The organism is Streptomyces sp. NRRL S-37, from assembly GCF_000721605.1.
Taxonomy (GTDB): domain Bacteria; phylum Actinomycetota; class Actinomycetes; order Streptomycetales; family Streptomycetaceae; genus Streptomyces.
The window spans coordinates 1-57,671 of sequence record NZ_JOIZ01000009.1 but is presented as its reverse complement, the minus strand read 5'-3'; the positions used below and the strand labels follow the sequence as shown (position 1 = coordinate 57,671).

The 57,671-nt window shown below is 74.1% G+C and carries 46 protein-coding genes (1 of these 46 running past the window's edge); 14 read left to right on the top strand and 32 right to left on the bottom strand.

Going from position 1 to position 57,671, the window contains the following annotated elements; all coding sequences use genetic code 11:
* The 3 genes from IH50_RS0115590 to IH50_RS0115580 all read left to right on the top strand — a co-directional run.
* On the top strand, positions 1 to 221 hold the 3' portion of the coding sequence (locus IH50_RS0115590) for an SDR family oxidoreductase (RefSeq protein WP_030861666.1). The gene continues 526 nt to the left of window position 1, outside the view; only the last 221 of its 747 coding nucleotides appear in the window; its start codon lies off the left edge, out of view; it ends in the stop codon at positions 219 to 221.
* 100 nt (positions 222 to 321) lie between these two features.
* Complete coding sequence (locus tag IH50_RS0115585; protein ID WP_030861664.1) at positions 322 to 735, top strand: hypothetical protein; 414 nt, start codon at positions 322 to 324, stop codon at positions 733 to 735.
* A gap of 244 nt (positions 736 to 979) precedes the next feature.
* On the top strand, positions 980 to 2,188 hold the full coding sequence (locus IH50_RS0115580) for a serine hydrolase domain-containing protein (protein ID WP_030861662.1): 1,209 nt from the start codon (positions 980 to 982) through the stop codon (positions 2,186 to 2,188).
* 66 nt (positions 2,189 to 2,254) lie between these two features.
* Here IH50_RS0115580 and IH50_RS0115575 read toward each other — a convergent pair whose 3' ends face one another.
* From IH50_RS0115575 to IH50_RS0115550, 6 genes are all read right to left on the bottom strand, one after another.
* Complete coding sequence (locus IH50_RS0115575) at positions 2,255 to 2,728, bottom strand: hemerythrin domain-containing protein (protein WP_030861661.1); 474 nt, start codon at positions 2,726 to 2,728, stop codon at positions 2,255 to 2,257.
* Between the two features lie 30 nt (positions 2,729 to 2,758).
* A complete protein-coding gene (locus IH50_RS0115570; RefSeq protein ID WP_030861659.1) occupies positions 2,759 to 4,006 on the bottom strand; it encodes an MFS transporter in 1,248 nt (415 codons plus the stop codon).
* Between the two features lie 118 nt (positions 4,007 to 4,124).
* Complete coding sequence (locus IH50_RS0115565) at positions 4,125 to 5,159, bottom strand: Acg family FMN-binding oxidoreductase (RefSeq protein WP_051767323.1); 1,035 nt, start codon at positions 5,157 to 5,159, stop codon at positions 4,125 to 4,127.
* Between the two features lie 221 nt (positions 5,160 to 5,380).
* Entirely contained in the window at positions 5,381 to 5,827 is a 447-nt protein-coding gene (locus IH50_RS0115560; protein ID WP_030861656.1) for a hypothetical protein, read from the bottom strand.
* The gene (locus tag IH50_RS0115555; RefSeq protein ID WP_030861652.1) at positions 5,827 to 7,164 is read right to left on the bottom strand and encodes a multicopper oxidase domain-containing protein; all 1,338 of its coding nucleotides are present in this window, start codon (positions 7,162 to 7,164) and stop codon (positions 5,827 to 5,829) included. The genes IH50_RS0115560 and IH50_RS0115555 overlap by 1 nt, the downstream gene beginning before the upstream one ends.
* Positions 7,148 to 8,377 (bottom strand): TIGR04053 family radical SAM/SPASM domain-containing protein, encoded by a 1,230-nt coding sequence (locus IH50_RS0115550; protein WP_063759491.1) that lies wholly within the window; start codon positions 8,375 to 8,377, stop codon positions 7,148 to 7,150. The genes IH50_RS0115555 and IH50_RS0115550 overlap by 17 nt, the downstream gene beginning before the upstream one ends.
* Before the next feature lie 512 nt (positions 8,378 to 8,889).
* Between IH50_RS0115550 and IH50_RS0115545 the strand changes: the two genes are divergently transcribed.
* Genes IH50_RS0115545 through IH50_RS0115525 form a run of 5 tightly spaced genes read left to right on the top strand, consistent with a single transcriptional unit; the run spans position 8,890 to position 16,274 of the window.
* Entirely contained in the window at positions 8,890 to 12,591 is a 3,702-nt protein-coding gene (locus tag IH50_RS0115545; RefSeq protein ID WP_030861648.1) for a nitrate reductase subunit alpha, read from the top strand.
* Between the two features lie 2 nt (positions 12,592 to 12,593).
* Positions 12,594 to 14,138 (top strand): nitrate reductase subunit beta, encoded by a 1,545-nt coding sequence (gene narH / locus IH50_RS0115540; protein ID WP_030861646.1) that lies wholly within the window; start codon positions 12,594 to 12,596, stop codon positions 14,136 to 14,138.
* Positions 14,135 to 14,944 (top strand): nitrate reductase molybdenum cofactor assembly chaperone, encoded by an 810-nt coding sequence (gene narJ / locus IH50_RS0115535; RefSeq protein ID WP_030861645.1) that lies wholly within the window; start codon positions 14,135 to 14,137, stop codon positions 14,942 to 14,944. The genes narH and narJ overlap by 4 nt, the downstream gene beginning before the upstream one ends.
* Positions 14,941 to 15,666: a respiratory nitrate reductase subunit gamma gene (gene narI / locus IH50_RS0115530; RefSeq protein WP_030861643.1), complete on the top strand. Its 726-nt coding sequence runs from the start codon at positions 14,941 to 14,943 to the stop codon at positions 15,664 to 15,666. Before narJ ends, narI begins: the two co-directional genes overlap by 4 nt.
* A 50-nt stretch (positions 15,667 to 15,716) precedes the next feature.
* Positions 15,717 to 16,274, top strand: a complete 558-nt coding sequence (locus tag IH50_RS0115525; RefSeq protein ID WP_037872451.1) for a vitamin K epoxide reductase family protein — start codon at positions 15,717 to 15,719, stop codon at positions 16,272 to 16,274.
* Here IH50_RS0115525 and IH50_RS0115520 read toward each other — a convergent pair.
* From IH50_RS0115520 to IH50_RS0115465, 12 genes are all read right to left on the bottom strand, one after another.
* Positions 16,271 to 17,209, bottom strand: a complete 939-nt coding sequence (locus IH50_RS0115520) for a GNAT family N-acetyltransferase (RefSeq protein ID WP_030861638.1) — start codon at positions 17,207 to 17,209, stop codon at positions 16,271 to 16,273. The two genes, IH50_RS0115525 and IH50_RS0115520, sit on opposite strands and share 4 nt — an antisense overlap.
* A 57-nt stretch (positions 17,210 to 17,266) precedes the next feature.
* A complete protein-coding gene (locus IH50_RS0115515) occupies positions 17,267 to 18,232 on the bottom strand; it encodes a helix-turn-helix transcriptional regulator (RefSeq protein ID WP_030861636.1) in 966 nt (321 codons plus the stop codon).
* A gap of 215 nt (positions 18,233 to 18,447) precedes the next feature.
* Positions 18,448 to 19,230 carry an enoyl-CoA hydratase/isomerase family protein gene (locus IH50_RS0115510; protein ID WP_030861634.1) on the bottom strand — a complete coding sequence of 261 codons (783 nt, stop codon included), beginning with the start codon at positions 19,228 to 19,230 and terminating at the stop codon, positions 18,448 to 18,450.
* Positions 19,227 to 20,492, bottom strand: coding sequence for a cytochrome P450 (locus IH50_RS0115505; protein ID WP_030861632.1), 1,266 nt, complete (start codon positions 20,490 to 20,492; stop codon positions 19,227 to 19,229). Before IH50_RS0115505 ends, IH50_RS0115510 begins: the two co-directional genes overlap by 4 nt.
* A gap of 106 nt (positions 20,493 to 20,598) precedes the next feature.
* Positions 20,599 to 21,900, bottom strand: coding sequence for a cytochrome P450 (locus tag IH50_RS0115500; protein WP_037872450.1), 1,302 nt, complete (start codon positions 21,898 to 21,900; stop codon positions 20,599 to 20,601).
* Positions 21,901 to 22,001: 101 nt separating this feature from the next.
* Complete coding sequence (locus IH50_RS0115495) at positions 22,002 to 22,604, bottom strand: GTP-binding protein (protein WP_030861628.1); 603 nt, start codon at positions 22,602 to 22,604, stop codon at positions 22,002 to 22,004.
* Positions 22,579 to 22,953: a DUF742 domain-containing protein gene (locus tag IH50_RS0115490; protein ID WP_030827099.1), complete on the bottom strand. Its 375-nt coding sequence runs from the start codon at positions 22,951 to 22,953 to the stop codon at positions 22,579 to 22,581. Before IH50_RS0115490 ends, IH50_RS0115495 begins: the two co-directional genes overlap by 26 nt.
* A complete protein-coding gene (locus tag IH50_RS0115485; protein WP_030861626.1) occupies positions 22,950 to 23,351 on the bottom strand; it encodes a roadblock/LC7 domain-containing protein in 402 nt (133 codons plus the stop codon). The genes IH50_RS0115490 and IH50_RS0115485 overlap by 4 nt, the downstream gene beginning before the upstream one ends.
* Positions 23,348 to 24,556: an ATP-binding protein gene (locus tag IH50_RS0115480; protein WP_030861624.1), complete on the bottom strand. Its 1,209-nt coding sequence runs from the start codon at positions 24,554 to 24,556 to the stop codon at positions 23,348 to 23,350. Before IH50_RS0115480 ends, IH50_RS0115485 begins: the two co-directional genes overlap by 4 nt.
* A gap of 367 nt (positions 24,557 to 24,923) precedes the next feature.
* Entirely contained in the window at positions 24,924 to 25,238 is a 315-nt protein-coding gene (locus IH50_RS43540) for a hypothetical protein (RefSeq protein ID WP_158801238.1), read from the bottom strand.
* Positions 25,239 to 25,409: 171 nt separating this feature from the next.
* A complete protein-coding gene (locus IH50_RS0115470) occupies positions 25,410 to 26,225 on the bottom strand; it encodes an SAM-dependent methyltransferase (RefSeq protein WP_030861620.1) in 816 nt (271 codons plus the stop codon).
* Positions 26,226 to 26,285: 60 nt separating this feature from the next.
* Positions 26,286 to 27,161: a helix-turn-helix domain-containing protein gene (locus IH50_RS0115465; protein WP_030861618.1), complete on the bottom strand. Its 876-nt coding sequence runs from the start codon at positions 27,159 to 27,161 to the stop codon at positions 26,286 to 26,288.
* A 410-nt stretch (positions 27,162 to 27,571) separates the two neighbouring features.
* Here IH50_RS0115465 and IH50_RS0115460 point away from each other — a divergent pair, with 410 nt between their 5' ends.
* Positions 27,572 to 28,000, top strand: a complete 429-nt coding sequence (locus tag IH50_RS0115460) for an ATP-binding protein (RefSeq protein ID WP_030861616.1) — start codon at positions 27,572 to 27,574, stop codon at positions 27,998 to 28,000.
* Between the two features lie 583 nt (positions 28,001 to 28,583).
* Here IH50_RS0115460 and IH50_RS0115450 read toward each other — a convergent pair.
* Entirely contained in the window at positions 28,584 to 28,958 is a 375-nt protein-coding gene (locus IH50_RS0115450; protein WP_030861612.1) for a DUF6223 family protein, read from the bottom strand.
* 231 nt (positions 28,959 to 29,189) lie between these two features.
* Between IH50_RS0115450 and IH50_RS0115445 the strand changes: the two genes are divergently transcribed.
* Positions 29,190 to 30,317 carry a sensor histidine kinase gene (locus IH50_RS0115445; protein WP_030861611.1) on the top strand — a complete coding sequence of 376 codons (1,128 nt, stop codon included), beginning with the start codon at positions 29,190 to 29,192 and terminating at the stop codon, positions 30,315 to 30,317.
* The gene (locus IH50_RS0115440) at positions 30,314 to 30,976 is read left to right on the top strand and encodes a response regulator (protein WP_030861609.1); all 663 of its coding nucleotides are present in this window, start codon (positions 30,314 to 30,316) and stop codon (positions 30,974 to 30,976) included. The genes IH50_RS0115445 and IH50_RS0115440 overlap by 4 nt, the downstream gene beginning before the upstream one ends.
* A gap of 16 nt (positions 30,977 to 30,992) precedes the next feature.
* Here IH50_RS0115440 and IH50_RS0115435 read toward each other — a convergent pair whose 3' ends face one another.
* The gene (locus tag IH50_RS0115435; protein WP_030861607.1) at positions 30,993 to 31,304 is read right to left on the bottom strand and encodes a PadR family transcriptional regulator; all 312 of its coding nucleotides are present in this window, start codon (positions 31,302 to 31,304) and stop codon (positions 30,993 to 30,995) included.
* Between the two features lie 26 nt (positions 31,305 to 31,330).
* Entirely contained in the window at positions 31,331 to 32,419 is a 1,089-nt protein-coding gene (locus tag IH50_RS0115430; protein WP_030861605.1) for a saccharopine dehydrogenase NADP-binding domain-containing protein, read from the bottom strand.
* 93 nt (positions 32,420 to 32,512) lie between these two features.
* On the opposite strand from IH50_RS0115430, the gene IH50_RS0115425 reads away from it, so the two are divergent.
* Positions 32,513 to 33,436, top strand: a complete 924-nt coding sequence (locus IH50_RS0115425) for an NAD(P)/FAD-dependent oxidoreductase (RefSeq protein WP_030861602.1) — start codon at positions 32,513 to 32,515, stop codon at positions 33,434 to 33,436.
* A 44-nt stretch (positions 33,437 to 33,480) separates the two neighbouring features.
* On the opposite strand, the gene IH50_RS0115420 is transcribed toward IH50_RS0115425, so the two are convergent.
* The 10 genes from IH50_RS0115420 to IH50_RS0115375 form a co-directional block, all read right to left on the bottom strand.
* Positions 33,481 to 35,493 (bottom strand): condensation domain-containing protein, encoded by a 2,013-nt coding sequence (locus IH50_RS0115420; RefSeq protein ID WP_078913980.1) that lies wholly within the window; start codon positions 35,491 to 35,493, stop codon positions 33,481 to 33,483.
* Positions 35,490 to 36,908, bottom strand: coding sequence for a class I SAM-dependent methyltransferase (locus IH50_RS0115415; protein WP_030861597.1), 1,419 nt, complete (start codon positions 36,906 to 36,908; stop codon positions 35,490 to 35,492). Before IH50_RS0115415 ends, IH50_RS0115420 begins: the two co-directional genes overlap by 4 nt.
* The gene (locus IH50_RS0115410; RefSeq protein WP_199822090.1) at positions 36,905 to 38,287 is read right to left on the bottom strand and encodes a methyltransferase domain-containing protein; all 1,383 of its coding nucleotides are present in this window, start codon (positions 38,285 to 38,287) and stop codon (positions 36,905 to 36,907) included. The genes IH50_RS0115415 and IH50_RS0115410 overlap by 4 nt, the downstream gene beginning before the upstream one ends.
* Complete coding sequence (locus tag IH50_RS0115405) at positions 38,265 to 39,881, bottom strand: ABC transporter ATP-binding protein (RefSeq protein WP_030861593.1); 1,617 nt, start codon at positions 39,879 to 39,881, stop codon at positions 38,265 to 38,267. The genes IH50_RS0115410 and IH50_RS0115405 overlap by 23 nt, the downstream gene beginning before the upstream one ends.
* Positions 39,878 to 40,699, bottom strand: a complete 822-nt coding sequence (locus tag IH50_RS0115400) for an ABC transporter permease (protein ID WP_199822089.1) — start codon at positions 40,697 to 40,699, stop codon at positions 39,878 to 39,880. The genes IH50_RS0115405 and IH50_RS0115400 overlap by 4 nt, the downstream gene beginning before the upstream one ends.
* Positions 40,696 to 41,667: an ABC transporter permease gene (locus IH50_RS0115395; protein ID WP_063759489.1), complete on the bottom strand. Its 972-nt coding sequence runs from the start codon at positions 41,665 to 41,667 to the stop codon at positions 40,696 to 40,698. Before IH50_RS0115395 ends, IH50_RS0115400 begins: the two co-directional genes overlap by 4 nt.
* A complete protein-coding gene (locus IH50_RS0115390) occupies positions 41,664 to 43,214 on the bottom strand; it encodes an ABC transporter substrate-binding protein (protein WP_030861587.1) in 1,551 nt (516 codons plus the stop codon). The genes IH50_RS0115395 and IH50_RS0115390 overlap by 4 nt, the downstream gene beginning before the upstream one ends.
* A gap of 46 nt (positions 43,215 to 43,260) precedes the next feature.
* Positions 43,261 to 50,028 (bottom strand): type I polyketide synthase, encoded by a 6,768-nt coding sequence (locus IH50_RS0115385; RefSeq protein ID WP_199822088.1) that lies wholly within the window; start codon positions 50,026 to 50,028, stop codon positions 43,261 to 43,263.
* On the bottom strand, positions 50,025 to 54,089 hold the full coding sequence (locus IH50_RS0115380) for a non-ribosomal peptide synthetase (RefSeq protein WP_030861585.1): 4,065 nt from the start codon (positions 54,087 to 54,089) through the stop codon (positions 50,025 to 50,027). The genes IH50_RS0115385 and IH50_RS0115380 overlap by 4 nt, the downstream gene beginning before the upstream one ends.
* 98 nt (positions 54,090 to 54,187) lie before the next feature.
* The gene (locus IH50_RS0115375) at positions 54,188 to 54,940 is read right to left on the bottom strand and encodes a class I SAM-dependent methyltransferase (protein ID WP_030861584.1); all 753 of its coding nucleotides are present in this window, start codon (positions 54,938 to 54,940) and stop codon (positions 54,188 to 54,190) included.
* Positions 54,941 to 55,186: 246 nt separating this feature from the next.
* Here IH50_RS0115375 and IH50_RS0115370 point away from each other — a divergent pair, with 246 nt between their 5' ends.
* Both IH50_RS0115370 and IH50_RS0115365 read left to right on the top strand, forming a co-directional pair.
* Positions 55,187 to 56,212, top strand: coding sequence for a permease (locus IH50_RS0115370; RefSeq protein ID WP_234328165.1), 1,026 nt, complete (start codon positions 55,187 to 55,189; stop codon positions 56,210 to 56,212).
* Entirely contained in the window at positions 56,209 to 56,961 is a 753-nt protein-coding gene (locus tag IH50_RS0115365) for a TIGR03943 family putative permease subunit (protein ID WP_030861582.1), read from the top strand. Before IH50_RS0115370 ends, IH50_RS0115365 begins: the two co-directional genes overlap by 4 nt.
* 200 nt (positions 56,962 to 57,161) lie before the next feature.
* On the opposite strand, the gene IH50_RS39725 is transcribed toward IH50_RS0115365, so the two are convergent.
* The gene (locus IH50_RS39725; RefSeq protein WP_078913979.1) at positions 57,162 to 57,464 is read right to left on the bottom strand and encodes a hypothetical protein; all 303 of its coding nucleotides are present in this window, start codon (positions 57,462 to 57,464) and stop codon (positions 57,162 to 57,164) included.
* Positions 57,465 to 57,671: the final 207 nt, after the last annotated feature.

Here is a 57,671-nt window from a genome sequence, read left to right as displayed (position 1 = left end):
CGCTGGGAGGAATCCGCAACATCGCGGGCCCCGAGGTCCTTCCCCTCGACGAACTGGGCCGGATCACCCTGGAGGCCCGTGGCGACACCCGTCACACGGTGGTCAGGGACGACGGCGCCGGCATGTTCGGTGCCGTCAGCGGGGACGTCCTCACCGGCAAGGACGACGCCCGTCTCGCCCCCACCCGTTATGCCGACTGGATGGCCGCCCACACGCGCTGACCCGGTCCCCGGCGCCCGCAGCAGCTCCCGTCCGTGCCGCAACGGTGCCGACGCCGCCGGCGACAAGCCGCGGTGGGAAGGCCGGGGACGAGGGGAACACATGCCCTCCGGAGCCCGCACGGCGCACACCGTCGAGGTCACCGCTGAAAGCCTCCAGGAGGACCTGGACCGCCTGAAGACGCGGAAGCAGGCCCTGGAGCGGGAACCGGCCGCCGTCGTGGCCCACGTGGACTCCGTTCAACGGGCTCTCGGCGCCCTCCAGGTCCTGATGCGCGGCCCCGCCGACGCGGGCGCGGGCGGGCAGAAGAAGTACGGCCGGCTCACCGAGCGGATCCTCGACTGCTTCACCACGGTGGGGGGCGCCGGCGTACGGGCCCGCGATGTGGCGGCGGCCCTCGGCCGGGACACCGGCAGCGGAAGCGTCAACGCGGTCCGCGGCACCCTCGGCCGCCTCGTCGGCACCTCCCGCATCCGGCGCTGCGGCCGGGGCCTGTACCGCGCCGGGCGCTCCTGATCCTCCCGGCACGGAGAGGGACGGGGCCCGGAACATCCCTGGTGTCACAACGTTTCGACCGCTCGGTGTCACAGGTGTGGTGAACAAGTTCCTGGTGCCCGGCGGGCGGCCGATGGTGCACTACGATGCCCCAGGTGCCGCCCCGGCCGCCGGTGACTTCTCCGACTTTCCTACGGACAAAGGGAGTTGAGCCGATCCGAGTCGCGGGCGCCCTCCGGTTCCCCCACCATCAGGAAAGACGCGGATGCGGATCAAAGATGTGAGCCTGGTGCTCGCCGGCTCCACCCTGCTCGTCACCCTGGGGGCCGCTCCGGCCCTCGCGGACGGTTCCTCCCTGCCCTCCCCCGACCTCACCGCCGTGCGCACCGTGCACCGCACGGCCCTCTCGCAAGGCGCTCCCGGAGCGCTCACCCGGATCGACGAGGGTCTCACCACCTACCGCGTCGCCACCGGGGAGGCCGACACCGGCACCCACACGGCGATGGACACCGGCCGCCGGTTCCGCGTGGGCAGCGTCAGCAAGACCTTCACCGCGGTGGTGCTGCTGCAACTCGCCGCCGAGGGCCGCGTCGACCTCGACGCCCCGGCCAACCGCTACCTGCCCGAACCGCTGCCCGACGACCGCATCACCGTACGGCACCTGCTCAGCCACCGCAGCGGTCTGTACGACTACACCAACGACATGTTCTACAACACCGTCCCGGGTTTCGAGGCGGTCCGGAACAAGGTCTTCAGCTACCAGGAGCTCATCGGCCTGTCGACCGCGCGGCCCCTGAACAACACGCCGGGCGCCGCCTACAGCTACTCCAACACCAACTTCGTCGTGCTGGGGCAGATGATCGAACACCTCACCGGCACCCCGGTCGCCACCCAGTACAAGCAGCGCATCTTCGCTCCCCTGCGGCTGCGGAACACCTCGTACGTCCACCCGCGCACGACCCTCTCCGGCTCCTACGCCCGCGGCTACCTCCGCCCGGACGACACCACGCTGCCGCTGGTCGACTCCACCGAACAGACCGTCTCCTGGGCCCAGTCCGCGGGCGCGGTCATCTCCGACGGCAAGGACCTCAACCGCTTCTTCTCCGCGCTGCTGTCCGGGAAGCTCCTGCCCGCCGAGCAGTTGGAGGAGATGACCACCATGGTCCCGGTCACCGCGGACGGGAAGCAGTCCTACGGACTGGGCCTCAGGGCCCGCACCCTCTCCTGCGGCACCACCGTCTACGGTCACACCGGCACCGTCCAGGGTTACTACACCTACGCCTTCACCACCGCCGACGGCGCCCGCAGCATGACCTCCCTGGCGAACACCTCCAACAACGGGACCGTGAACGCCACGCTCGGCGCCACGCTGGACGCCTCCTTCTGCGGATCCGGTACGGCCGCCACCGCCAAGCCCAGTGCCCCGGCCCGCGGTTACACCGAGGACATCGCTCCCCAGGTCGCCCGCGACTGATACCGGCGGGCCACCGCACGCCCGTGCCCCGGCCGAACACCCGTCCGGCCGGGGCACGGGGCGGTCTCAGCCCGCCGGCTGCTCCCTGCGCGTGCCGACGCGGGCGCGCACCGCCTCGATCTCCTCCCACTGCTCGGTCGACAGGGCCGCCAGCGCGGCCGGGAAGACACCGTCCTGTTCCTTGAGGATGTGCTCACGCAGCAGGTCGAGCGCCCGGATCAGCCGGTCCGGCCAGGTGACGTCCTCCGGTGTGCCGGCCGCGGCCTCCTCCAGTACGGCCTCGACGAGGCGGTGTTCCGCCTCGAGCGCGGCCATCTGCTCGGGGAACTCGCCGGCGAGGGCGGGGAACAGCCCGTGCTCCTCGACCTGGGTGTGGGGCTCCAGCACGGCGCCGATCCGCCGGGCCAGCCGGGCCATCAGACCGGTGTCGCCGGCCCGGTGGGCGTCCCGGACGTGGCTGATCAGGTCCACCACCGCGTCGTGCTCGCGGGTGAGGTCGTCGATCGCGGTCAGGGACTGGCAGCCGCAGTACTCGCACATGACGGTGCTCCTCGGGGCAGGTGGTGGCGGTCAGTTGGGCTGGGCGGCGGGGACACGGCGGGCGGCCCCCCGGCGTACGCCGGTCGCGGTGTAGGCCAGGGCCGCGGCGGCCACCAGGGCCAGCAGCACCAGGCCCACGGCGTAGGAGCCGTACGCGCCGTACAGAGCGCCCATGACCAGCGGGGGCAGGAAGCCGCCGAGGCCGCCGGCCGCGCCGACGACGCCGGTGACCGAGCCGACCTTGTTCGCCGGGGTCAGCAGGGCCACGAGGGCGAAGACGGCGCCGCTTCCGGCGCCGAGCGCCGCGGCCATGGCGAGGAACGCGAGGGTGCCGGCGGGCACCAGGCCGGGGGTGAACGACTGGGCGAACGCGCCGGCGACCACGAAGGCCAGGGTGCCGGCGAGCACCCGCACCGGGCCGATGCGGTCCGACAGCCAGCCGCCGACCGGCCGCATGGCCACGGCCAGCAGCACGAATCCCGCCATCCGGTTGGCCGCGTCCGCCTGGGCGAGGCCGTAACCGGTCTTCAGGTAGGTGGGCAGGTAGACGGAGAAGGCGACGTAGCCGCCGAAGGCCACCGCGTACAGGGCGGACGCCTGCCAGGTGATGCCCAGCCTGAAGGTCGCGGCCAGCCGGCGCGCCAGCGACTCGGCCGGCACGGTGCGTCCGGGGGCGTCGCGCAGCAGCAGGGCGGCGGTCACCGCGTACACGGCGAGCGCCGCGGAGGTGATCAGGAACGGGTTGGCCATCCCGTGGGCGTCGACCAGCGGGACCGTGGTGAGGGCGCTGATCGCGGTGCCGCCCATGCCGGCGCCGAAGACGCCGATGGCCAGGCCCCGGCGTTCGGGCGGGAACCACGCGCTGACGAACGGCACGCCGACGGCGAAGGAGGTGCCGCCGATGCCGAGGAAGAAACCGCCGATCAGCAGCCCGGCGAGCGAGGAGTGCCCGGCCAGGCCGAGGTAGAGCACGGGCACGATGGTGGTCACCGAGACCAGCGGGAACATCACCCGTCCGCCGAACCGGTCGGTGAGCGCGCCGACCGGGACGCGGCCCAGGGAGCCGACCACGACGGGGACCGCCACCAGCAGCGACTGCTGGAACGACGACAGGTCCAAGGAGTCCTGCAGCCGGGGGGCGAGGGGGCTGAGCAGTGCCCAGGCCCAGAAGTTGAGGGCGAAGCCGGCCGTGGCCAGGGCCAGCATCAGCCAGGCCCGGCCGGTCACGGCCGCACCGGGTTCCGGTGCTCGATTCGACTTGTCCGACGGCTGGAGCATGCCGTCCGTCCTCCCTGTTCGCGGTGCGGCCCGGGTCAGTCGGCGCCGCGGGTCCCGGGCTGTGTCCCGGTGTCCCGCCCTCACTATCGGCGGCGGAGGGCGGTGGACGGGTGGGCCGTCAGTCCTCGTCGCCGGGTCCGGCGGTCCCCGGATCAAGGTCCGAACGGCGGGCGGCGGCGGACGGCGGGCCGGCCGGATGTGCCGCGGCGCGCGGGGTGCCCTTCGCCTCGGGTCCGTAGCCGAAGCGGATCAGCACCTGCGGGCGGCACCACCGGGTGCCGGGGACCCGCATCGCCTCGCGCAGGTCCGGCCACTCCATGGCCTGGTGGAGCAGTGAGGTCCGTACCCCGTGCGCGGTGGCCACCAGCAGCGCGCGTTCCAGGGCCTGGCCGGCCGCGAGCCAGTCCCGCGGCCGGTCGCCGACGGTCCACAACAGGGCGACCTGGGCATGCCGTTCGAACCGCATCCGTGACCGTCCCGGCACGGGAACCCGGCCGGTGAAGTCGCGCATCGGCATGCGCCCCGCGGCGTCCAGCGGGCGGGCGGCGGTGAGCGGCAGGCCGTACGGGCCCGCCCCGGGCGGGGCGACCCAGGCGCGGCTCTCGGCGGTACGGGCCTCGTCCGTGGCGTTGCGCAGTTCGGCCGCCGACGTCACCCGCAGCAGGCGGCGGGTCTGGAGGATGTCCGGGACGTACAGGTGGGCACCCTCGGCCCGCGCGGCGGCGGTCATGTCGGCGACGACCGGTTCGGGCACCGGTCGGCCGGTGAACGGCATCCGGCTGGAGTGGCGCCGTGCCACGGCCGGGTACAGGGCGCGGTGGGCCGGCGAGGGGTCCGTGCTGACGGTCAGCCGCACGGTGGCCAGCAGTTCGGGATCGCGGGGGTCCGGCAGCAGGTGCGGTACGGGCTCCCAGCCCAGGTGGGCCGCGGCGGCCCGCAGGTTGAGGACGGCCGAACCGGCGGACAGGTACAGGGCGCGTCCGTGCGGGTCGGCCAGCGCCAGGGCCCGGCTGCGGTCGGCGTGGACCGTGACCGCCCGGGTGCCCAGGTCGAAGCCGAAGCGCCAGGGCTGGGTGTTGTGGATCGAAGGCGCCGCCACCGCCGCGGCCAGCAGCGTCTCCAGGGCGGTGGCGTCTATCTCCTTGGTCTGCACAGTGGCTCCTCGCTGTCCGGGGAACCTCCGGTGTGGAGGAGTACGGCCCGTACTCCTCCACCCTGCGCCGCCCCCGGGGCCGGGGCGATGGGCCGGGCGGCCCCCCGCCCCGCGCCGAGGGGCCCTGGGGGTCTTCGGCGGCGCCTTGACGGCGTGCGGGGCCGCCGCCGCGTGGGCGCGACCGGCGACGACGGCACACCGCCCCGCTACCGGCGGGACGTTCAGGTGGCCGGCAGGGCGGTGGCGAGGAGGACGACGCCCAGGGAGCCGACGAGGGAGACGACGGCGAGGGCGCGGGCCGGGCCGGCGCGGTGCCGCGCGTGCGCGATGCCGTGGCCGGCCGCGGCGGCCATCACCACGGCGAACAGGGCGAGTTTGGCGGCCAGGGTGCGGCCGTAGCCGGGTTCGGCGAGGGAGGCCCAGGTGACGCCCTTGTGCCAGGCCATGGCGATGCCCGTGCCGAGCTGCACCGGCAGGAACAGGGCGCCGGTGAGCATCCCGAACCGGCGTCCCGCCTCGGCGGTGAAGCGGTCCTTGGCGTCGGGGGCGAGCAGGCGCCTGGCGAGCGGCAGGATCACCAGGGACAGGGCGAGCTGTCCGCCGACCCACAGCGCGGCGCCCGCCACGTGCGCGAAGCGCACCAGGGACCAGGGCCCTACGGTGTCCACTACCGGCTCACCTCCACGGTGCCGTGGGCCCCTGCCTCGGCGTGCCGCATGTCGTGGTCGACGAAGGAGTAGTGCCCGGCCCCGGGGAAGGTGGTCTCGACGAAGCCGCCCTGGGCCGGGGCCAGGTCCAGCACCTGCGCGCCGCCGGGCTGCTCCGGTGTCAGCAGGTAGGCGCCTTCCTTGTACACCGTGTCGAAGACGGTTCCGACGATGTGGAAGGCGACCGGGTCGGCGGGCCCGGCGTCGACCACCCAGAACCGGGCCCGTTCCCCGGCCTTCAGCGTCAGGGGCCGCTTCGCGTACTGGGCGGCGACGCCGTTGAAGACCCAGGCGTCGGGGGTGCCCTCGCGCATCCTGGTCACCTGGGCGGTGCTGCCGGGGGTGCCGAGGTAGAGCTCGGAGGAGACCAGGAGGTACTCGTGGTCCACCTTCTCCAGGCCGGGCGGGTCGATGACGACGGCGCCGTACATGCCGTTGCCGATGTGCTGGAGCATGGGGGCGGTGCTGCAGTGGTACAGCCAGGCCCCGGCCTTCTCCGCGCGGAAGCGGTAGACGAGGCGTTCGCCGGGTTGGAGGGTGCGCATGGGCCGGTCGGGGGCGAGGGATCCGGCGTGGAAGTCGATGCCGTGGCCCATGGTGTCGTCGTTGACCAGGGTGATCTCGAAGACGTCGCCGACCTTGCCGCGCAGGGTGGGGCCGGGTGCGGTGCCGCCGAAGGTCCACCTCCGCTGTTCGACGCCGGGGGCGACCTCGGCCGTGGTGCGGGAGGCGCGCAGTTCCAGCTTGTGGATCCGTCCCTCCGGGGCGGGGGCGAGGCCGGCCGTGCGCGGCCGCCAGCCCGGGGAGAAGCCGGCGCCGAGGTCGGGGCCCGTGCCGCCGGAGGAGTGCCCGCCGTGGCCGTCGTGGCTGTCGGCGGCGGCCGTCTCGCGGACGACGATGTCCAGGGTCATGCCGGCCGCGCGGTGTCCCGGCAGGGTGCACCAGGCCTCGCGGTCCTCGGTGACCGGCCCGAGGTCGAGGGTGCGGCTCTGCCCCTGGGCGAGCAGCGGGGTGGCGGGGCCGTTCCCGACCTTGAGGTCGTGGCGCTGCGTGTCGGTGTTGGTGACCTTCAGGCGCAGGACGGTCCCCTCGGTGACGTCGATGCGGGCGGGGCGTACGCGCATGTCGTCCAGGGTGACCTCGACGGTGCGGGTGACGGCGGTGCCGCTCGCGGTGTCCGGTCCGTCCGTGTCCCCGCCGCTGCCCGCGGCGAGCACGGCCAGCACGGTCAGGGCCGCTCCGGCCGCGGTGCCCAGGAGGGCGGGCCGCCGGGAGGGGCCGTCATGGCCGCCGCTCATGCCGCTCCCCGGTGTCCGGCAGTGTGCTGAGGAGGGCCGCCGCCAGATCGGGCCGGCGGGTGAAGGATCCCGGCCGGTAGCCGCACCAGGGCTCCTCGGCGTACGGGTCGCCGGTGACGCCGTACGCGCGGGACCGCGAGCCTCCGCAGACCCGGCGGAACTCGCACGTCCCGCACCGTCCGCCCAGCCGGTCGGGGTCCCGCAGGCCGGTGAACAGCTCCGAGGTGCGGTAGATCTCGGTCAGGGGGCGGGTGCGCACGCTGCCGGCGCCCAGGGGGAGGAATCCGCTGGGGTGCACGGTGCCGGTGTGCGCCACGAAGACGAAGCCGCGGGCGGCGTTGACGTCCAGGGGCGGGCGCCGGGCCCGCCGTCCCCCGGCGTCCAGGCCGAGCCGGGCGGAGCGCTCCCGCAACTCCCGGTAGAGCGGGCCGAGTCCCAGCACCTCCACATGGTCGTCGCCGGCCTCGGCGAGGATCTCGCGCTGGATCGCCACCCGGCGGAAGTGGTGGGCCTCGGTGGTCTTGGCGGGCACGGTGAGGCCGACGTCGTACACGAAGTTGAGTACGTCCTCGGTCTCGGCGGGGGTGAGTTCGCCGAGCTGCCGGCCGCGCCCGGTGGGCACCAGGAAGAAGGCGCTCCACAGCATCGCCCCGTGATCGCGGACGAGCCGGACGATGTCCGGCAGGTCGTGCAGGTTGTGCCGGGCGACGGTGGTGTTGATCTGCACCTTCATGCCCATGGCGCGGGCGGCGTCCCACGCGTCGAGCGTCCAGCCGTACACGCCGGGCACTCCGCGGAAGCCGTCGTGCAGTTCCGCGGTGGAGCCGTCCAGGCTGAGGGAGAGTCCGACGGCGCCGGCCTCGTGCACCTCCCGCAGCCGCCCGGGGGTGAGTGTCGGGGTGCCGGACGGCGACACGGCGACGCGGACGCCGGCCTCCTTGCCGTGGGTGATCAGCTCGTTGAGGTCGGGGCGCTGGAACGGGTCGCCGCCGGTGATCACGAACAGCGGGGCGGGCTGCCCGAACGCGGCGACCTGGGCCAGGAGGTCCTTGGCCGCGGCCGTGTCCAGCTCGCGCGGATCGCGGTCGGGGACGGCCTCGGCGCGGCAGTGCAGACAGGCCAGCGGGCAGGCGCGGGTGGATTCCCAGATGACGATGAACGGCCGGTCGGTGACGTCCTGGTGCTGCCGGCGGATCGCGCGTGCGCCGCTCATCGGGCCCTCCGCGCCCGGGTCGTGGTGAGGGTGCGTCCGGCCGCCCGGGAGTCGTGGCAGACGACGGGCCGGGCGGCCGGACGGTGACCGGTCCGTGCCGCACGCAGCGTCCGTGACGGGAGATTGCGGGGGACACATCCGCACGGATGCTGGTGGCGGTGGTGCACGGGATACCTCCGGATCGGTCGGCACCAGCCTCGTACACCGGGCCGGGCCGGCGCCCTGGCCGATCGGTCCCGACCGGGTGGGCCGATGGTCCCTTCCCGCGGCGGGCGGGCCGTCCGCCCTCACCCGGGAGGCGGTCGCCGGACCGGCGCGCGGGCGAGGACGAGGCTCCGCGTCGGCGGGAACGAGGAGGCGGAGCCGTGACCACAGCTGCGTCCACGTCCACGAGGCGGCAGGGGCGCACCGAGGGGCCCTGGCCGGTGGGCGGGGAACGGGCCGGAAGGAGGAGCGGGCGGGGCCGTTCGGCCCAAGGCCGCCCGCGCGGCCGGAACCTAGCGTTGTCGGCCATGGAGAACGATCAGAGCGCACGCCGGGGACGGAAGCCCGTCCCGGGGACCTGGCCGCTGGCCGCGCGCAGGCTGCTGAACCGCCGTGAGGTCTCGTCCGACGGGCGCGCGGTGTTCGGTGCGGGCGACCCGAAGTGGGAGGGGTTCTACCGGGACCGCTGGTCCCACGACAAGGTGGTGCGCTCCACCCACGGCGTCAACTGCACCGGTTCCTGCTCCTGGATGGTGTACGTCAAGGACGGCATCATCACCTGGGAGCACCAGGCCACCGACTACCCGTCGATCGGTACCGACTGCCCCGAGTACGAGCCGCGCGGCTGCCCGCGCGGGGCGTCGTTCTCCTGGTACACCTACTCGCCCAGCCGGGTCCGTTACCCGTATGTGCGCGGTGCGCTGCTGAAGCTGTGGCGCGAGGCCCGCAAGCGGCTCGGCGACCCGGTGGCGGCGTGGGCGGAGATCACCGGCGACCCGGCGAAGGCCCGCGCCTACAAGCGGGCGCGCGGCAAGGGCGGGCTGGTGCGGGCCGGCTGGGACGAGGTGGCCGAGCTGGTCGCCGCCGCCCATGTGCACACCGTCAAGGAGTACGGTCCGGACCGCGTCACCGGTTTCTCCCCGATCCCGGCGATGTCGATGGCGTCCTTCGCGGCCGGTTCCCGGTTCCTGTCGCTGATCGGCGGCACCCTGCTGTCGTTCTACGACTGGTACGCCGATCTGCCGGTCGCCTCCCCGCAGGTCTTCGGCGACCAGACGGACGTGCCGGAGGCGGCGGACTGGTGGAACGCCGGCTATCTGATCATGTGGGGTTCCAACATCCCGGTCACCCGCACGCCCGACGCGCACTTCCTCACCGAGTCCCGCTACAACGGCACCAAGGTCGTCGCGGTCAGCCCCGACTACGCCGACAACGTCAAGCACGCCGACGAGTGGATGTCCCCGCACCCGGGCACCGACGGCGCGCTGGCGATGGCCATGGGCCATGTCATCCTGAAGGAGTTCCTCGTCGACCGCGAGGTGCCCTACTTCCGGGACTACCTGCGCAGGTTCACCGACGCGCCGTTCCTGATCACCCTGCGCGAGCACGCGGACGGCGGTCTCGTCCCGGACGGGTTCCTGACCGCCGCCGACCTCGGCCACGAGGAGGAGAACGCCGGCGCCAAGACCGTCCTGATCGACGCGGCCACGGGCGGGCCGGTCGTGCCGAACGGCTCGCTCGGCTTCCGCTGGGCCAAGGGCGAGCAGGGCCGCTGGAACCTCGACCTCGGCGAGGTGACGCCCGAACTGTCCCTGCTGGAGCGGGCCGGGGAGACGGCCGAGGTCACGCTGCCCCGCTTCGACGAGGGCGCCGCCGAGGGCGGTACGACCATGGTCCGCGGGGTGCCGGTGCGCACCGTCGGCGGGCGCCGGGTCACCACCGTCTTCGACCTGATGCTGGCCCAGTACGGGGTGGAGCGGCCGGGTCTGCCGGGCCGCTGGCCGTCCTCGTACGACGACGCCGGCGAGCCGTACACCCCGGCCTGGCAGGAGACGATCACGTCCGTGCCGGCCCGGCAGGCGGCCCGGATCGCCCGGGAGTTCGCCCGCAACGCCGAGCGCACCAACGGCCGTTCCATGATCGCGCTGGGGGCCGGCACCAACCACTGGTTCCACTCCGACACCATCTACCGGGCGTTTCTGGCACTGACCACGATGACCGGCTGCCAGGGCGTCAACGGCGGCGGCTGGGCGCACTACGTCGGCCAGGAGAAGGTGCGTCCGCTCACCGGTTTCCAGCACCTGGCGTTCGCCTTCGACTGGCAGCGCCCGACCCGGCACATGACCGGCACCTCCTACTGGTACATGAACTCCGACCAGTGGCGGTACGAGGCGTTCGGGGCGGACGAGCTGGCCTCCCCGGTGGGAGAGGGCAAGCTCGCCGGCAAGACGTTCGCCGACTGCCTGGCGCAGGCCGTGCGGCTGGGCTGGACGCCCGGTCACCCCGGCTTCGACCGCAACCCCCTCGACCTGGCGGACGAGGCGGCACAGCGGGGGCGTCCGGTCGCCGAGCACATCGTGGACGAACTGAAGTCGGGGCGGCTGCGGTTCGCCGTCGAGGACCCCGACGACCCGGCCAACTTCCCGCGCGTGCTGACCGTGTGGCGGGCGAACCTGCTGGGTTCCTCCGGCAAGGGCAACGAGTACTTCCTGCGCCACCTGCTGGGCACGGACGCGGACGTCCGCTCCGAACAGACCCCGCCGGAAGGGCGCCCGCGGGAGGTGGTCTGGCGGGACGAGGCGCCCGAGGGCAAGCTCGACCTGCTGGTCACCATGGACTTCCGGATGACCTCCACCGGCCTGCTCTCCGACGTCGTCCTGCCGGCCGCGACCTGGTACGAGAAGGACGACCTGTCCAGCACGGACATGCACCCCTTCGTGCACGCCTTCACCCCGGCCATCGCCCCGCCCTGGCAGGCCCGTACCGACTACGACACCTTCCTCACCCTCGCCGACCGGTTCAGCGAGCTGGCCGCCGGACATCTGGGGACGCGCACCGACGTCCTGGCGGTGCCGCTGACGCACGACACCCCCGACGAACTCGCCCAGCCCGGCGGGGTGGTGCGGGACTGGAGGACCGGTGAGTGCGAGCCGGTGCCCGGGCGCACCATGCCCAGGCTGGTGGTCGTCGAGCGGGACTACGCGGCCGTCGCGCAGAAGATGCGCGCCGTCGGTCCGCTCCTCGACACCCTGGGCACCACCACCAAGGGCGTCACCGTCCACCCAGACCGGGAGATCGAGGACCTGCGCAGGCGCTGCGGGACCGTCCGCGACGGGGTGGCCGCCGGCCGGCCGTCGCTGGCCGGCGCCTCCGACATGTGCGAGGCGATCCTGGCCCTGTCCGGCACCACCAACGGCCGGCTGGCCACCGAGGGCTTCCGCGAGCTGGAACGGCAGACCGGCAGCGAGGGGCTGGTGGAACTCGCCGCCGAACGCGAGGCGGAGCGGATCACCTTCGCCGACACCCGCACCCAGCCGCGCTCGGTGATGACCTCCTACGAGTGGTCGGGCTCGGAGACCGGCGGGCGCCGCTACTCCCCGTTCGTCATCAACACCGAGCACTTCAAGCCCTGGCACACCCTCACCGGCCGCCAGCACTTCTTCGTCCAGCACGACTGGGTGACCGAACTCGGCGAGCAACTGCCCGTGTTCCGGCCGCCGTTGAACGCCCGGCGGGCGTACGGCGACGAGCGGCTGCACGAGGACGGGCGGGCCGAAGTCACGGTCCGCTACCTGACCCCGCACTCGAAGTGGTCCATCCACTCCAACTACCAGGACAACAAGTACATGCTCGACCTGTCCCGCGGCGGCCCGGTCATCTGGATGTCGCTTCAGGACGCCGAGAAGATCGGCGTCAAGGACAACGAGTGGATCGAGGCGTACAACCGCAACGGTGTCGTCGCCTGCCGGGCCGTGGTCACCCACCGGATGCCCGAGGGAACCGTGTACATGTACCACGCCCAGGACCGCACCATCAACGTGCCGAAGACGGAGATCAGCGGCAGGCGCGGCGGCATGCACAACTCGCTGACCCGCCTGCTGCTCAAGCCGACCCATCTCGCCGGCGGCTACGCACAGTTCACCTACGCCTTCAACTACTACGGCCCGACCGGCAACCAGCGTGACGAGGTCACCGTCATCCGTCGCCGCAGCCAGCAAGTGGAGTACTGAGAATGCGCGTCATGGCCCAGATCGCGATGGTGATGAACCTCGACAAGTGCATCGGGTGCCACACCTGCTCGGTCACCTGCAAGCAGACGTGGACCAACCGCACCGGTGTCGAGTACGCCTGGTTCAACAACGTCGAGACCGAGCCCGGTGTCGGCTACCCCCGCCGCTACGAGGACCAGGAGCAGTGGAAGGGCGGCTGGATGCTCGACCGGCGCGGGCGGCTGGTCCTGCGCTCCGGGGGCCGGGTCAGGCGGCTGCTGTCGCTGTTCTCCAACCCCGACCTGCCGTCCCTGGAGGACTACTACGAGCCGGTCACCTACGACTACGACAACCTCGTCAGCGCCCCCGCCGGGCCCGACATGCCCGTCGCCCGGCCCCGCTCGGTCCTCACCGGCAGGCCCACCGAGATCACCTGGGGCGCCAACTGGGAGGACGGCCTCGGCGGTGCCCCGGAGAACGCCGGCGCCGACCCCAACCTCTCCGGGGAGTGGGCGGAGAAGGTCAGGTTCGAGTTCGAGCAGACCTTCCTCTTCCACCTCCCCCGGCTGTGCGAGCACTGCCTCAACCCGGCCTGCGTGTCGGCCTGTCCGTCCGGCGCGATGTACAAGCGGGCGGAGGACGGCATCGTCCTGGTCGACCAGGACAAGTGCCGCGGCTGGCGGATGTGCGTGACGGCGTGCCCGTACAAGAAGGTGTACGTCAACCACGCCACCGGCAAGGCGGAGAAGTGCACGTTCTGCTTCCCGCGCATCGAGGCCGGGCAGCCCACCGTCTGCTCCGAGACCTGTGTGGGCCGGCTGCGCTACCTCGGTCTGCTGCTGTACGACGCCGACCGGGTCGGCGAGGCGGCGGCCACGCCCGACGAGAAGGACCTGCTGGACGCCCAGCGGAACGTCTTCCTCGACCCCTTCGACCCCGAAGTCGCCGCCGCGGCACGGGAGTCGGGCATCCCCGAGGACTGGCTGGACGCCGCCCGCCGCTCCCCGGTGTACGCCCTGGTGTCGAAGTACAGGGTGGCGCTGCCGCTGCACCCGGAGTACCGCACGCTGCCGATGGTCTGGTACGTGCCGCCGCTCTCCCCCGTCCTCGACGCCGTCGACGCGGCCGGCGGCGACCAGGACGACCCGGACCACGTGTTCGCCGCCGTCACCCGGCTGCGCATCCCGCTGGAGTACCTGGCGGAGCTGTTCACCGCCGGGGACACCGATGTGGTCGGCGGTGTCCTGATGAAGCTCACCGCGCTCCGCTCGTACATGCGTGAGCACAGCCTCCGCGGGGAGGGCGACGAGACCGTGCTCAAGGCCGTCGGGCTGACCGCGCGGGAGGCCGAGGACCTGCACCGGCTGCTCGCCGTCGCCAAGTACGCCGACCGGTACGTCGTCCCCGCCGCGCACAAGGAGGACGCGGCGGCGCTGTCCGCGATGGAGAACCGCTGCCCCGTCGAGACCGCCGGCGAGCCGGGGGCCGGCGACGGCCGCCGCGTGATGCTCGGCATCCCCACCCTGCGCCGCCGCACCACCGACACCCCCGCCGGAGGCCACCCGTGACCCCTCTTCCCGCCACTGTGCCCGGCATCGTCCGCACCCGGGTCCGGGCCGCCCTGCGCCGCCCGGACCGGACCTTCCGCACCGCGCCGCCCACCCCCGAGGAGACGGAGCGACGGGCGCTGCTGCTGCGGCTGATGTCGCTGCTGCTGCAGTACCCCGACGCCGGTCTCGCCGCCGCCCGGCCGGTGCTCGCCGCGACCGTCGGGGCGCTGCCGCCCTCGCCGGCGGCCGAACACCTGGCCGAGTTCACCGCCTGGTTCGCCGGACAGGAGACGGACGCGCTGGAGCGGCACTACGTCGAGATGTTCGACCTGCGCCGCAGGAGCGGCCTCTACCTCACCTACTACCTGCACGGCGACACCCGCCGCCGCGGCATGGCCCTGCTCACCCTCGCCCAGCGCTACCGCGCGGCCGGCTGGGAGACCGACGCCGGCGAACTCCCCGACCACCTCCCGGTCGTCCTCGAGTTCGCCGCCCTGACCGGACCCGGCCGGGGCGAGGCCCCGCTGCGCCAGCACCGGCGCGGCATCGAACTGATCCACCACGCCCTGACCGACGCGGACTCCCCCTACCGGCACGTCCTGGCGGCGCTGACCGCGCTGCTGCCGCCGCCCACCGAGGCCGATCTGCGGGCGGTGTCCGAGCTTGCCGCCCAGGGCCCGCCGAACGAGGACGTCGGGCTCGACCCGTACGGGGCCTACGGAGCCGGTGAGTTCGCGCCGCCGGGCTCGTTCGTCCCGCCCGAGCAGGCCCCGCCCACCCTCGCGCCGCCGTCCACCGCGCACCGTCAGGAAGACCACCGATGAACACCTCCGCAGCCGACCTGCTCCTCTGGGTCGCCGTCCCCTACGTCTGCCTCGCGGTGTTCGCCGTCGGGCACGTCTGGCGCTACCGCCAGGACCAGTTCGGCTGGACCTCGCGCACCAGCCAGCTCCTGGAGCACCGGTGGCTGCGCTGGGGCAGCCCGCTGTTCCACCTCGGCGCGTTCATGGTGATCGGCGGGCACGCCGCCGGTCTCGTGGTGCCGGCCTCCTGGACCGAGGCCGCCGGCATCGACGAGCACACGTACCACACCGTCGCCGTGTGGGCGGGTTCGGTCGCCGGGATCGCCATGGTCACCGGGCTCGGCATGCTGTGCGCCCGCCGGCTGCTGAGCCGCCGGATCCGGCTCCGCACCGACCGCAGCGACAAGGTCCTCTTCCCTCTGCTGTCCGCGACCGTGCTGCTCGGCATCACCGCCACCGCCGCCCACAACGTCTTCGGCGCCGGTTACGACTACCGCTCCACCGTCTCGGTGTGGTTCCGCGGGCTGTTCACCCTCTCTCCCGAGCCGGGGGCGATCGCCGGGGCCCCGCTGCTGTTCCAGCTCCACGCGCTCACCGCCTGTCTGCTCTTCGCCGCCTGGCCGTTCACCCGGCTCGTCCACGTGTGGAGCGCGCCGGTCGGCTACCTCGTACGCCCGTACGTGGTCTACCGGCGGCGCACGGCCGCCGCCGGCACCGCGCCGGGCGGGCGGCGGGCCGTATGAGCGGGGCGGCCGGCACGGTGACGGCGCCGGGCAGACGCGTCGGATGGCTGATGACGCTGACCGGGGCCGTCGGCTGGCTCGCCTCCCTGCGCCTCGCGGTCGACGACTGGCGGCTGCTCGAGGACCCCGACTACGTCCCGTCGTGCGACATCAGCCCGGTGGTGGGCTGCGGCAGCGCCATGGCGAGCCCGCAGGGGAATCTGCTGGGCTTTCCCAACATGCTGATCGGCCTGGGCGCCTTCGCCGCGGTGGCCGCCCTCGGCGTGGCCGTGCTGACGGGGGCACGGCTGCACCGGGCGCTGTGGCTGGCGCTGAACGGCGGGGCGCTGGCGGCGGTGGGATTCGTCCACTGGCTGATCTGGCAGTCGCTGTACGAACTCAACCGCCTCTGCCCGTACTGCGCCGTCGTCTGGGTGGTGACCATCGCCCTGTTCTGGTACGTGACCCTGCGCAACTGCGCGCACGGCGTCCTTCCCGTGCCCCGGCGCGGCCGCGCCGCCCTGGACCTGGTCCTGGAGAGCCACTGGCTGCTGCTGGCCGGCTGGTACGGCGTGATCGTGATGCTGGTCCTGACCCGTTTTGGGACGTACTGGAGCAGCCTGCTCTAGCCGGTGCTCCGGCCGACCGTCACCTCCCAGGTGTCGACGGCGTAGTGGACCGTCATGCCGTGGCGGTCGTACAGCCGGGGCGCTCCCGTGGCGTTCCCGGTGTCCACACCGAGCCCGACGGTGTCCCGGCCGCGCGCCGCGAAGGCCGCGAACGCGTGCCGCAGCAGGAATCCGCCAAGGCCGCGGCCGCGGGCCGCGGGGAGCACGCCGAGGCTGCGGATCCATCCCATGGCCTCGCGGTCGTCCCGCGCGAGCAGGAAGCCGGCGTCCCCCAGCTCCTCGGTGCCGACGATCCACACCAGGGACCAGTCCAGTCCCCGGGCGTCGATGTCGTGCAGCCACATGTCGTAGGCGCGCGGCCGGAAGTCGAAGTGGCCGGCGAAGGACGCCTGGTACAGCGCGTGGACGCGCGACCGGTCCGCCTCGGCGGCGCAGTCCCGCACCCGGACGCCGGCGGGCGCCTCGGGGAACGTGTCCCGTGCGGGGTCCAGGGGGCGGCGCAGTACGTGGTACCGGCGTACGGTCCGCCAGTCACGCGCCCGGAGCAGTCCGGTGTCGAGGGTGGGCGCCGCGTTGAGGTGCAGATGCACCACCGCCCGTTCCGCCCCGTTCTCCCGTGCCTTCTCCAGCGCCCTGGCCTCCATCGCCTCCAGCATCCGGGCGGCGGCTCCCTGGTGCCCGGGCAGGACGTACTGGTCGATGTCGACGCGCTCGCCGCCGGACTCGTCCCACAGCAGCCCGTACGCCACCAGGCGGTCCCCGTCCCAGGTGAGCCAGGAGTCCCGCTCCAGGTCGGTACCGGGATGCCTGAGCTCGGCCTCGACGGTGTGCGGGTCGGTCTCGGGCCGGCCGATCTCGATCTCGTCGACCCTGTTGAGCAGTTCGGTGACGGCGGGCACGTCGGTGAGCGCCGCGGGACGCTGTACGTAGGGCATGAGGCCCAAGAATCCGGTGACCGGGCCCGGGGCGCAACGGTTTTTCGGGACCGCGGGTCAGGCGCCGGGCGGGCCGGCCGCCGCACGGGCGTAACGGTGTGCCAGGAGCGCGAAGGCGTCCTTGAGTTCCCGCGGGCCGACGACCTCGACGGCGGCGTCGAACCGTCCGATGCCGGCGGCCAGGGCGGTCCACGACCAGGAGCCCGTCACGAGCCGGCAGCGGCCGGGGCCGAGCTCCTCGACGACGGCGTCGTGGGCGTGGCGGGCCACGGTGGTGGCGGGCAGGTCCAGGATCACCTCGCCGCGGCAGGGCCACTCGCCGGAGCCGTCCGCCCCGCGGAACCTGCCGGTGACGAAGGCGGCCACGTCGCCTCCGGGCACCTCGCGCGGTGCGAAGCGGGGCCCCGTCGGGCTGCGCGGGGTGATCCGGTCGGCGCGGAAGACGCGCCAGTCGGCGCGGTCGAGGTCGAAGGCGACGAGGTACCAGCGTCCGTCCCGGCTGACGAGACGGTGCGGCTCCACCCGGCGCGGCGGGGAGGCGGAAGCGTAGTCGAAGCGCAGCACTTCCCCGGCGTGGACGGCGGCGCTCAGCGTCATGAGCAGCGTGCCGTCGACGGGCGGGTGCGGACGGGCCGCGGGCTCCACGGCGGTCACCCGCAGGGTGTCGACGCGGTGGCGCAGCCGGGCGGGCATGACCTGCCGGACGGTGGCCAGGGCACGGGCCGCGTCCTCCCGGACCGCGGCGCCCGTGGCGGCGGCGGTCCGCAGCGCGACGGCGAGGGCGACGGCCTGCCCGTCGTCGAACAGCAGCGGCGGCAGCCGGGTGCCGGCGTCCAGCCGGTATCCCCCGTCGGGGCCCTTGAAGGCCGCGACGGGATAGCCGAGTTCGCGCAGCCGGCCGACGTCGCGGCGTACGGTCCGCGGGCTCACTCCCAGCCGCTCGGCCAGCAGCGCCCCCGGCCAGTCGCGGCGGGCCTGGAGCAGGGAGAGCAGGGACAGCAGTCGGGCTGAGGTTTTCGGCATGGTGCCGATCCTGCCCCGGGAAGAGGACACGCCCTGACCGCTTTCCCTGCGACGGTTCCCCTGTGTCCGGCCACGACGACCGGAAGGACCCGATCGCCACGCCCCGGCCGCCCACGATGCCGAACGGGCCGGTCCGCTCGCCGCGCTCGCGGCCGCGCGGGCGTCCCTGACCGGCGCGGATCACCGCGTCCGTCCGCAGAGCGGTACGCCCGTGGTCAGCCGGGCCGGTGCTGCTGGGTGAGGACCGCCGCCATCAGCTCGGGATCGAGGACCGAGACGTCGGCGAGGCGGGTGGACGCGGTGAGCGAGTTCAGCAGGGCCTTGGTGACCCGCAGGGCGGGGGCCGGGCGCCGCAGGACGGGCCGGGCCCAGGCTGTGACGGCCGCGTCGAGGGCGTCCTCGGGCACGACCTTCTGCAGGATCGACAGGGTGTGGGCCTCGTGGGCGTCGAAGACGCGCCCGGTGAGGATGATGTCGCGGACGCGGGCGGCCCCCGCCTCGCTGATGAGGCGGGGAAGCAGCCCGCCCCAGGCGGTGGGCAGGCCGAGGGCGAGTTCGGGCAGGCGGAAGGCCGCCGTGTCGGCGCCGACGCGCAGGTCGCAGGCGAGGGCGAGGGCGAGTCCGGCGCCGACGGCCCTGCCCTGGACCCGGGCGATGGTGACGGCGGGGTTGGCGGTGAGTGCCTCGCACACGCGCCGGGCCCGGGTCCCGGAGGCGCGGATGCCGCCGCCGGTGGGGTCGAGGGCGAGGTGCTCGGCGAACTCGCCGCGGTCGCCGCCGAGGCAGAAGTCGTCGCCGGCGGCGGCCAGCACCAGGACCCGTACCGCCGGGTCCTGGTCGTCGAGGACGGTGAGGAGGTCGTCCAGCATGGCGTCGGTGACGGCGTTGCCCTGGTCGGGGACGTTCAGTTCGACGGTGAGGAGAGGACCCTGCCGGTGGGTGCGCAGGGTCTTGAGTATCCGGTCGGCGGGGAGTGCGGCGAGGGGCAGGGCGTTCATGCGGTGACTTTCAGGGAGGTGATGCGGCGGAAGACGACGCGGGAGGTGTCGTAGGAGGGGGGTGCGAGGGGCCGCAGCGTGGGGAAGCGCTCCAGCACCTGGGTGAGCAGCTCGCGGGCCTCCAGCCGGGCGAGTGCCGCTCCGAGGCAGTAGTGGGCGCCGCCGCCGAAGGTGAGGTGGCCGCCGCCGCGCCGGATGTCGAACCGGTGGGGGTCCGGGTTGCGGCGGGGGTCGTGGGCGGCCGCCCCGTAGAGCACGTGGACGGTGGTGTCCTTGGCGACCGGTGTGCCGGCGAGGACGGTGTCGTCGGCGGCGACACGGGTGTTGACGACCACGGGCGGGTCGTAGCGCAGGGTCTCCTCGACCGCGTCGTCGATGTGCCGCGGGTGCCGGCGCAGCCATGCGGCGCGCGAGGGGTCCTGGGTGAGGAACCACACGGCGTTGGCCAGCAGCACCGCGCTGGTCTCCAGCGAGGCGATGGTGATGAACATCGTCAGGTCGTAGATCACCTGGTCCGCGGCGGCCCGGTCGTCGGGGTACCGGGCGTCCCAGTGGTGGATCCAGCCGGTGAGGACATCGTTGCCGGGGCGGGCCCGCCGCTGCCGGATCAGCTCGGTGAAGTAGGCCCGCATCTCCAGCGTGGCCTGTGCCGATACGGCGAGTTCGCTCTTGGTGGGCAGCAGTTCCTGGGCGTAGACCTGCCGGTGGGTGAAGTCCAGGATGTGCGCGTGGTGCTCCGGGGGGATGTCGAGCCAGGCGCCCACGGTCAGCAGGGGGAGCCGCTCGGCGACGGTGGTGACGAAGTCGGCCTCCCCGTCGGCGCGCAGCCGGTCCTCGAGGTCGTCCAGGAGGCCGGTGGCGAGGGCGGCGACCCGGGGGCGCAGGCCCTCCAGGGTGGTGCGGTCGAACGGGTTGCCCAGGGCGCGTCGCCGGCAGGTGTGGGCCGGGGCGTTGAGGCTGGGCAGGGTGCGGCTCATCTCGCGGGTGGCGGGCGCCTGCCAGCGCTCCGGGTCGGGCTGCCGCTCCTGCCAGGCGAAGTCCGGCACCAGCCAGTTCCTGCCGCGCAGGACCTGGCTGCATGCCTCGAAGCCGGTGACGAAATAGCCGCCCCAGGGGGCGCGTACGACGTCCCCCAGGGCGCGCATCTCCTCCCATATGGGAAGGGGGTCGGCCTGCCCTTCCGGGGAACGTAGGCGGCGGAGAAGGGAGATGACGGCTCGGCGGTCGTGGATGGTGCCGCGTATGTCGCCAACGGCGGTCACGCAGAGCTCCTTTGAGTGGGCGCTACCGATCAGTACCGCCGGAACCTACCCCTCCGCCCTCCCGTGTCATGCGCCCCTGTGTGTTGCTCCTGTCACATGCCGTGCATCAGACACGGAAGATGTCCAGGAAACTGCTCCAGAATCCCTTCTTCCGTCCCGGTTCCTGCCGGACCTGCGCGGACGCGGCCGCCGGGAAGGGCTGCTGCGCACCCGGTTCCGGGGTCCGGTTCCGCAGCGCGGCCGCCATCCGGGTGGCGGCGGTGGGGCTGAAGGTCACGGGCAGGGCGACGAGGGCCCGGTGGAAGGGGCCCGGCCGCCACTGGAGGTCCTTCTCCGGTACGGCCAGGGCGAGGTCGGGCAGTGCGTTGAGGAGCCGTTCGATCGCGGTGACCGCGATGACCTGCGCCGGGTCCTTGGCGGGGCAGGCGTGCGGGCCGGCCCCCCAGGCGAGATGGGCGCCCTTGCTGTGGGCGCGGCGGGCCTCGGCGAGCGCGGGATCGGCGTTGGCGCCCGCGAAGGAGATGACGACCGGGGTGTTCGCCTCCACCACGTGGCCGCCGAGGTCGACGTCCTGGACCGGGTAGTGGGTGGCGTAGTTGGCGATGGGCGTCTGGTTCCACAGCACGTGCTCGAGGGCCTCCTCGATCAGCATGCCGCTGTCCCGGCCGCCCGCCCCGGACAGCAGCAGCACCAGGGCGTTGCCGATGAGGTTGCGTTCGGGTTCGACGCCGGCGCCCATCAGCATCACCAGCTGGTCCTTGAGCTCCTCGTCGGTGAGCCCGGCGGGGTGCTGGATCAGCCAGGAGGTGACGTCGTCACCAGGCGAGCGCCGCTTGAGCGCGATCAGCTCCATCAGGCAGGCGGTGAGGTCCTCGTTGGCGCGCAGCGCGTCCTTGCCGTCGAAGATCGCCGACATAGAGGTGGTGAGGGTGTCCCCGATGTCCGCCGGGCAGCCGAACAGCTTGTTGAACAGCAGCAGCGGCAGCAGCTTGGCGTAGTCGTTGAGCAGGTCGGCGCGGCCCCGCTCGCTGAACCGGTCGAGGAGGTAGTCGGCGATCGGCTCGACGTCGCGCCGGATCCGGGTGATGTTGAGCCGGGCCAGGCTGTCCACCACGGCCTTGCGCAGCCGCAGATGCACGGCCCCGTCGGTGAACAGGCAGTTGGGCCGGTACGCCATCATCGGCAGCACCGGGTTGTCCAGGCCGATGCGGCCCTCGTTCAGCGCCTTCCAGCGGCGGGCGTCACGGGCGAACAGTTCGGTGTTCTGCAGCACGCGCAGCGCCGTCTCGTGGCCGACGACCAGCGTGGCGTCCGCGCCGGGGGCGAGCTCGACGGGGCCGGCCGGGGCGTGGGCGCGCAGCCGGTCGTAGACCTGGTGGGGGTCGGCGGCGAACGCGGCGTCGTGCATGGGGCATCTGCCGACGGTGGCGGCAGACGGTGCTTGGGGGTCCATGAAGTTCCTTAGAGGTCGGAGAACCGCTGTTCCCGGTCCGGGCGGGCGCGGGGCGGTCAGGCCGCGCGGTCCAGCAGGTGTCTCACCAGGGCGATCAGCGCCTTGGCGGACGACTGCTGGTCGCGGGCGTCGCAGTAGACGACCGGGGTGTCCGGGAGCAGGTCGAGTGCCTCGCGCACCTCGGCCTCGCCGTAGGTGACGGCGGGGTCGAAGCAGTTGACGGCGATGGCGTACTCCAGGCCGTACCGCTCGATGAGGTCGATGACCGGGAAGGTCTCCTCCAGGCGTCCTGGGTCGACCAGGAGCAGCGCCCCGAGCGCGCCGCGGGCCATGTCCTCCCACAGCTGCATGAAGCGCTGCTGTCCCGGGGTGCCGAACAGGTAGAGCACCAGGTCGTCGCTCAGGGTGAGACGGCCGAAGTCCAGGGCGACCGTGGTGGTGGTCTTGTCCGCCACCCCCCGCAGGTCGTCGACGTGGACGGACGCCTGGGTCATCTTCTCCTCGGTGCGCAGCGGAGTGATCTCCGACAGCGAGCCGATGAAGGTCGTCTTGCCCACGGCGAAGTGCCCGACGACGAGGATCTTGGCGGCGTTGGTCACCGCGCTGGAGACGTAGATGGACTTCTGCGCCGTCTCAGCCGATGAGGGATTGGAGTCCATTCAGAACCTTCTCGAGGGTCGCTCTGTCAACGTTCTGGGCCCGGGGAGGCTCGGCCCGTCGGAGCAGGTGCCCCTGCTCCGCTAAATCGGTGAGCAGCAGCCGGGCCACTCCGACGGGCAGGCCGAGGTGGCCCGCCACCTCGGCGACCGACAGGTAGCCGCCCGCGCACAGTTCCCAGATCGCCCTGACCTCGGGGCCGGCCCCCAGCGGAAGCGTCCGCTCGGGAGCCAGGGTGACCAAGGTGTGCAGCGCCAGTTCGTCCGAGGACGGCAGGCTCCGGCCGCCCGTGATCACGTACGAGCGGACGAAGTCGCTGGTGACGGGTGCTTCCTCGCCGGGCGTCGTCATACGCCGACACCGTTGTCGGAGCGTGGGGCCACGCTCATCGCCTTGCTCAGCGCCGCCACCGTCTTCTGCATGCGGAACGACATGGCCTCCATGTCGACGTCCAGTGCCGCCGAGACGGCCAGGTAGGCGCCCTGCCCGGCCGCGATGAGGAAGATCCAGCCGCCGTCGTACTCCAGCAGCGTCTGCTTCCAGATGCCGTGCCCCGCCCCGACGAAGCCGGCGACCGCCCGGCTCAGGGACTGCATGGAGCTCATCGCGGCGGCGTTCGTCTCGGCGTCGTCGCGTGAGATCTCGTCCGAACGCTGCAGCAGCAGGCCGTCGCCCGAGACGAGGACCGCGTGGCGGGCTCCACGCACCTCGAGCACGTCGTTCAGCACCCACGACAGGTCGGTGTTCACTGGTGGTCAGGTCCTTCCGTGGTGTTGGTCCGCCCGAGCTGGGTACCGCGCGCGAACGCCCCCAGGCGTGACGCGGTCACCTCGCCGGCCGACTCGGACGTCTGCTGGTCGACGGCTGCCGTGTCCTGCGGCGCCGGCACCACCGAGATGGGCCCCTGGCGCCGGCGGCGCTTGGGCAGTCCGCCGGTCGTCGTGCCCACTACGTGGGAGGGGCCGACCGGGACGGGCGCCAGCCGCTGCGGGGCGCTCTCCCCACCCTGGCCGGCGGGCTCCCGGACGGGTTCGGCGGGGATGACGGCCTCGGCCGCCAGAAGGCTTTCCGGTACTCGGATCACTGCGCGCACTCCGCCGTAGGGGGACACCGAACCGACGGAGACGGCGAAGCCGTACCGCGAGGCGAGCATGCCGCACACCGCGAACCCGAACCGGGGCGGGTCGCCGAGACCGGTGATGTCGACGGGGCCGTCGGCGGACAGCAGCGCCGCCGCCCGGTCCTTGGTCTCCTGGTCCATGCCCAGACCGGCGTCGTCGACGATGAAGCACACACCCGTCGGCACGGCCTGGATGTTGACCTCGACCGGTGTGCCCGGGGCGCTGTACGTGGTCGCGTTGTCCAGCAGCTCGGCGAGCACCACCGCCACCGGCTCGACGGCCTTGCTGGTGACGGCGACGCTGGCCTGCGCGTGGATGCTCACCCGGTTGAAGTCCTTGATGCGTCCCTGCGCGCTGCGGGCCACGTCGTAGACGGTCGCCACACTCTCGCGCCGGCCCAGCCAGCCGCCGCACAGCACCGAGATGCCCTTGGCCCGGCGGCTGAACTGGCTGCCGGTGTGGTCCACCGACATCAGGTCCGCCAGCACCTCGGTGTCGTTGCCGTACTTCTGCAGCAGCCCGTCCAGCAGCAGTTGCTGTTCCTCGGCGAGCGACTGGAGCGTGCCCATCGCCGACTTGAGCACCGCCTTGGTCGACGACTCCGCGTCCGCCCGGACGTCCGCGAGATCATCGCGGTGCCGGGTCTCCAGGGAGCCGATGTGTCCCTGGAGCTCGCCGATCCGGCCCTGGGCCTGGTCCAGCCGGGCCTCCAGGTCCTTCTTCGTTCTTCGGAGTGCCAGATTGGTTCTCCGGGCCCGCCGTACTGCGAACACCGCAGCGGCGAGCACCACAAGCAGGATCCACAGCAGCGGATCCCCGATCAATGACGTCATGAGACTCTCTTCAAGTCGCATCGCGCCGGGAGTCCGGTCAGATCCGCGCATGCGTGGGACGGGTCCGGGCCGTCGAACGGCGCGGGCCTACGGCGGACCAAACCTCAACTCCTCAGCGATGGGGCCTTAGAGACTGTCCCCCGTACGCGTTCATGACGCGCCGCCAGCCTGCTGAAAGTTTCGGTGATCTTATCAGTTCGGCCGCGGCAACCCGTCTGCTCCGGAGGTCACTTGGTGACCCTCACGAGACCCACACACCCTGCCGTTCCCCGGCACCAACGGCACCTTGCGGCCGCGTGGACGGCACGGAAACGCGACGTCGACGCGTCGGTGGCCCGCGCGGACGGGCCCCGGGCCCGGCGGGCCGTCACCCCGCGCCGAGCTCGCGCAGCATCCGCCGCTGGTGGCGGTGGCCGACCGTCTCGTAGCCGGCCACGGCGACGAACGGGGCGAGCATCGCCGGGGTGAAGGCGCCGACGGCCTCCAGGGTGTGGTCCTCGGCGAGCATCTCGGCGAAGCGGGAGGCCGCGGCGCCCACCGCCACCACGAACGTGAGGTCGAACAGCGGTTCCAGGGGTGTGGCGGACCTGCCCGGCTCCTCCGGGTCACGGCCGGTCATCGGCTTCCGGCTGTGCGCCGGTCTGCCGCCGCCGGCCGGGCCGATGTGTTCGGGGTCGCTCATGAGCGGCACGATGGCGTACGCGCACGGCATCACCGCCGGCATCGGCGGGCCCGGCCGCCGGAATTCATCCGCGACGCACCGGTCTTCGGGCCGGTAGCGGAACGCGCCGGGTCCGGCGGCCCGCGCCGGCGCCGGTCTGTACGGCCCCCGGCGCGGACGCGGACCGGGACTCTACGGTTTGCGGGCGATCGCTCCGTACATCGCGATGTCCTCGTCGCGGATGCCCTGTTCGCCGGTGCCGTCCGGGTGCCACTTGTGGACCTGGACGAGGCCCGGCCCGACCAGGTCCAGGCCTTCGAAGAACTCGTGGGCCTCGTCGGCGGTGCGCAGCCGCATCGGCATGCCGCGGGCCGCGTACTCGCGGGCCACCCGCCCCACCTCCTCGGGGGCGAACTCCGCGGTGCCGATCGTCATGGCCAGGTGGCTGCCCGGGGGAAGCGGCTCCAGCAGGCGGCGGACGATGCCCACGGCGTCGTCCTCGTCGAGGACGAAGTGGACGATGGCGATGACCGTGAGGGCCACCGGCCGGTCCAGGTCGAGGGTCCGCCGCAGTTCGGGGGCGTCCAGGATGCTCGCCGGGTCGCGGAAGTCCGCCTCGATGTACGACGTCCTGCCCTCGGGTGTGCTGGCCAGGAGCCCCTGGGAGAGAGTGAGGACGATGGGGTCGTTGTCGACGTAGACCACGCGTGCGTCGGGAGCCACCGACTGGGCGATCTCGTGCAGGTTCGGGGAGGTGGGTATGCCGGTGCCGACGTCGAGGAACTGGCGCATGCCCGCCTCCTCGACGAGCCACCGGACCGCCCGGTTCATCCAGTCCCGGTTGGCGCGCATGTGCACGGGCAGGGCGGGCCACTCCCGGACCATGGCGTCGCCGGCCTCCCGGTCCGCCGGGTAGTAGTCCTTGCCGCCGAGGATGTAGTCGTAGATCCGCGCGGAGTGCGCGCTCTCGGTGTCGATGCGGTCGGCCGGCCATCCGTTCTCGGTCACCTTGGTGTCTCCTTCGCGGGTCGTGGTCCCGGGGCGGGTTCGCGGGGCGGGCGGTGCCGGTCAGAGGTCCTTGCGGATCCGGTCGAGCACGGCCTCGGTCCCGGTCACGGGTGTCGCCTGGGCACCGGTCCGGTCGAGGGCCTCGCGGTACACCACGACGTCCTCGCCCTTGTCCAGGTAGACGGCGCCGATCAGGCCGTCGAGGTAGACGACGTCGGGCAGTTCACGTGCCCGGAACCGGAAGAGCTGGAAGGACCCGGCGCGCATGGCCGGGTGGGGACCGCCGGCGAACGGCATGATCTGCAGCGTCACCTGCGGCAGGCGGTGCAGTTCGATGAGGTGGCCGATCTGGGCCCGCATCACCTCCGGGCCCCCGACCGGCCGGCGGAGCACCGTCTCGTCCATCACCACCCACACCCGCGGTGGCGTCTCGCGGCCGAGCAGTTCCTGCCGGCGCATCCGCAGGGCGATCCGGCGCTCGGTGGCCTCCGCCGGGGCGTGCGGGTTGCCGGCGTTCAGCAGGGCGCGGGCGTACGCCTCCGTCTGCAGCAACCCGTGGACGAACTGGCTCTCGTAGGCGCGGATCTGCAGGGCGGCCTGTTCCAGGCTGAGGTAGGCGGCGAACCAGTCCGGCATGACATCCCGGTAGGTGTGCCACCAGCCCCGCTTGTTGGCCTCACGGGCCGACTTCAGGAAGGCGTCGATCTCCTGCTGGTCGGTCACGCCGTAGACGCGGAGCAGCTTCTCTGCGTCGGCGAGTCTGAGCCGGGCCACCTTGGCGGCCTCCATCCGGCGGATCGTGGAGTGGCTGACCCCGATGGCGGTGCCCGCCTCCTCGTAGGTCAGACCGGCCCGGACGCGTAACTCCTCGAGCTGTCTGCCGAGGATCATGCGCAGGACGGAGGGGGCACCGCCCCAGTCGGTCTCCGCGGTCACGCCGTGCCCCCTCACATCGGGTGTTCCGGGCTCACCGTCTCATGCGGGCGACCGGTACGGACACGTTCGGCCGGCCGTCGACGGAAGCAGCATGCACGCGGCCGGTTGCAATTTTCAACTTGCCGGTTGCGAGCCGCCGTTGACGGGTGCCAGAGTGTCCGCACCGCACCCCGGCCCGCTGAAGGGCCGTACCGCACCGGCCGGTCGACCGCGGCCTGTGCACGACGGACCCCGGTGCGCAGGCAGACGAAAGGCACACGGAGATGGCTCGGCTCCCCTTACCCAGGCCGCAGCACCACGCCGGGCAGGGGCCCTCCTCCCCCGGACCGCCCGGAGGCGAGCCGACGGCTCCACTCCCCCAGCCGGACGGCCACGGCCGTCTCGCCTCCGGGCCCCGTGCGGAGACCCGCGTGTTCGACCTGCCGGCGGCCCCCGCCCCGGTCCGTGCCGCCCGTCACGGCGTGCGGGACCTGCTCACCGCGCGGGGCGTCGCCGACGAGGTGTGCGACAACGCTGTCATCGTGGCTTCGGAGCTTCTCACCAACGCGTTCACCCACGCGGCCGGTGAGCGGATCGTCTGCCGGCTGCACATACGGGCGGACCGGATCCGCGTCGAGGTCGAGGACCAGGCCCGCGGCCCGAAGCCGCCCATGCTCCGCCGCCCCGGCCCCGACGACCAGCACGGACGCGGGCTGCTCCTGGTCGACGCGCTGAGCAGCGACTGGGCGGTCACCCGCGCCCCGGGCCGGGCCGGACGTGTCGTCTGGGCCGAACTGACCACCGGCCGGCGGACCCCGGCCACGCCCCCGGGCGGCCCGGGTTCCTCCGCGGGACGATGACCGCGTCGAGCGGGACGGGGCCGTTCCTCACAGCGTCCGGGCATCCGCGGTCGCTGTGGCCGAGGGGCGGGTGGAGCGGGTCCCGGTGCACGAGGTGACGCGCTCCGGTGAGCATGCCGGGGAACGGAAGGCCGGCGCGGTCCGGGCTCGGCGCGGTATCCGGACTCCCTGCCGCACCATCCCCGGGACGCCTCACGGCCGTTCCCGCACCCCTGCCCCGACGGCCGGCGGCAGCCGATCGAGAAGGCCGGCCGAGCCGGCATCACCTTCGAGATCCACCGGCACCTCGTGCCCGGCGCCCTCGGCACGAACGAGACAGTGCGCGATCGAGGCCACGGCGGAATCGGTGCGCGTCGGCGCCACGTGAGCGGCGATGTGCCGCGCGGTGGCGGGAGGCCGGTGCCGGAGTACGATCCGGCCTTCGCCGACCGGGTGCCGGCCGCCCCGGAGCGTCCGCGCACCGGGCTCCCGCACGCCGCGCCGCGGCCTCAGCTGCGGACCGGGCCGTCATCAGGTGCTGACCGCCCGCATGCCCGGCCTGTCGGTCTCCTCCCGGGTGACACGCCCGTCGTGACCGGGGAAGTCAGACGGGCGTCCGATCGGCGGACCGGCCGGCGCGACGGCACCGGGTCAGTACCCGGCGGCCGAGGAGCACGGCGCCCAGCCCCAGCGGGATGGCCACGACGGCGCCGACGAGCCCGTTGCCGGTGCCGGGACCGCCGCTGGAGGTGGCCGCGTGCAGCACCGCGAGGACCGTACCGACCGTTCCCACCGCGATGGCCGACATCCCGCCGACGCGCGCGTGACCGACGCTGATCCGGCCGCCGGCGCGGGCCAGGGCCAGCCGGCCGATGGCCAGGCCGAGCGCCCCCACCCCGAGGGCCAGGTTGGCGCCGGTCCGCCCGTCGCCGATGATCCCGCCCTCGGCGGCCGCCGCCAGCGCTGCTGAAGCACTCATGCCGCTCTCCTCCTTCTCCGTCGCCGCTTCCGAAATGCGGTGTGTACGGAGAGCATGCGCGCCGGCCCTCCTGCCGGTCGTCCAGCAGACGCGGGCACTTCCCGCTACCGCCGCCGCGGCATCCGGATACCGCGGACGCGCCGGACGACGCACCGGTACCACGCACGCGGTAGCCGGTCTCTCCTCCATGAGTCGGACTCGCCCACCACCGCGTCCGGCTACGGTGCACCCATGGACAAAGGGCGGCTCGCCGTCCCGGCCGGAGTCACCGACTGGGTGATCGCCGTGGGCGTGGCAGCGCTGTTGCTGGGCACCGGGCTGTCCGGACCACACCCGGCCGGGGACCGTGAGCTGCTCGGCTCCGCGCTGCTGGCGGCCGGCGGGCTGGCGCTGGCCGCGCATCGCCGGGCCCCGCTCGTGGTCCTGGCCGTCACCGGGCTGTGCGCGGTGGGCCACCAGGCGGCCGGGTTCGAGGTGCTCGCCGTCTCCTACCTGGTCGCGGTCTACGGCGCGGTACGCGCCGGGCACCGTGTCGCCGCATCGGCAGCGTCCCTGGGCCTGCTGGCCGTGCTCCCCCTCACCGCCCTGGTCTCCCACGACGGGCCCGCGCGCGAGGTCGTGGCGCAGGCCCGGAACACCCTTGAGATCGCCTGGCTGATCGCCGCCTTCGCCGCCGGGGAGGCGGTGCGGCAGGCCGAGCGGCGGGCGGAGGAAGCCGAGCGCACCCGTGAGGAGACCGCGCGACGCCGGACCGACGAGGAGCGGCTGCGCATCGCGCGGGAGCTGCACGACTCACTCACCCACCAGATCTCGGTCATCAAGGTGCAGTCCGAGGTCGCGGTCCACGTGGCCCGGCGCCGCGGCGAGCAGGTGCCGGAAGCCCTGCTCGCGATCCAGGAAGCCGGCCGGGAGGCGAGCCGGGAGCTGCGCGCGACCCTCGAGGCTCTGCGCGACGACGGCACCACCCCGCCGCACGGACTCGACCACATCCCGGACCTGGTGGAACGGTTCCGAAGGACCGGCCTGGAGACGACGCTGACGATCGAAGGACATCCGCACGCCGTGCCGGCCGCGGTGAGCCGTACCGCGTACCGGATCGTTCAGGAGTCGCTCACCAACGTCGCCCGGCACGCCGCCGCCACCACCGCCTCGGTACTGATCGACTACCGGCCGGACGCTCTCGCCATCCGCGTCGACGACGACGGAAAGAGCACCTCGAACCCCGCGCCGGCGCCCGGCCTCGGGCTGCTCGGCATGCACGAACGCGTCACGGCCCTGGGCGGCCGGCTGCGCACCGGGCCACGCGGCACAGGCGGCTTCACCGTCCAGGCCGAACTTCCCACGAACGGAGCCTCGTGATCCAGGTCCTGCTGGTCGACGACCAGCCGCTCATCCGCAGCGGCTTCCGCGCGCTGCTCGACCTCGAGGACGACATCGAGGTGGTGGCCGAGGCCGCCGACGGCCAAGAGGCCCTGGTGCTCGTCAGGGAGCGGCTGCCCGACGTCGCTCTCGTCGACATCCGGATGCCCGTCATGGACGGCATCGAAGTGACCCGGCGCATCGCCGCGGACCCGGCCCTGGCCGGCGTGCACGTCGTCATGCTGACCAACTACGGCATGGACGAGTACGTCCTCGACGCGCTGCGCGCCGGCGCCGCCGGCTTCCTCGTCAAGGACATCCTGCCGGAGGACTTCCTGCACGCCGTACGCGTAGCCGCCCGCGGCGACGCCCTGCTCGCGCCCGCCATCACCCGTAAGCTCATCGACCGGTATGTCACCCGGCCGGTGCCCGCCCGCGTCGGCGACGGGCTGGAAGAGCTGACCGGCCGCGAACGCGAGGCGGTCGCCCTGGCCGCACAGGGCCTGTCCAATGACGAGATCGCCGCTCACCTGGTCATCAGCCCGTCGACCGCCAAGACCCACATCAACCGGGCCATGGCCAAGCTCGGCGCCCGCGACCGCGCCCAGCTCGTGGTCCTCGCCTACGAATCCGGCCTGGTGACCCCGCGCGCCTCCTGACGCCCGCGCCGGTACGCTACGGCGCCTCGTCTCCCAGGACCTCACGGACCGGCGCCCCGAGTGCCCGCCGGTCCTCCGCCAGAGCCTGCTTCCCGGCCTCGATCGCCTTGCGGACGCGCCGGGTACGGCCGTCGGCCACCCGCTGCTCGGAGAGCAGCGGTCCGTCCACCTCCAGCCGGTGCGGCGTCGGATACAGCGTGCCGGGGCTGATTCGGCAGCCGTGGCGGGCCGGCTCCTCGGTCATCCACGCGCCGTGGATCTCCTCCTCGGCCGCGTGATACGGGATGTGCAGCCGCCTGTCCGTCGGGGTGCTCCCCGGCCTGCCCACCGGTCGGGGAGCACCCCGGCGGACCCTCACAGTGTCCTGAGCTCCGCCGCGTCATCGGCCGCCAGGTCCTCGGTGACCCGCACGGGGTCGAGTACGTCCGCGGCGAAGTGCACACCGGGAGCGATCGCCCCGTCGAGCGCCCGGAGGGCGGCGGCGGCAGCGAGGAACCCGCTCAGCTCGTAGGAGTCCGGGGCGCGCAGGACGAGCCTCGCGGTGGGCGGGCCGTCCGTCGCCCCGTCCCAGAGGTGGAACTCCTGTCCGTACCAGGCCCCGTGGCGCCGCACGTCCTCGTCGGCCGCCGCGACCAGGTCAGCGGTCTCCGTGCTGTCCAGTGCCCATGCCATGGCCAGTTCCTCGGCCAGGCGCCCGCCGCCGAAGACGGTGTACCAGCGCACTCGGCCGATGTCCGCTGCCCGGGCCAGCCGGACGGCCTCGGTGGACAGGAAGGGGAAGGCGTCGACGGGTGCGGGGAAGGCGTCGAGTCGCACCCCTCGGCGGGGGGCCAGCGCACGTTCCCGCATCCGGCCCTCGTGCCAGGCGGCCGCCGGCGTGCCGTGCTCCGGTCCGCGGCCGAGCAGCACGTCGCCGGCGGCGGCCGGGGTGAGCGGCGCGACGCCGCCGACGTAGGCGTCCAGTGCGACGGGACCGGTGGCGCGGGCGGCCAGTGCGCGGGGCAGCAGCGAGGACAGGCCCGGAAGCGCGCCGGCGGACAGCACGGCCGCGCGTCCGGCCGTCACCCATCGCCCGACGCCCCCGTCGGCGGACAGCAGGTGGTGGACCGGGTCGTCACCGGCCGCGTCGACGTAGTCCGCGCCGCCTCGCAGCGCGGCCCGGGCGACCGTGTCGAGGACGCGGTACGAGGGTCCCGCGCAGTTGACGACGAGCCGGCAACCCGCCGTGAAGCGATCCAGCGAGTCGGGGTCGGTCAGGTCCACCGCCAGGGCGCCCACGTCCGGACCGCCCTCCGGGAGGCCGGCGACCAGCGCTTCCGCCCGGCCCCGATCGCGGCCGGCCACCAGCAGCGGGTGGACGCCCGCCCGGTGGAGCCGCCGTACGACCGCGCTGCCGACTGCTCCGTAACCGCCTATGACGCCGATGGCCGCCAGGTGTCGCACCGGTGTTCCTCCTGTTTCCCGCTGATCCTGTTGATGAAAATGATAATTATTATCGTAGTCATTATTCGACGGACCAGGGAAGAAGTAACGACGATGTACGACGTGATCGTGGTGGGCGGAGGGCCCGCCGGCCTCAACGCAACGCTGGTGTCCGGGCGTCAGCGCAGGCGGGTCCTCCTGCTGGACTCGGGCCGCCCGCGCAACGCACCCGCGGCGCGGATGCACATGTTCCTCAGCCGGGACGGCTTTCCGCCCGCCGAGCTGCGCCGCATAGGCCGGGAACAGCTCACCGCCTACCCGAACGTGGCCGTACGCGAGGCGACCGTCACCGCCGCCGCGCCCGAGCCTCAAGGGTTCACCCTGACGCTGGCCGACGGCACCGTGGAGCGGACCCGGAAGCTGGTCCTCGCCACGGGTCAGGTGGACGTGCTCGACGAGCGGGTGGAGGGCCTGTCCGCGCTGTTCGGCCGAGGGGTGTACCACTGCCCGTTCTGCCACGGCTGGGAGACCAGCGGGATGAGCCTGGCCGTCCTGGGGCACGAGCTGCCGCAGGTCATGCAGGCCCTCTACGTGGCCGACCGGTTCAGCGAGGACGTGATCGTGTGCACCGACGGTCACCCGGTGCCCGAGCAGGCCGCGGGCCGTCTCGCCGAGGCCGGGATCGCCGTGGAGGAAACAGCCGTGACCCGCGTCGAGGGGGAAGAAGGGGCCGTCCGCCTGGTCCTCGCCGACGGACGGGTGCTCGAGCGTCAGGGCGTCTACCACCGGGCGCCCACCCGTCAGCACTCCCCGCTGGCCGAGCGGTTGGGATGCGCGGTCCTCCCGGACGGCTGCGTGCGGGTGGACGAGTTCCAGCGCACCTCCGTGCCCGGCGTGTACGCGGCCGGTGACACCGCCCGGCTGGAGGCCCTGCCCGACGCCCTCACCTTCGTGATCACCGGTGCCGCCGACGGCGCACGTGCCGCGGTCTGGCTCGACCAGGAGCTCTTCCGCGAGGACGCCGGCCTGGGCGGCTGAGACCCGGGTGCGGCGGGGGCGGGACCGCCCCCGCCACACCCTTCTCACCGGTCGTCCGGTTCGTGGAGAGCGGCGGCGAGTCCGGCCACCGTGGGCTGCCGGAGGAAGCGGCGGGGTGTCACCCGCCCCAGTCCCTCCCGCGCGAACGACCCGAGCATCCGCACCGCGAGCAGCGAGTCACCGCCGAGCGCGAAGAAGTCGGCGGTGCGCTCCTCCACCGGGCAGTCCAGCAGCTTCCGCCAGTGCGCCGCGACGGCTCGTTCCGTGTCGTCCCGGGGCGGTCCCGGCTCCGCCCCGACGGCCGCCGCGGGTACGGACAGGCGCCGGCCGGATGCCTGCCGGGCCGGCCCGGCCTGCTCGCCGTCGACCGCGTCGGGCAGTTCGACCACGGCGGCCCAGCCGTCCGGTTCGACCAGCGATTCCACGGTCGTCATGAGGTCGGCGAACATCCGGTCGACGTCCGCTCCCGCGAACAGTTCCTCCACCAGCGAGAAGACGACCACCAGCTCGCCGCGCAGCTCGAACAGCCGCACCTCCAGGGCCACCTGGGGCGTGCGCAGTTGCTGATGGTGGCTCAGCAGGTCGATCGCGCCCAGCGGTCCTGCCTCCTGGGGCACCTCGCTGCCCAGCGCCGCGTCCACGCCCAGGGTGGACTGGAAGACGACGGGTGCCACCGGACGGTGGGTGCCCCGGCGGCGGCCCAGTTCCCGGGAGACCTCCACGCCGGTGATCAGGTTGTGGGCGAGCGCGTCGCCGATGTCCTGCTGGGCGCGGCCGGCGAGGTCGGCGAAGACGGGGACCTCCGGCAGGTCGACCGGCAGGAGCATGGTGGAGGAGAAGGCTCCCACCAGGCGGGACACGTCGGGATGGAGCGGGAGCCGGTTCAGCTGGAGGGTGTTGAGCAGGAAGCGGCGGTGGCCGCAGGCCCGGGCGACGGCGGCGGCGAAGGCGGCGAACATCGCCGCGGACGGGGTCACCTCGTGTTCGGTGCACAGTCGGCGCAGCTGCGACCAGCGCTCCGGGTCGAGCACCGCCTGCCGGGTGCCCATCAGGGTGGGGCGCACCTCGGCGGGGTCGGCCACCAGCGGCAGGGCCGGCGGCAGCGGGAAGTCGTCGAGACGGTCCCACCACCAGTCGCGGTCCTGTTGCCACGCCTCGGTGCCGGGCAGGTCCCGCAAGGTCGTCACGTAGTCGCCGTAGTCGATGTCCAGGGGCGCGAGGACGGCGTTGTAGTCGGAGACCAGGGCGAACAGGTCGCGGTAGAAGACCCCGGAGGACCATCCGTCGATGATCAGCAGGCTGGTCGAGGAGTGCAGCCGGGCGCGGTCGCCGGGCATCAGCGTCAGGCGCATGTCCAGACCGCAGCCCCGGGACGGGTCGGGGCCCTCGGTGCTCATCTCGTGGCGTGTCTCCGCGAGCCGGGCCGCGGCCGTCTCCTCGTCGGCGTCGCGCAGGTCGGTGACCCGGAGCCGCGGTACCGCCTCCGGGTCGTCCAGGGGCAGGATGCGCTGCCGGCCGTCGGGCAGGATGCGGGCCCGCAGGACGGCCTGGTGCTCGGCCAGGCGCTCCAGGGCGTCCTGCAGCGCCTCGGGGGCTTCGTCGGCGTCGATGTCCTCCAGCCCGATGTCCACGTAGTGGTGTGCGGAGCGATAGGACAGCTCCCAGGCGTCCTGCTGGCCCACGAAGTAGCCCTGCTGGAGCGGCAGGAGCGGGAACGGCGCGTCCGGGTCCTCGCGTCGGCGCAGGTCCAGGGGCAGTGGGCGCAGGGCACCCGTTCCCGATCCGGTACTGCGTTCGTGGACGAGGGCGGCGAGCTGCGCGGCGCTCTGTTCGACGCGGACGTCCGCCAGTGCCAGCGGCGTGCCCAGCCGTTTGCGGAGCATCGCGGCCATGCGGACGGCCAGGACGGAGTCGCCGCCCAGGCTCAGGAAGCTGGCGTCCGCCGGTACGGCGGCCAGGTCGGTCTCCAGGGCGTCGGCCCATACGGCGCGGACGGCGTCGACCAGGTCGGCCGAGGTCTGCCCGGCGATGTGCTCGGATGCGGATGCGGGGGTCAACAGGGGGCTCCAGTCGGGTCGGTGGGGCGGATGACGTCGTCCACGGCGTGGATCCGTGGCAAGGACAGGGCAGGGGGAAGGCGGCCGGCGAGCGCGGCACGGACGCGGCCGGGATCCGGTCGGGCGCCGTGTGACCTGACACGGCCGGCGATGACGCGCTGGCCCGCCGCGGCGAGGGGATGCTCCTCGTGCGGCAGGGCGGGCAGCGGGTCGAAGCCCGCCGCGTCCAGTTGCCGTGCCCATTCCCCGGCGGTGAGGAAGACCCGGTCCTGGCCGGCCCGCAGGTCCGTGAACCACTCCTGTTCGCCGGGCGCGGGCGACATCAGCAGGTACATGGAGGTGAGCGCCTGGTAGTGCTCCTGGCACGACTCGACGAGGACCAGCAGCCCGTCGGGCGCCAGCAGTTCCCGCAGGGCCGCCAGACAGCGTCCGACGTGCCGTGCGTTGTGCAGGACGTTCGCCGCCAGGACGACGTCCTGGGATTCCGGCTCCAGGCCCTGTTCGAGCGGATCGGCCTGGATGTCGAACAGGGCGTGCCGCAGGCCGGGGCGGTCACCGAAGATGTCCCTGGCCGTCCGCAGGAAGAACGGGGAGACGTCCGTGAACAGGTAGTCGACGGGCGTGTCGCCGAGTGCCTCCAGGACGGTGCCGGTGGTGCCGCCCACGCCGGCGCCCGCTTCGAGGACGCGCAGGGGAGCCGACGTCGTCCGGCGGGACTCACCGGCGATCAGGGACGCGGCGGCGTGGTTGGCCCAGCGGCTGGGGACGCTGTCGCGGTAGTTGCCCTGCGCGGTGTCCGTCTCCCCGTCGGGGAAGAGAACCTCCTGCAAGGACGCGCGGTCCCGGAGCAGCAGCGGAAGCCGTTCGGCCGCGGCCCGGAAGAAGCGGGTCATGGAGGCCGGGTAACCCAGCCCCGCGCAGGCGCCGTCCAGCTCGCGCAGGGCCCGGGCGTAGTCGCGGCGGTCCGGCACCGCGAGGGAGTGGTGGCGGCCCGTCGCCGCGTCCAGCCGGAGCCGGCCCTCCGCGGTCAGGGTGCGCAGCCAGCGCCGTACGATCCACGCGTGCCGGGGTGCGACCGCCAGGGTTTCGAGGATCTCGTCGGTGCGGGGCCGGCCGCCGTCGCGGAACAGACGGGTCCGGTCCAGTACCCGGGCCATCGTCAGCAGCGCCGTCTCGTCGAGCTGCCGCATCAGTGCCGGGAGAACGGTCAGGACGGTACCGCGGACGGCGGCGTCACCGGTGTCCGCGGCCCGGCCGGCGGCGCGGGCGTCGTCCCGGCCGGGACCGGACGACGGGCGCGCCGCCGGAGGCGGGCCCGTCACCAGCAGGGCGTCCCGCCCGCCGCCGCGCACCAGCTGCCAGTCCGTCACGCCGGGCAGCCCGGTGAGGCTCTCGTCGGTGAGTGCGCCGTTCACGCGCGGCCGTCCTCGACGGCGTCCACCACGATGATCGCCGGTGGCACGGTGTCCGGCTCGGTCCGGCGCAGGTGGTCGCGCAGCACCTCGGGCAGACGGCGCCGGACGAACAGGGGGAACGGCTCGTGGGCGAGCGGGCCGGAGGGTGCCAGGAGGTCCTCGGCCGCGGCGGGCGCGCAGTCGGCGGGAGCCGCCACGGCCAGCACGCGCGGGTCGGCGACGTCGAGCAGGACGGCTGCGTCCGCTCCCCGCAGTGCCTCGCGCAGGGCGTACGGGGTCACCGCCCCGGGGACGTCGTGGAGCAGGGCGTTGGGGATGCCGTGGACGACCACGGGAGCGTCGGCGAGCGCGTCCCGCAGCACTTGCCGGACATCGCTCCCCCGGTGTCCGTCCCAGGGTGTCCGGCGCACGCGCCGGGCCCCCGGTCCGCCGGTGTGCGGGCCGACGCGCAGGACGATGTCGTAGCGGTAGCGGGTGAGTTCGGTGTCCTCGGCCATGGTGCGGGCGTGCACGCCCATGCGGACCGGACGGGGCTGGGCGGCGACCGCCGCGGCGACGGCCGCCGGCGTGAAGGACAGTTCCTCGTCCGCCTCGGCGGCGGCCGCGGCCCTCGCGGCGATCGTCGTACCGTCCGCCTCGGGGTCGCGGACCCGTTCCAGCCGCCCGAAGTGGTCGAGCAGCAGGCCGGAGTGCCGGATGTCCCCCACGATCACGGTGCCGCCGTCCTCGACCGCCGACAGCGCCCCGTGCAGGACGGTGGTCAGGTAGGCCAGGTCGGGAAAGCACTGGGTGACCGAATTGAACAGCACGCAGTCGGGGTCCGCGCCGGGGCCGAAAGCGGCGTCCATGGCGTCCCGCACCCGGGGCGCGGCCGTCTCGTGGGCGGCGGCCCGGACGAACGCGGTGCGGGGCAGACCGGCGGCGGCGAGGCGGTCCACCGCGACCTGGGCGACGTCGGTGCCGGCATACCCGTCCAGGTGCGGGTGCAGGCGGTGGGCGAGCAGACCGGTGCCGCAGCCGAGTTCCAGGAGCCTTCTCGGGCGCTGGGCCAGGACGAGGTCCACGGTGCGGTCCACCCAGTCCCGCATGTGGGCTTCGGGCAGCGGTGCCCCGGTGTCCGAGGCCCGCCATCCGGACAGGTCGAGGTCGTCGGCGTGCCGGCCCTCGGCCGTCTCGTACGTCCACTCGTAGACCTCGGCCCACTGTTCGAGGTGTTCGCGCATCAGGGGGCCCGGTTCGGGTGCGGCGGTCACGGCGTCCGGGTGCGGGACGACCCGGACGCCGCCGTCGGGGGCGGGGCGGGCCCGGGCCACCCAGGGATGGGCGGCCAGCAGGTCCGTGATCCGGCCGGTGTGTTCAGCCGTCGTGTGGTCGGACACCGGAGTGCTCCGTTCTCTCGTCGAGGGGGTGGTCGGAGGTCGTGTGCGGTCGCGGGGTCAGGCGGCGCCCGGTCAGGTGGAGGACGCGGTCGGCGCGGGCGGCCGTGCCGGCGTCGTGGGTGACGGTCAGGACGGCGGGGCCGTCCGCCCGCAGCCGGTCCAGCAGGTCGAGGACGAGTCGTGCCGAGTCCGGGTCCAGACCCGCGGTGGGCTCGTCCAGCAGCAGCACGTCGGGCCCGGCGGCGAGCGCCCGGGCGAGGACCACCCTGCGGCGCTGGCCGCCGGAGAGCTCCGCCGGTCCGCGGCCGGCCAGCTCGGCGGGAAGGCCCACGGCTTCGAGGAGTTCCCGTACGCGTTCCCGCCCGGCCGCCGCGGTCGTGCCGTGGAAGACCTTCAGCGGCCGGGCCACCGCTCGGCCGACGGTGTGCGCCGGGTTGAGTTCCGACACCGTGTCCTGTCCGGCCAGTTGGACGGCGCGCAGCATCCGCCGGTCACGTGAGCGGGTCCCGGCGGGCAGCGGGCGCCCGTGCAGCAGGAGTTGCCCGGCGGCCGGCGGGCGGCGGCCCGTGAGGGCGTGCAGGAGGGTCGTCTTCCCGCTGCCCGACCGTCCCGTGACGGCCAGCCAGCCGCCCGCCGGCAGGTCCAGGTCTCCGGCGTCGAGCAGCGGTGTGCCGTCCGGGGTCCGCAGGGTCAGACCCCGCGCCGACAGCACGGGCGCCGGGGACGGGTCGGGGTCCACCGCCGTGCGGGGCGGACGCCCGGCCCGTGCCGGCGCGGGATCGGCGGCCGGACGCAGCGGCTCCTTCCGCGGGGCGCGTGTCATCCGTCCGCGTACGGTGGCGGTCGCACGTGCCGTGTGCCGCGCACCGGCGTCCGTACCGGAGACCGGGCGCGTGCCGGCGGCGAGCACCAGTGTCCGGTCGGCCAGCTCCGCGGCCAGCCGGGCATCGTGCGTGACCAGGACGACGCACCGGCCGGGGCTCCCACGGCGGGACCGCACCTCTTCGGCCACCAGGTCGGCCGCCGCGCGGTCCAGTGCCGAGGTCGGTTCGTCCAGGACGAGCAGTTCCGGACCGGCGCACAGGGCCCGGGCCAGGGCGACCCGTTGGGCCTGGCCACCGGAGAGTTCCCCCGCCCGCCGGGAGGCGAGCCCGGGCGGAAGGCCCAGTCGGCGCATCAGGGTCTCCACCCGCCGGGCGCGGGCGGCGGCGTCACCGGTGAACTCCTCGCCGATCAGCCGGTCCACGCGCCACAGCGGATTGAGGGCCGCGCCGGGGTCCTGCGCCAGCCAGCCGCACCGGGCACGCCGCCACCGCCGTGCCTCCCCGCCGGGCGGCACGGCCGCACCGCGCCAGCACACGGTGCCCGCCGCGCGGTGCAGTCCGTCCGGGAGGACGTCGAGCAGGGCGCGCAGCAGCGTGGATTTACCGGCGCCGGACACGCCGGTGACGGCCAGCACCTGCCCCGGACCGACGCGGAGGCCGACCGGCGGCAGGACGGTGGCGCCGTCGAGGGCACGGCGAACGGTCAGACCCTCGACCGTCAGCAGCGGGGCACCGGTGGGAACGGACTTCTCATGGTCATGGACCGTCATGCCGCCTCCCCCGGAGCACGGGCGGCCGTCCGGGCCGCCGCGGCGAACACCCAGGCGCAGCCCGCCAGGGGGACCGCCGGCGCCAGCAGCGCCCAGGGGTTGAGTGCGGCGCCGGGCAGGTTCTCACTGAGCATCAGGGCCCAGTCCGGGTCCGGGGGCTGGGGTCCCAGACCGAGTACGGCGAGGGTCGCGGCGATCTGCAGTGCCGTGACGAGCCGGAGCCCGGCGTCGGCGGCGACCAGACGGCGCAGGGCGGGCAGCACCTCGTGGAACAGCACGGCGGGGGTGCGCTCGCCGCGCTCGACGGCGGCGTGCACGTGCCCGCTGCCGCGCAGTTGCGCGCACTGCGTGGCGACGACCCGCGCGGTCAGCGGCGCTCCCGCGAGCACCGACGCCACGACGACCGCCGTCGCCCCCGGCAGTGCGGTGGCCAGCACCAGCGCCAGGACCAGGGCGGGAACGGCCAGCAGCAGGTCGCACAGGGCCCGTACGGTGCGGGCGGTCCGGTCGCCCGACCACCCCGCGGCCAGGCCGAGGCCCGCGCCGCAGACGACGGCGGCGAGCGCGGCGAGCAGGGACACGGTCAGGAGCTGGGTGCCCCCGGCCAGGACCCGGGACAGCACGTCGCGCCCCAGGGCGTCGGTGCCCAGCGGGTGCCGTCCGCCGGGCGGCGCCCAGGGGGCGGCGACCGTTCGCTCCGGTGGGTGCGGGGCGGCGTACCGGCCGAGCGGCACGCACACCAGCAGGGTGAGGGCCGCGGTCATGGACGCCGAAGGGCGGGTGGTTCGGAGGAGGAACGGCGGAGGCGCTCCGGTCATACGGTCCTCCCCGCCGCCGCCACCGACGGGCCGGGTTCCCCCGGCACCGTGGTGCGACGGGCGGCCAGGTCGGCCAGGAGCATGCCCAGCAGCAGGACGGCGGCCGGCAGGAGGGCCGCGGCCTGGACGACGGGGACGTCCCGCACCGCGACGGAGGACACCAGCAGCTGCCCGGTGCCCGGATAGCCGAACAGCGTCTCCGCCAGGGCGGTACCCGCCACGAGACCGCCGGCCAGCAGGGCCGTCACCTGGAGCGCCGGCGCGTACAGGAAGGGAAGGACGTGCCGGTGCAGCACGAGCGGGGCGGGCAGGCCGCGCAGCCGCGCGTCGGCCACGTGGGGCCGGCGCAGGACATCGCCCAGCGCCCCGCGCAGCAGGACGGTGGCGAACGCGGCCGAGGGAAGCGCCAGGGTGAGCGCGGGCAGCACCAGGAGCCGGGGGTCCGCCAGGGGCGAGCCGCCGGGCGGCAGCAGGGACACGGGGGGCAGCCAGCCCAGCAGTCCGGCCAGGACCGCGCCGAGCACCGCCGCGTGGACCGGCTGCGGCACGGCGGCCAGTCCGGTGGCGGCCGAGCCGCCCCGGCCGCCGCGCAGGTACGTGACGGTCAGGGCCGTCGCGGTCAGCAACACGGTGACCGCCAGCGCCGTCGCGACCAGGACGGCGGTGGCGGGCAGCCGCTCGGCGAACAGCGTCGCCACGGGTCTGCCGCCCGCCAGCGAGTGTCCCAAATCCCCCCGGATCAGGCCGTACAGCCAGTCGAGGTAGCGCACCGCGGCCGGCCGGTCCAGCCCGAGGCGTTCCCGCTCCGCCGCGACGTCCTCTTCGGTGGCCCGACCCCCCGTCCTCAGCTCCCCGGCGTCACCGGGGAGCAGTTCGGTGGCCGTGAAGACCACGGCCGTGGCGGCGACGGCCAGGACCGCGGCCCGGCCGGCCGGGCGCAGGGCGCGGCCGGCAGCGCGCGGGATCATTTGGCCATCCACACCTGGTCGATGAACATGCGCTGGAACCCGGGCCCGTCGGGCAGTCCGCGCACGCCGGGTGCGGCGAGGTCCAGGCCGTCCCCGGTGCCCCAGACGACGTAGCCGCCGTCCTCCCACAGCTCGCGCTGGATGCCGGAGAGCAGCTCCTCGCGCCGTGCCTCGTCGGCGGTCGACATGGCCCGGGCGAAGCCGTCGTCGAAGGTCTCGCTGCGCCAGGCGGTCTCGTTGGTCGGGGAGTCGGAGAGCAGCCCGACGCGGACGAGGTCGGGGAAGGAGATGCCGCCGTAGTAGCCGGTGTAGAACGCCTTCTTGGCGTAGACGGCGGTCCAGTAGGTGTCCGCCGGCTCGACCTTCACCTCCGCGTCGACGCCGATGTCGGAGAGCTGCTGGGCGTAGAGGGTGGCCGCGGTGTCCATGCCGGGATAGGACGTGGTGGTGTGCAGGGTGACGGACAGTCCGTCGGCGTGGCCCGCCTCGGCCAGCAGCTTCCTGGCCTTCTTCACGTCGCGGGTGCGCTGCGGCAGGTCGTCGGGGGCCGAGGGGTCGTAGGGGGTGGGGAGGTCGTTGGCGACCTTGCCGTAGCCGAGGAACACGGTGTCGACCAAGGTCTTGCGGTCGGCGGCGAGGCGGAACGCCTCGCGGACCCGGGGGTCGTCGAACGGCGCGGTGTCCAGGCGCATGACGAACGGGTACTCGGTGACCCCGTCGCGCCGGACGACCTGGGTCTTCGCCGGGGATCCGGCGCTCTTGACCGCGGCGGGGCTGACGCTGCCGGCGACGTCGGCCTGCCCGGAGGCGACGGCGCCGGCCCGTGCCTGCGGGTCGGCGACGGCCTGGATCTCGATGCGGTCCAGGTGCGGGCGCTCCCCCCACCACGTGTCGTTGCGGGTCAGGACGGTGGTCTGGGCGCCGGTCCGTTCCACCCGGTAGGGGCCCGAGCCGGTGACGGGGCGGGAGAAGTCCTCGGTGCCCTCCGGGACGACGAAGGTGACGGACTCCAGGGCCCGGGGCGCGTCGGCCATCGGGGCGCGGGTGGCCAGGACGACGGTGTGCTCGTCGGGGGCGGTGGACTTCGCCATGTCGAAGTCGGCGAGCCGGCCGTAGTTCTCGGCGGCCTTGCCGCCGATGCGCCGCAGTGAGTACAGCACGTCGGCGGCGCGCACCGGCTCGCCGTCGGTGAAGCGGGCGTCCTCACGCAGGGTGAGGGTCCAGCGGTCCATGGCGTCGTTGGGCTTCCACGACGTGGCGAGCCGCGGCCGGGTCCTCCCGTCCTCGCCGGGGACGGTGAGGACGTCGTACGTCAGGGCGAAGCGCAGGACGTCGGACTCGTTGCCGAGGCCGCCGTGCGGGTCGTCACTGGCGGTGGCGGGGGACCCCGCGACGGCGTACCGCAGGGTGCCGCCGTCGACGGGCGCGCCGGTGCGGGAGGCCGGGGTGTCGGAGCAGGCGCTCAGCAGCAGGGCGCCGACCGCCCCGAGGGCGGTGAGGGCGGATCTGCGGGACAGGGTGCTGCGGGATGACGGGTGCTGGTGCATGGTCGCTTTCCGCGAGGGGTTCGGGGGGCAGGAGTGGCTGCCGGGCTCACCGGCCGGTGTGTACGGCGGCCAGGGCCCGGTCGATCAGGGCGGCGGTCCGCCGGACCGCGGGGTCGTGCAGCAGGGAGTAGTGGTGGCCTTCGACGGTGTAGGCGTCGACGGGGCCGCTGACGTGCGGCAGCCAGCCGAGGGCGGGCAGGTCCGCGGCGTCGTCGACGCCCATGCCGACACCGGCGTTGTGCGGCGCGGGACGGGACGCGGCGATGAGCAGCAGTCGGGTGGCCGGGTCGGTGAGGTGTCCGGCCCTGTGGTCGGCCAGCGCCCGCAGGTGGCGTTCGAATACCTCGAGGCGGGTGTCGGCGGTGTCCCGCGGGCCGAGCAGGCCGGCCGCTCGCAGCCGTTCGGTGACGGCCCGGCGTACCGCCGCCGGGTCCGGCGCGGTGCGGATCGTCTCCGCGTCCGGGCCGAGGTCCAGGTCGAGGTCGAGGAACGCCTCCAGCGAGCGCAGGTAGCGGACGGCCGCGAAGGCGGTGTCCTGGGCGCGGTCGGTGCCGCCCAACGCCCGGATGCGGTCGGGGGTGTTGGAGTCGATCAGGACGAGGAGGTCGGTCCGCTCGCCGCGTCGCTGGAGTTCCACGGCCATCTGGTGGGCGACGGTGCCGCCCATCGACCAGCCGCCCAGCAGGTAGGGGCCCCGCGGCTGGTGGACGCGCAGCGCCGCGAGGTAGCGGTCGGCCGTCTCGGCGATGGTCCGCGGCCCGGTGCCGCCGGTCAGGGCGGGATCGGTGAGGGCCACGACGGGCCGGCCGTCGGTGAGGAGACGGGCGAGTTCGCCGTAGCACAGTACGTCCCCTCCGGAGGGGTGCATCAGGAACAGGGGGCGGTCGCCGTTGCCGTCGCGCAGCAGCATGGCCGCGTCGGTGTCGGGGGCCGGGCCGGGACCGGTCCGCTTCCTCGCGGTGGGTGCCGGCCGCCGCGGTTCGCGGGCCGGGGCGGCGGGCGCGGTGCGGGGCTCCTCGGTGTCCCACGCCCGCGGTGCGTCGGCCAGCCGGCGCACCCGCTCGGTGTAGGCGGCGAACGCCGCGTCCGCCTCGTCGGCGGGCAGGGCGTTCTCCAGGACGTCCCACTGGAGCAGGAGCGCCCCGTGCTGCTCGATCACCTGATGGTCCAGCCAGGTCTGCGGGGTGCTGCTCACGCCGTACACCGGTGTGCCCGCCCAGTCCAGGTCGTGTCCGCCGCCGAGCGGCCCGGACAGGCCCAGGGCGCTGGTGAAGACCACGGGAACGGACTCGGTGCGGCCGGTGCGCGAGGACTTCTCGGCCAGCAGGTCGAGCGCGGAGAACTCCCGGTGGTCCAGGTCCTCGAAGAGGGTGCGCTGGGCCCGTACGGCGGCGTCGGCGAAGCAGCGGGTGTCCGAGCGGTCCACCTCGTGCAGCATCAGCGAGGTGAAGTCACCGACCACGGCGTCCGCCCCGGGAAGGTCCGCGGGCCGGTCGAAGAGGGTGAGGGTGACGGCGAAGCGGTTCTGTCCTGACCACTCTGCGAGGGCCTCGCCGTAGGCCGCCAGCAGGACGGCCGTGGGGGTCAGCCCGCGCCGGGCGGCCTCGGCCTTGAGGGCGTTCCAGCGGTCCGGCTCCAGACGGGCGGTGCGCCGTGCGAAGCGGGGCCGCTCTCCGGGACTCCCGGTCCGGACGGGCAGCGCGGGTGCGCCGGGCAGGTCGTCCAGCCTGGCCCGCCAGTAGGCGGCGGCCCGCGCGTGCTCCGGGCCCTCGGCGCGGCGCTCGAGCGCGGCCACACAGTCCGCGAAGGTGGTCTCCAGCGGCGGCAGCCGAGTGTCGGGGTCGTGGTAGAGGGTGCGCAGTTCGCGGTCCCAGATCAGGTAGCTGGCGGTGTCGCACACCAGCACGTCCACGTTGACGAACAGCCGGACGACGTCGCCGGGCAGTCGGGCGGCCCTGATGTCGACCAGGGGCCAGCGGCCCGGGCGGGGTTCGCGGCGCACCATGCGGGTGCGCACGCGCTCCAGCTTCCGGGTGCGCTCGGCGTCGTCGTCCTTCGTCAGGTCCTGCACCCGGATCCGGTAGGGGGGCACCTTGCCGAGCACCCGGTTGCGGCCTTCCGGTGAGACGACCGCGCGCAGCATCGGGTGGCGGGCGACGACCGCGTTCCACGCCGTTTCGTAGCGGTCGGTGTCCAGGCCGGGACAGTCGTACTCCAGGTGGAAGGAGCACGGGACGTCGCCGAGGCGGTAACCGCCCGATCCGCCGACCCAGTAGGCGTGCTGCACCCGGGTGAGGGGGAACTCCCGGGGGCCGTCACCGGGTTGCGGAGACGGACCGCCCCCGGTCCGGGGCGTGGCGGGAGCACTCCGGGATTCCCCGCCGGGCAGCATCGGGGCCAGGGCCGCGATGCTGGGCCGGGCGAGCAGGTCCTGCAGCCGCAGGTCGGCGCCGTGGTCGTCACGCAGCCGGGCGAGCATCCGGGTGGCCAGCAGGGAGTGCCCGCCGAGGGCGAAGAAGTCGGCGTCGCGGTCGGTGACGGGGAAGCCCAGCAGGTCCGACCAGACCTCTGCCAGGAGGGTCTCCACAGCGGTGGTGAATCCCGCACCGGCCCGCGGCCCGGCCGCGGGCGCGCCGGGAGCCGGTGCGACCGAGGCGGGTACGACGGTGGGCGTGCCCGCGGTGCGGGACGCGAGGTCGGCCGGCGAGACGGCGACGGAGGCCGGAGCACGGCCGCCGGCCGCGAGCGCCAGCAACCGGTCCACGCTGCGCATGCCGTCCGCCAGACCGATCGAGTGCCGGGAGGCGACGGTGCGCTCGCTCCGGCCGGGCCCGACGCGCCAGCCGTCCCAGGCCACGCTGATCCAGCGGGGTGCGTCCGGGGCCGCGTGGTGCTCGTGCTCGGCGAGGGCGTCCAGGTAGCGGTTGACGGCGGCGTACGGGGCGAGGCCGAGGCCTCCGACGAACGCCGTGGCGGAGGACATCAGCAGGACGGTGGCCGGGCGGCTGCCGGGCGGGAGGCCGTGCACGGCACCGCGCAGCGCGAGGGCCGCGGTGACCTTGGCGTGCGCGTGCGCGCGCACGGCCTGCTCCTCGGTGGTCCGCAACGGCGCGACGGCCGCGGAGGCGACCACGCCGGCGGCGTGCACGACCAGGTCCAGCGGGCCGTCGCGGTCGGTCAGTTCCCGCAGCAGTTCCGTCGTGGCGGCGGTGTCCGCGGCGTCCGCGGCACGGACCTCGATGTCGGCGCCGGAGTCCCGCAGGACACGGATCGTCTCCGCCCGTTCGGCTTCGGTGCTGCCGGGGGCGGGGTCCGGGGGGAGCCCGGTGCGGCCGGTCACCACGACCCGCCGTCCGGAGCGGGCCAGGTGCCCGGCCAGGGCCAGGCCCACGTCCCCGAGTCCGCCGAGGATCACCGCTGTGCCCGTCCCGCCGTCGGTGACGGCCGGGCCGTCCGTGTCCGGCGCGGGTGCGGACGGCCGCCAGGGGGTGATGCCGCGCGTCCAGCGGTGCCCGCCGCGCAGGGCGCACTCGATGCCGTTCGGGCCTCCCGCCAGCAGGTCGGCGGCCTCCGCCGGCACGGTCCGTACGTCGTCGGCGTGCGGCGGGCCGGCCGGCAGGTCCACCGAGCGCCAGCGCAGGCCCGGGAACTCCTGGGCGAGGACGCGGGGCACGGCGAGGCCGGCGGCAGCATGGGCGGCGGGCCGGTCGGTGCTCTCCACCTGCTGGGCGTTGTGGCTCAGGTGCAGCAGGCAGGTGCGGTGCGCCCAGGAGGCGGCGGCCCGCGCCACCTGCGCGTAGTGCAGGACCGACGCGCTGACGGTTTCGGCCGGGTCGTCGCCGGTGTCACCGTACGGGCCGATCACGACGATGCCCTCGCACGGGGTGCCGGGGTCCCGGACCGCCTCGTCGAGGGTGACGGTGCCGGCCCCGGCGGCGGCGAGCGCGACGCGCACCCGCTCGGCCGAGGGCGAGCCGGGAGGGCCGGCCACGAGCCAGCGGCCCCGCAGTGCCGGCCGGTCCGCCTCGACGGGGGGCGTGCGCCGCCAGACGGGCAGGTGGAAGGGCTCGGACTCGTCCGGGGCGGCCTGCCCGGCATCGTGGCCGAGGCCGGCCACGGTACTGGGCTGTGCGGCGGCCGGCGGATCGATCCACAGTCTGCGGCGCTCCATGGGCAGGCCCGGCAGGACGACACGGCGTCGTCCCGGGCGGTGCAGGGCCGCGGCGTCCAGGGGGACCCCGTGCGTCCACAGCTCTCCGGCGGCCGCCAGCAGCGCGGCACGTCCTCCGGCGGGCTGCTCGCGGTCCGGGAAGGCGGCCAGGGTGGCCAGGAGCTGCCGGTGCCCCTGCTGACGGGCCAGTTGGAGCAGTGCGCCGCCCGGCCCCGCCTGGACGAGGACGGCCGGCCCGTCGCCCAGGGCGGTGGCCAGGGCGTCGGAGAAGCGCACGGTGGAGCGCAGGTGCGCCACCCAGTGGTCGGCGCCCGGAGCGGTGTCCAGCAGTTTCCCGGTGAGGGTGGTGGCGAGCGGGATGCCGGGAACACGCGCCCGGACGGCCTGGGCGGCCGTGCGCAGTTCGGGCAGGACCGGGTCGACCAGGCGCGAGTGGGCGGCCGCGTCGAGGGAGAGCCGCACGGTGCGCTCGCCGCGTGCGGTCAGGGCCCGCTCCGCTTCGGCCACGGCCGGCGAGGGCCCGGACACCACACAGGACCGCGGGCCGTTGACGGCGGCCAGATCCAGTTCCGGGTGGTCGGCGAGCAGGGCCAGGGCCTGCCGCTCGGTCAGCGGGACCGTCAGCATCACTCCGCCGCCGGCCGCCCGGGACATGCCGCGTGAGCGGACCGCCACCAGTGTCGCGGCGTCGGGCAGGGACAGGGCGCCGGACAGCACGGCGGCCACGTACTCGCCGAGGCTGTGACCGACCACCGCGTCCGGTTCCACGCCCCAGGAGCGCAGCGTGCGCGCGGCGGCGAGGGAGACGGTGAACAGGGCGGGCAGTCCGTGGGCGGGGTCGCGCAGCAGCCGGCGTGCGTGCTCGTCGGACGGGTCGGCGGTGATCAGCGCGGTGAGGCCGGTACCGGTCCCTTCGTCGAAGAGGCCTGCGCACTCGCGCACGGTGCGGTCGAACTCCTCTTCCTCTGCGCACAGTTCGCGTCCCATGCCCGCGTACTGCGCTCCCCCGCCGGGGAAGGCCAGCACGATCCGGGGCGGGGTGGGGCCGGGACGGCGCCGCGGGGCGGCGCGCAGGGCTCGGCCGTCGGCCTCCGCCGTTCCGGTGATCACGGCGGCGGCGCGGTACGGCAGCGTCGCGCGGCCGGTGTGCAGGGTGTGGGCCGCGTCGGCGGGGTCGACCGGGGTGGTGTGCAGGGTGGTCGCGACGGCCCCGGCGAGGCGGGCGAGGGCGTCGTCGCGGTGCGCGCTGAGCAGGGCGAGCTGCGGGCGCGGATCGGCGGGCGGTTCCGGCCGGACGGGGGCGCTGCCCAGGACGACGTGGCAGTTGGTGCCGCCGATGCCGAAGGAGCTGACGCCCGCGTACCGGGGCCCGGTCCAGTCGGTGGTCTCGTGGACGACGGTGAAGGGCGAGTCGTCCAGCCCGAGATCGGGGTTGAGGGGCAGGGCGTCCAGGGTGGGCGGCAGTACGCCGTGGTGCAGGGCGAGGACGGTCTTGGCGAAACCGGCGATGCCCGCGGCCGAGTTGGCGTGCCCGATGTTGCTCTTGACCGAACCCAGGGCGCACCAGGCCGGGCCGGTGTCGCCGAAGACGCGGCGCAGCGCGGCGACCTCGACAACATCGCCGAGGCGGGTGGCGGTGCCGTGGGCCTCGACGTAGGTGATGTCCCTGGGCGTGAGGCCGGCCACGGCGAGCGCCTCGGAGACCACACGGGCCTGTCCGCGCGGCGAGGGAGCGGTGAAGCCGGTGCGGTCGCCGCCGTCGTTGTTGACGGCGGAGCCGTGCAGGACGGCCAGCACCGGGTCGCCGTCGGCGACGGCGTCGCGCAGTCGCCGCAGTACGGCCACACCGACGCCCTGGGTGTGCACGATGCCGGTGCCCTCGGCGGAGAAGGTGCGTATGTGCCCGTCGGCGGAGAAGATCCCGTCGGGGACATGGAGGTAGCCCCTGCCCTGCGGGACGATCAGGGAGGCGCCGCCGGCGAGGGCGGTGTCGCACTCCCCCGCCAGCAGGGACTGGGCCGCCAGGTGCACCGCCACCAGCGAGGTCGAGCACGCGGTGCCGACCGCGACGGCGGGTCCGGTGAGCGCGAGGCGGTGCGCGACGTGCAGGGGAAGGTAGTCGGCCACACCCGCGAGGGCCGCCTGGAGGCTGCCGACGGGATCGGTGGCGGAGGCGGCGTACCGGTCGGCGAGGTTGCGGGCGAGGTAGTCGCTGTGGGCGGCGCCGGCGAAGACGCCCACAGCGCCCGCGCCGGCACCGCCGCCGTGTCCGGCGCTCTCCAGGGCGCGCAGGCACGCTTCGAGGAAGAGCCTCTGCTGGGGGTCCATCACGGCCGCTTCGGCGTCGGTCAGGCCGAACGGCTCGGGATCGAACCGGTCCTGTTCGTCGATGACCCCGCTGACGGGTATGTGGGCGGGGTTGGCCAGCAGCCTCGCCGGGACGCCGCGTTCGGCCAGTTCCCGCTCGCCGTGCCGGGTCAGTCCGCTGCGGCCGCCCACGAGCAGGTCCCAGTAGGCCGCCGTGTCGGGGGCTCCGGGGAACCGGCAGTCCAGGGCGGTGACCGCGATCAGGTCGTCGCCGGACTCGTTGCCGGGCCGGGGCGTGTCCGGCATGTCTCCCCGGGAGGATGTCGGTTCGGTCATCGCGTGGTCTCCTCGGCCAGGGCGCGTGCGGCGACGCGGGACGTTCTGCGCGTGGGCCGTTCGGACTGCCGGGACACGGGGGGCGTCACGGTGCCGGTGGCGGTGGCGGCCCGGTCGGTGTCCTGGGCGCTTTGGGCGGTGATGCGGGCGGCCAGGGCCGCGACGGTGGGGTGCTCGAACATGTCCGCCAGTGCGAGCCGGGGCGCGATGCTCTCCCGGAGCCTGCGGTGGGTGAGGACCAGGGTGAGGGAGGTGGCCCCCAGCTCCTTGAAGGTGCTGCCGGGCGTCACCGGCACGTCCGTGAAGTCGGCCAGGATGCCGGTCAGAGCCTCCAGTACGGCCGGTGCCACGGGCACGGTCGGGCCCGGCCCGCGATGCCGGGGCACCTGGCCCGGTCCGGTGCCGTACCGTTCCGGGGCCGGGGCGCCGGGCGCCGGACCGGTGGACGTGGCGGACGCCGGGAAGTCCCCTGCCCGGGGGCGGCAGACCACCTCCGCCAGTCCTCCGGGTCCCAGGAGCGGCACCGCGGCTTCGCCGTCGGTGGTCCGCGCCACGTGCCGGAGCCATCGGGCCGACGCCTCCAGCGCCTGGTCCGGCCGGAGCCGTCCGGGCCGGACCACGACGGCGGCCTCCAGGCCCAGGGCGGTCGCCTCGGCCAGCGCGGCGGCGGCCCAGTCCCCGCCCGGGGCGGACTCGGCGGCGGATCCGGCCGGGACCGTACGCGGTGCCGCGGTGGACCCGCCCTTCGCCGCGGCGACCGGAGCCGGCCCGTCGGCACCGGCGGTCCGGTCGTCGGTGGGTGCGGCGGTCAGCGCCGCGTGGTCGATCTTGCCGTTGGCCGTCACCGGCAGCTGGTCCATGATCACGAACCGGCTGGGCACCATGTAGTCGGGCAGCCGCTCGCGCAGGACGTCCGCCAGCTCCTGGGCGGTCGGCGCTTCGCTCGCGCCCCGGGGCGCCAGGTGCGCCACCAGGCGCGGCCGTCCGTCGGGGCCGCGCACCGACGACACCACGCACTGGCGGACCGCCGGATGGCGGGCCAGCACCGCCTCCACCTCGCCCAGTTCGATGCGGTGCCCGCGGATCTTCACCTGCCGGTCCACGCGCCCGAGGAACTCGATGGTGCCTCCGGCGGTCCACCGGCCGAGGTCCCCGGTGCGGTACAGCCGTCGGCCCAGCACGGGGTGGACGGCGAACCTCTCGGCGGTCTGGACCGGATCGGCGGTGTAGCCGCGGGCCAGCCCGTCACCGCCGATGAACAGCTCCCCCGCCTCGCCCACCGGGCAGGGCGCGCCGTCCTCGTCGAGGACGAAGAAGCTCTGGCCGCGCAGTGCCCGGCCGTAGGGGATGCTGCGCCATCCCGGATCGATGTGTTCCACCGGATACGTGATGGACCAGATGGACGCCTCGGTGGCTCCGCCCAGGCTCATCACCTCCGCCTGCGGCGCCAGCCGGCGCAGCCGGTCGGGCAGGGTCAGGGGGATCCAGTCACCGGAGAGCATCACCAGGCGCAGGGTGCGCAGCGCCCCGGCGGCTTCCTCCGGCTCCATCTCCGCGTACTCGACGAGCATTTCGAGCAGGGCGGGCGCGGTGTTCCACACGGTGACGCCGTGCCGGCCGGCCTGTTCGAGCCAGTGCTGCGGGTCGCGCTGCCGGGCGGGGTCGGGCAGCACCAGACAGCCGCCGGCGCCGAGGACGCCGTAGATGTCGAACACGGACAGGTCGAAGCTGAGCGCCGACAGCGCCAGCACCCGGTCGTCGGGACCGATGGCGAACCGGTCGACTATGTCGTCGACGGTCGTGCGCGCGGCCCGGTGCTCGATCTCCACACCCTTGGGGCTGCCGGTGGAACCCGAGGTGAAGATGGTGTAGGCGATGTCCTCGGGACGTGGGGCCGTGAGCGGTGCCACGGGGGCGGCGGAGCCCGCGGCGGTGCGGACGGGGCGCCCCGCGGCGGTCAGGCGGTGAACGGTGACGCCGTCGGGCCAGTCGGTGCTCACACCGCGGCCGGTCAGCGCGTGCCGGACCCCGGCCCGCTCGCAGACGGCGGCGATCCGCGCGGCCGGCCAGGAGGGTTCGACCGGCAGGTAGCCCGCCCCGCTCAGACTGACGCCTAGTACGGCGGTGATCTGCGCGGTGCCCTTCTCGCAGGCGACGGCGACCATGTCGCCGGGTCCCACCCCGTGCGCGGCCAGCAGTGCCGCGGTGGCGGCGGCGTTGTCCGCGAGGCGGGCGTGGGTGACGGTGGTGGAGGAGGTGCGCAGGGCGGGCCGTCGCGGATGCCGCCGGGCCGCGTCGGTGACCGGATCGTGCAGCAGGGGGCCCGCGTCCGGGAAGGGCACGGCGTCCAGGGGCTTTTCGGGGTGGAAGGACGGGTCCCAGCCCAGGGCGGTGTCGTGCCAGGCGTCGGGGTCCGTCAGGGTGTGGAGCAGGCGTACGAAGGCGTCGAGCAGGGCCGGTATCCAGCCGTCGGGGAACGCCCCCTCGACGGCGTCCCAGGCCAGGCGGAGGCGTCCGCCCTCGTCCCACACGATGTGGTCGAGCAGGACCTGCGGGGTCTGGGAGATGCCGTACACCTCCTGTCCGATCCAGGACGCCGGAGGCTCCCCGGCGCCCGCGAGGCCCACCCCGCTGGTGAACACCACCGGGTGGCCGGGGGCTCCCACCGGCGGCGAGTCCTGCCCCCGTAGTTCCCTGAGCACCTCGACACCGGACACGGACCGGTGGTCCAGGTCCTCCCAGAAGCGGTGGTTGACGGCGGTGGCGTAGTCGGCGAAGCCCTTCCAGTCGGCGGGGCCGAAGCGTGGCGTGCCGACCAGGGCGGTGGTGGTGAAGTCGCCGACCACCCCCTCAGCGCCGCTCTCGTCCTCCGGGCGGTCGAACAGGGTGGTGTTGAGGCAGATCCGTTCCCCGGCTCCCCACCGGCCGAGGACGACGGCGAAGGCCGCGAGCAGGGCCGCGGTCGGCGTGACCGCGTGCTCGGTGCACCGGGCTCGTAGCCGGGTCCAGGTGTCGGCGTCGAGTTCGGCGGCGGAGCGGACGAAGCGGGGCGGGGTGGTGTCGGCGGGGTCGCGCAGCAGGGGCAGCCGCGGCGACGGCGGCAGCCCGGGGGCTCGTTCGGCCCAGTAGGCGTGGTCGCGGGCGCGCCGGGCCGCCCACTCCGGGTCCCTCGAGCGGGCGCGCTGGAGGTCGGCGAACCGGGCTGCCGGCTCGGGAAGCCGGTGGCCAAGGTCCGCGACGAGGCGGCCCCACTGACGCATCAGCAGCATCCAGCCGGTGAGGTCGGTCAGGAGCACGTCCACGCCGACGTGCAGCCGGGTCCGCCCGTCGGGCAGCAGTGTGGCGTGGATGTCGAACAACGGCCACGACTCCGTGGGCCGGTTCTGGTGGGAACGCTCCCGCCGCTGGGCGGACAACGTTTCCCTCACCTGTTCGGCGGACTCGCCCCGCAGATCGGTGACGCCGATCCGGTAGGGGCCGGGAGCGGCCGCGATGCGCTGGCGGCCCCGGTCGTCCACCGTCATGCGCAGCATCGGGTGGTGATCGACCAGTCGGTTCCAGGCGGCTTCCAGCCGGGCCACGTCCACGAGCGGGTCCGTGTCGCCGGGTGTGCGGTCGTACTCGTAGTAGTAGAAGGTGGCCACTCCGCCCAGCGGCATGCCCTCGGCCCGCCCGGCCAGGTACGAAGCCTGAATGGGTGTCAGGGGGAAGTCCTCCCCCTCCGTTTCCCCGCCGTTCCGCACACCGCCGGGTTCCGCCACCGCACGGCCCTCGGCGCCGAGGGGCCCGGGAACGGTGGCCTTCTCCGGCGTGTGACCGGCGAGCAGGCGGTCCGCCACCGCACGGGCCGTCGCGCCGTCGCCCAGAAGGGCGGTCAACGGCAGGTCCCGGCCGGTGCGTTCGCGGATCCTCCGCCTCAGCCGCACCGCGGTGAACGATTCGAGCCCCAGGGCCGCGAGCGGAGTCGTCCGTGGGACCTCGTGGGGTGGTGCGCCGAGGACTTCGGCGATGCAGTCGATGACGCGGGCAAGGAGGTCGTCGCTCGGCACAGGCTGGTCCATCCGGTCTCCGTCGAAAGGCGGGCAGGGCGACGCCTCCCCCGCAGAGGGATCCGGGGGAGGCGGAACACCGACGAACCTAATTGAAAATGATTATCAGATCAACCAACTCGCGATGTCGGATCACTCGCACGCTCGAGAACGCACAGCCCCAGGCCGGCATCGCCGGTCCGACGCAATACCAGCCCCGCCTGGGCGACTTCGGCCGCCAACGCGTCCTCCGTCGCGACCCACCAGCGGTACTCGACCGACGTCCCGTCCAGCGGCCGGCCCTGACGCAGGACGCCGTAGTCCATGTGCCAGGTGATCTCGTCCGCTCCCGTGGGACGCGCGCTCGCCCAGCCCTCGTACTCCAGCTCTCCGACGACGACCCGGGCCATTCGCACCCGCCCCACCTCCACCGGGGCGAACGGCGGAACAAGGTTGAACACCAGCACCCCGCCCGGGGCGAGTTGCCGGGCGGCACGGCTCCACAGTGCGCGCCTCTGCCCGGGCGGCAGGTGACCGATCATGTTCAGGGCCACCACGGCCCGCACACCGTCGGGCCAGTCGGCGCTCGCACAGTCGCCGGGAACCACCGTGACGCGCTTGCGCAGTTCGCCGTCCTCGTGGACCCGGGCGAGCAGGACGGCGCGCATCGCGGCGGACGGTTCGACGGCGAGCACCGGCACCCGCGGCAGCGCGTCGCAGATGACGCGCACGCCCCGGCCGGACCCGGCCCCGAGGTCCACCACGGACCCGGTCGCGGCGCGGACTCGCGACAGGACGTCCGCCAGTGCCGGAGCCAGCGGCTCCCACGATTCGGCGATCAGGATGTCGAGGTACTCGGCGGACCGCTCGTAGGGGTCGCTCATCACTGCTCCAAAGACTCGATGTCTCACGGTTCGCCCCGTACAGTAATCAGAAATGAATTTCATTACTAGAAAGATGCACGAGGTGCTGATGTGTCGTCAGCCGGGTCCGTCGGGCCTCCCGAGACCCTGGGGACCGGCAGCTGAAGGTGCCTCGGTAAGGTGTCCCGGTCCGGCACCGCGCGGTCGTCGCTCCGGCGGCTTCCCGCGGGCGGCTCGTCGGTGTTGCCGTACGGCGAAGCGAGTGGCGTGAGCGATCAGAAGTACGCCGAGAGGCGGGGCGGGCTCACCGACGTCGTGCGCCTCGTCGTGCGGGCGGTCGTGCACATCTCCCTCGGCGGGTTCGCACTCGCCACGATCATCATGGTCGCCGGAATCCTCGGGCCGGTGCTCGCACTCGACCTCTGCACTCCGCCCGTCGCCGCCTGGTGGACCGTGTTCACCGCCGTCGTCGTCCAGGGTGTCCCCTTCCTCCTGCTCGGCGCGCTGGTCTCCGCGGCCATAGGCGCGTTCGTGCCCGAGCGCGTCTTCACCCGGCTGCTGCCGCGCAGCCCGGCTCTCGCCGTACCCGTCGCGGGCGCGGCCGGTGTGGTGCTTCCCGGCTGCGAGTGCGCGTCCGTGCCGGTGGCCGGCAACCTGATGCGGCGCGGGGTCGTTCCGGCCGCCGCGCTCGCGTTCCTGCTCTCCGCGCCCGCGATCAATCCCGTCGTCCTCGTCGCCACGTCCCTCGCGTTTCCCGGTCAGCCGCTGATGGTGGTGGCCCGGCTCGTCGCCTCGCTCGTCACCGCCGTCGCCATGGGCTGGTTGTGGGCATGCTTCGGCAGGAAGGAGTGGCTGCGGCTGCCGGGAGCGCCGACGGCCGGGTCCGGCACCTCCCGCGCGGGCTCCTTCGTGGCGGGGCTCCAGCACGACTTCCTGCACGCCGGGGGTTTCCTGGTACTGGGGTCGGCGGCAGCGGCGACCTTCAACACCGCGGTGCCGCGTTCGCTGCTGGACGTCTTCACGGCGTCCGCCTGGGTATCGGTGCTCCTGCTGGCCCTCCTCGCCGTGGTGCTGTGCGTGTGCAGCGAGGCGGACGCGTTCGTGGCGGCGTCGCTGAGCAGATTCGGACCGACCGCGCAACTGACGTTCATGGTGGTCGGCCCGATGGTCGACCTCAAGCTGTTCGCGCTTCAGGCCGGCACGTTCGGGCGGGCGTTCGCGATCCGGTTCTCGTCCGTGACCTGGGTGGTCGCGGTGACGAGCAGTGTGCTCGTGGGGTGGTGGGCGCTGTGAGGCGGTACGGTCCCGCCGTGCTGTTGCTGCTGGTCGGCGCCGCGGTGCTGCGGATCTCGCTGTTCAGCGACCTGTATCTGCGGTACGTGCAGGCCGGGCTGCGGCCCTACCTGGTCGCGTCCGGGGCGCTGCTGGTGCTGCTCGGTGCGACGCGGGCGGCGCTGACGGCGCGAGCGGCACGGGACGGCACCGCTTCCGCGGACCGGAGCGCGCACCCGGCCGAGGACGGACACGGCCACCTCCACTCCCCCGCGGGCGGCCCGCGCGTCGCCTGGCTGCTCGCGTTGCCCGCAACCGCCCTGCTCCTCTTTCCGCCGCCCGCACTCGGCTCCTACAGCGCCGCGCGCGAAGAGGCCCGGCACGCCGCGGAGAACGTCGGCACGTTCCCCGCCCTGCCCGCCGGGGACCCGGTGGACCTGAGCCTGGCCGAGTTCAGTACCCGCGCCGTCTACGACAGCGGGTACTCGCTGAAGGGCCGCGCGGTCCGGCTGACCGGGTTCGTCACGCACGGCGACGGCGGCGCCCGGTACGTGACCCGGCTCCGGGTCGCGTGCTGCGCGGCCGACGCCACGACGGTCCGGGTGGAGGTCCGCGGCGCGGACGCACCGGAGGCCGACACGTGGGTGGTGGTGACAGGCGCCTGGCATCCCGAAGGCGAGCTGGGATCATCGGAGGCCTGGCCCCCGGTGCTGGATGCCACCACCATCCGACGGGTCGCGGAGCCGTCGGATCCGTACGAGAAGCGCTGAGCTCGATCGCCACGGGCAGCGGGGGGCGTGCCTCGGTACGGTCATGTCCGTGCAGATGTTCCCCGACCGCAGGGAAGCAGGGGCATCCTGCGCGTGTTCCCGACGGCCGTGCGATCGGGGGTGTGCGCGCCATCCGCGGCCGCTGAGACCGTCGGGCGGGGAACAGCGGAACCTCCGGCGCCTGCGGCGGTCCGGAGGGCTCAGTGGTCGTCCCAGTGTCCTTCGTGAGCGGCGTGCCGATGCCCGTCGTGCACATAGTCGACATGATCGTCGTGGGGCACGGCGACGTGACCGCAGCCGCTTCCGTGCTGGTGTCCGTGACCCGCGTGCGGCCTGTGGCCGGCAGTCGTGCACTCGTCGACGTGCCCGTCGTGCGCGCGGTGGATGTGTCCGTCGTGCATGTAGTCGACGTGGTCGCCGTGCGGCACGGCGACGTGTCCGCAGCCCTCCTCGTGCCGGTGCTCATGGGCTTCGTGGGTGCGGTGCTGGGTGGCGGACGTCATGACGTACTCCCGATGCGGATCGACGGGCGGCCGCCCGTTCGACGGCCACTGCCGCACTACCGGATCACCCTAGGGTGACACTCGCTACCGCGCACGCGGAGGGGAGACGCGGTTGCGGGCCGAGGCCAGGGAGAAGGACAAGCGCATTCGCGAGCTGGAGATGGAGCGTGATGTGTGCAAGCGATTCGTGGCCTTGTGGGTGAAGTA

What these genes read in the sequence shown, in the direction of transcription:
- IH50_RS0115390 (WP_030861587.1), bottom strand. Translation starts at nt 43,214, where the DNA reads ATGCACCAGCACCCGTCATCCCGCAGCACCCTGTCCCGCAGATCCGCC.
- IH50_RS0115570 (WP_030861659.1), bottom strand. Translation starts at nt 4,006, where the DNA reads ATGCTCCAGCCGTCGGACAAGTCGAATCGAGCACCGGAACCCGGTGCG.
- IH50_RS0115395 (WP_063759489.1), bottom strand. Translation starts at nt 41,667, where the DNA reads ATGATCCCGCGCGCTGCCGGCCGCGCCCTGCGCCCGGCCGGCCGGGCC.
- IH50_RS0115495 (WP_030861628.1), bottom strand. Translation starts at nt 22,604, where the DNA reads ATGGACTCCAATCCCTCATCGGCTGAGACGGCGCAGAAGTCCATCTAC.
- IH50_RS0115525 (WP_037872451.1), top strand. Translation starts at nt 15,717, where the DNA reads ATGACGCTGACCGGGGCCGTCGGCTGGCTCGCCTCCCTGCGCCTCGCG.
- IH50_RS0115400 (WP_199822089.1), bottom strand. Translation starts at nt 40,699, where the DNA reads ATGACCGGAGCGCCTCCGCCGTTCCTCCTCCGAACCACCCGCCCTTCG.
- IH50_RS0115545 (WP_030861648.1), top strand. Translation starts at nt 8,890, where the DNA reads ATGGAGAACGATCAGAGCGCACGCCGGGGACGGAAGCCCGTCCCGGGG.
- IH50_RS0115500 (WP_037872450.1), bottom strand. Translation starts at nt 21,900, where the DNA reads ATGCACGACGCCGCGTTCGCCGCCGACCCCCACCAGGTCTACGACCGG.
- IH50_RS0115375 (WP_030861584.1), bottom strand. Translation starts at nt 54,940, where the DNA reads ATGAGCGACCCCTACGAGCGGTCCGCCGAGTACCTCGACATCCTGATC.
- IH50_RS0115515 (WP_030861636.1), bottom strand. Translation starts at nt 18,232, where the DNA reads ATGCCGAAAACCTCAGCCCGACTGCTGTCCCTGCTCTCCCTGCTCCAG.
- IH50_RS0115385 (WP_199822088.1), bottom strand. Translation starts at nt 50,028, where the DNA reads ATGACCGAACCGACATCCTCCCGGGGAGACATGCCGGACACGCCCCGG.
- IH50_RS0115490 (WP_030827099.1), bottom strand. Translation starts at nt 22,953, where the DNA reads ATGACGACGCCCGGCGAGGAAGCACCCGTCACCAGCGACTTCGTCCGC.
- narI (WP_030861643.1), top strand. Translation starts at nt 14,941, where the DNA reads ATGAACACCTCCGCAGCCGACCTGCTCCTCTGGGTCGCCGTCCCCTAC.
- IH50_RS0115425 (WP_030861602.1), top strand. Translation starts at nt 32,513, where the DNA reads ATGTACGACGTGATCGTGGTGGGCGGAGGGCCCGCCGGCCTCAACGCA.
- IH50_RS0115405 (WP_030861593.1), bottom strand. Translation starts at nt 39,881, where the DNA reads ATGACGGTCCATGACCATGAGAAGTCCGTTCCCACCGGTGCCCCGCTG.
- IH50_RS0115450 (WP_030861612.1), bottom strand. Translation starts at nt 28,958, where the DNA reads ATGAGTGCTTCAGCAGCGCTGGCGGCGGCCGCCGAGGGCGGGATCATC.
- IH50_RS0115575 (WP_030861661.1), bottom strand. Translation starts at nt 2,728, where the DNA reads ATGTGCGAGTACTGCGGCTGCCAGTCCCTGACCGCGATCGACGACCTC.
- IH50_RS0115380 (WP_030861585.1), bottom strand. Translation starts at nt 54,089, where the DNA reads ATGGACCAGCCTGTGCCGAGCGACGACCTCCTTGCCCGCGTCATCGAC.
- IH50_RS39725 (WP_078913979.1), bottom strand. Translation starts at nt 57,464, where the DNA reads ATGACGTCCGCCACCCAGCACCGCACCCACGAAGCCCATGAGCACCGG.
- IH50_RS0115520 (WP_030861638.1), bottom strand. Translation starts at nt 17,209, where the DNA reads ATGCCCTACGTACAGCGTCCCGCGGCGCTCACCGACGTGCCCGCCGTC.
- IH50_RS0115580 (WP_030861662.1), top strand. Translation starts at nt 980, where the DNA reads ATGCGGATCAAAGATGTGAGCCTGGTGCTCGCCGGCTCCACCCTGCTC.
- IH50_RS0115445 (WP_030861611.1), top strand. Translation starts at nt 29,190, where the DNA reads ATGGACAAAGGGCGGCTCGCCGTCCCGGCCGGAGTCACCGACTGGGTG.
- IH50_RS0115550 (WP_063759491.1), bottom strand. Translation starts at nt 8,377, where the DNA reads ATGAGCGGCGCACGCGCGATCCGCCGGCAGCACCAGGACGTCACCGAC.
- IH50_RS0115480 (WP_030861624.1), bottom strand. Translation starts at nt 24,556, where the DNA reads ATGACGTCATTGATCGGGGATCCGCTGCTGTGGATCCTGCTTGTGGTG.
- narH (WP_030861646.1), top strand. Translation starts at nt 12,594, where the DNA reads ATGCGCGTCATGGCCCAGATCGCGATGGTGATGAACCTCGACAAGTGC.
- IH50_RS0115510 (WP_030861634.1), bottom strand. Translation starts at nt 19,230, where the DNA reads ATGAACGCCCTGCCCCTCGCCGCACTCCCCGCCGACCGGATACTCAAG.
- IH50_RS0115555 (WP_030861652.1), bottom strand. Translation starts at nt 7,164, where the DNA reads ATGAGCGGCGGCCATGACGGCCCCTCCCGGCGGCCCGCCCTCCTGGGC.
- IH50_RS43540 (WP_158801238.1), bottom strand. Translation starts at nt 25,238, where the DNA reads ATGAGCGACCCCGAACACATCGGCCCGGCCGGCGGCGGCAGACCGGCG.
- IH50_RS0115585 (WP_030861664.1), top strand. Translation starts at nt 322, where the DNA reads ATGCCCTCCGGAGCCCGCACGGCGCACACCGTCGAGGTCACCGCTGAA.